Genomic DNA, 56399 nt, shown 5'->3' with positions numbered 1-56399 from the left:
ATGCCGCCACTTCGTCGAAGCGGGTCTTGTCGTTTTCCCCGGCATAGGGACCTTGCTTGATCTCGAACATCTCGAGCGGCTCCAGCACGTGGAAGCCGTGGGCGCCGCTGCAGAGCAGGATGATGTCGCCCGGGCCGAGCACGCGGCTCTCCAGATAGCTTTCCGCCTCGGTGTAGAAGTCGACCTGAAGCTTGCCCTTCTGGATCAGCAGGACTTCCTGGGTGAAATGCACCTCGCGCGTCACCTTGTTGTGGCGATGCGGCGCGATGCTCTTGCCCTCGGGGTGGCTCATGAAAGCAAGCTGCTGCGACAGCTCCGGCGGCGAAAAGAACGTGATGCCAGGCTGACGGAAAGAAGCCCGCACGATGATCGCGTACAACTGACCATCGAATCGGCAGTGTTCGATGCTGTCCACCCGAGTTTATCCTAAAATGTGAGAAATTGCAGCATGTTAGCGGCAGTCCGGGGTGACTCTGGCCATTTTCGGTGGTGCCGTCAAGGCCGCCGCCAAACTGCCAAAAGCTACCGCTTGAGGCGCTCGACGTGGTCGAGGATCTCCCGGACGCGCAGGTTGAAGTTGTGTCGCGAAAGTGTCGTCTGCTGCCCCGTTGCGGCGATCGCAAGGCGGGCGCCGTCATCGCCCAGATATCGCTCGATCGATGCGGCGCAGTCCTCGGGCGTTCGCCAGACCTCGACGTCCCGGGGCGCCTCGAAGAGCGCATCCAGGTTCCGCTTGTAGTCCGTCAGCAGGAAGGTCCCGATGCCCGTCGCCTCGAACAGGCGCATGTTGCCGGCCTCTTCGCCCGCAATGTCGATGTGCGAGTTCAGCGTGATGCGGGACCGTCTCAGCACCTGATACATCTCGGTGCCCCAGACCTCGCCCTGGAAGCAGCGCCAGAGCGGGGACGATGCGGGAAGGGAACTCGGGATGTTTCCCCAGAGCTTCAGGTCGAAGCGCTCGGCGATGAACTCCAATAGCGCAATGCGCTCGCGATGGTCTTCCGAGACCGAGCCGACGAAGGAGACGTCGACGTCCTGCACAGCTCCTGGAGGCAGTCTGTCGAGGATCACCGGCTCGAACGCGAGGTGACTGACTTCCGCCGCCACGCCCGCGGCGCGGAAGGCCTGGACGACCCGCGGCAATTGGGACAGCATGAGGTCGTACACACGCCAATTCTCTCCGCGCGACGGCTCGATGCCGACCTGTCCGAGGATCGTCGACACGCCCATCCCCCTGAAGCGCTCGATCAATTTGGTCGTGACGTAAAAGACGTCCTGATTGAGGATGAGATCCGGCCTGAATTCCTCGATTTGTGCGACGAGAATCTGCTGGAGCTGTTCGCTGAGACGCGGGCTGAGGCCGACGGTTCTCGCAAGCGGCCTGAGCATCGGCTTGAGCGGCGCGACGGCGCGTTGCAGCCATCCCGGCAAGCGGTCCTTCCTGCTGCCGGCAACCTCCTGCGACATGTCGAACGCCATGCCGTGTTCGCGGGACCAGGCCGATTGAAGCCATACGTTGTTGACGTGAATCTCCGCGGCTTCGTGTCCCTGTGCCCTGAAGTTGCTGGAATAGAAATTGGCGACGCCAAACAGGCTCGCGTTGCGCGCCGCCATCTGGTCCGCGTAGGAGGCCGTGGTCAGATCAGGGTTGCCGGCATAGAGCCATTTCAGAAAGCGGGGATAGTCTCCGTTCAGGATGAGCACGCGCATGAAGCCTGGTCCTTAGTCACGCCTTGCCGCCGACCTGAGTGAGCCACGGGCTTGGGGTGATGTACCACAGGAGGAAGATCGCTGCCGCGCCGTTCGTGATCAACAGAATCGAGAGCGGGACATTGAGCAGGGTCTGCACCAGCACGCCGCTCGACAGGATCACGAATCTCGGTGGCAGCCTGTTCGACGTGCAATTGCCTAGCGACAGGATAAGGCCAGACAGGAGCGCGCTCAGCGGCGTCCAGGCCGTGCTGACCGAGGCTATTCCCTCGGTGGCGAGCAGGGACGCATTGATATTCCCGACCGGATAGTTCCGGGCGAGGATGGCCGGAAGCTGCTCGGCATAGGGGCAGCCGATGTACGATCTGATCAGCGAGATCTGACAGAAGTGCGTGACTTCATGCCGCGAGAAGAAGTCGTTGTAGACGTCGAGCGAAATCGATGGAAACGCGATCATCCGGAAGTTGACGGACCCGAAATAGTCGATGAGATGAGCCAGCGATACCACGCCGGCATAGTACAGCAGCGCCACGAGCACGCCCACGAGGAGCGGTATCAGCAGCGACAGGATCACGACGCGCCTTGCCTCCATGTGGCTCGTCAGAAGCCACAGGAACGCGAGCCAGAAAGGAGCGAACATCGTCGTCTTGGTCAGGGTGATCGGATAGAAGCTCAGGATCAGGAGCAGCGTCGCGCAAGCCGGAATATTTGCTCCCCGCTCGACAAAGCAGGCGAATGCAAAAGGCAGCAGAGCGCCAAGCGTAATTCCGATCGCGTATCTGAGCGGGACCGGAAAATCGAGCTGGTCGCGGAACTGGTAGATATCGGCAAGCCCCACCAGTTTGAAGTTGTAGTACATGCCGGCGGCGAGCGTGACGATCGCAATGGTCACGATTGCGGCCAGGAGCCTGTTCATGACCTTCGGCGTGAAGCTGATTGGAGGCTTCGCCGGCCTGTCGATCAGCATGGCCGGGATCAGGAAGCCGGCAAACGAAGCCAATGCGAACAGTCCGGTCGCCCTATGGTCGTAGCTGAACAGCGAGAACGGGATGAGCCAGAGATACCCGAGCACGATCGTGTAGAGATAGAAGCTCGTGAGGTATCCGAAACTGAAGGGAGCGCAGGCGAATATGATCGACAGCGCGATGGGTGAGAGCACGATCAGCGCCGCCGAGACGATCGAGGGCCACTCGAATGCGAAGATCTGCAGGTAGCCATACAGGTGGATGACGATCGTCAGCGATATGCAACAAACCACTGCATATCCGATCAGGAATGAGAGCAGGCCGCCGTTCAGTTTACCGGAATAGCTGGGCATCTGCATCGTGCTGCCCTAGGGCTCACCGGAGCGTTGATCTCCCAAGAGCTCCCTTGGGGCAATGTACCAAAGCAGGAACAGGACCAGGGTGCCGTGCGTCACGAGCGCGACCGTGAGCGGAACGTTGATCAAAATCTGTAGCAGCAGTCCGCTGGACAGAAGAATGAACCGTCCGGAGAGACCCGCCGAGGCGCGATTGCCCAGGCTGATGATGAGGCCGCAAACGGCAGCCGAAACGGGGGCAAGCACCGTGCCGACCGAGGCGATGCCTTCGGTGGCAAACAGCGAAGCGTTGAAATAGCCGAGGTGATAGCTGTCGGCCATGAAGACCGAGAGCTGATCCTTGTACGGGCAGGACATGACCAGCTTGAGCGGCGTGATCTGGCAGAAATGGGTCAGTTCATGGGACGAGAAGAAGTCATTGTAGAAATCGAGCGCGCTCGAAGGCATCGCGATCATCCTAAAATTGACGGTTCCAAAATAGACGAAGACCCGGTCCGGGACCAAATCATAGCGATAGAGCACGGCAATCAGCACGCCCGCCAGGATTGGCAGAAGCAGGGAGAGAATGATGGCCATCCGGGATTCGAAATAGATCGACAAAAGTGTAAGAAACAGCAGCCAGCTCGGCGCCAGCAGCGCGACCTTCGTGAGGGTTACGGGATAAAACAGGACGAGCAGCGCCAGGCAGATCACCGCCAGCACGTATCGCCTGAGCTGGATGAAGCTGGCATAGGCGAAAGGAAGCAACGCGCCCGAGACGATGCCGATCGCGTATTGAAGCGACCTGGGCAGATCGATCTCGTTGCGGAACTTGTACATGTCCGCGGGGCGGGCGGGTTGAAACTGGAACGTCATGCCGATCACCAGGACGACGATCGACAAGACGACAATGGCGGCGAGGAGGGCGTCGAGCTGTTTTGCAGTCAACGTAAAAAGCCGGGGAAGGGAAGAGCCGACGAACAGTGCCGGGACGAGAAAGGCAATTCCCGAGGCGAACGCGGAAATCGCCGCGGTTCGATGGTCGTAGGGAAAGGTCGAAAACGCGACCAGCCAGAGGTAGCCGAGAATGAGCGTGTAGAAATAGAAGCCGACGGCAAAGCCGAAACTGAAGCGTCTCAGTGCGAAGACGATCGCGCAGAGGGCAAAGGGGATCACCCCAATAGCGGCAGTGACGATGAGATGGAGGCCGTTCGGAGCCAAAGGCAACAGCCGGCGATAGTACTCGACGACGAAGATCAGGGACACGCAGCTCGTCACGATGTGACAGAGGATTGCGAGACCCAACCTGTATCGATCGCGCGCAGGCGATTGGGCTGCGGCGACGTCGGGAACGGCGTTCATTGGTGGGCGAGCGTGAGCAGGTTGCGTTGTGTGCCTAGTATCACGAAAAACGGATGCAGGAACAAAAACTTGCCAGTCCCTGGGGTGTCACAGGTGCCACGTGGGCAATATTGTCTTGATCGGCAACGAATTTTTCGAATATACGCTTTGATGTCCGCGCCCTGGAACGCGCAATCAACCGATCCGGCAAGGGACTACCAAGAGGAAGGGCGGATGATCAGATTTGGCTTGCTGGGCTGCGGGCGCATCGCGAAACGCCATGCGGATCTGCTCGCTGGCAATCACATCGAGCGGGCCAGCCTCGTCGCCGTTTGTGACAACGTCAAACCTCGCGCCGATGCGTTCGCGGCAAAGTATGGCGTCCCGGCCCACGATAATCTCGACGATATGCTCGCACGCAAGGACGTCGACGCGGTCGCCGTCCTGACGCCCAGCGGCATGCATCCGCAGCACGCGATCGCGTGCGCGCGCGCCGGCAAGCACGTCGTTGTCGAGAAGCCGATGGCGCTGCGGTTGCAGGACGCCGACGACATGATCCGCGCGTGCGACGAAGCCGGCGTGAAGCTGTTCGTCGTCAAGCAAAATCGCTTCAACGTTCCGGTGGTCAAGGCGCGCGAGGCGCTGGACGCCGGCAGGTTTGGCCGGCTCGTCCTCGGCACCGTGCGGGTGCGCTGGTGCCGGGACCAGTCCTATTACGATCAGGACGCCTGGCGCGGCACCTGGGCCTATGACGGCGGCGTGCTGACGAATCAGGCCAGCCACCACATCGACATGCTGGAGTGGTTCTTCGGGGACGTGGTGAGCGTGCATGCGAGGGCAACGACGGCCCTGGTGAAGGTCGAGACCGAAGACACTGCGGTTGCGACGCTGAAATTCCGCAACGGCGCGCTCGGTATCATCGAGGCGACCACGGCGGTGCGGCCGAAGGACCTCGAAGGCTCCCTTTCGATCCTCGGCGAGAAGGGCACGGTTGAGATCGCGGGCTTTGCGGTCAACCAGATCAGGCACTGGAATTTCGTCGACGAGTTGCCGAGCGACAAGGTCGTCATCGAGAAGTTCTCGGTCAATCCGCCCAACGTCTACGGCTTCGGCCACCAGGCCTATTATCAACACGTCGTCGACTGCCTGCTGCATCAGCGCGCCGCGCTGGTCGACGGCCTGCAAGGCCGCAAGAGCCTCGAACTGATCTCCGCCCTCTACGAGTCGATCGAGACCGGGCAGGAAGTTGCGCTGCGCTTCGAGCCGCGGCGGAGCAAGCTCGGTGTGATCTCGTGAGCGGCAAGCCGCAAGTGCACCAGGTCGCCGTGCGCGACGTCAAATTCGGTGAGCGCGTCAAACTGGTCGAACCCTGCAATCTCTACGGCTGCGAGATCGCGGATGATTGCTTCGTCGGTCCCTTCACGGAGATACAGACCGGCGCCGTCGTCGGCGCGCGGACCCGTGTGCAGTCGCATGCCTTCATCTGCGAGCTGGTCTCGATCGGGGAAGATTGCTTCGTCGGGCACGGCGTGATGTTCATCAACGACACCTTCTCGACCGGCGGGCCGGCCCGCGGCCGCCGCGAATTGTGGCGTGCGACGAAGATCGGCAACCGGGTTTCGATCGGTTCGAACGCAACCATCATGCCGGTATCCATCGCCGATGACGTCGTGATCGGAGCGGGCTCAGTGGTCACGAAAGATATCACCGAGCCGGGCAGCTACGCCGGAAATCCCGCCCGCCGCCTCAAGGGCAAGACTTAAGGGCAAGACCTAGGGAATAGCATTCATGCCGGTACCTTACGCCGATCTCGGGCTCCAATATCAGTCGATCAAGGACGAGATCGACGGTGCGATCGCGGCGGTCATTCGCGACAGCGCGTTCATCCGTGGTCCCTATGTCGATGCCTTCGAGCGGGAGTTCGCGGCAGCGGCGAGCGTCAAGCACTGCGTGTCCTGCGCCAATGGCACCGATGCGCTCTACCTCGCGATGGCCGCGCTGAAGGTCAAGCTGGGCGACGAGGTCATCACCACCGCGCATTCGTGGATATCGACGTCCGCGATGATCACGCATGCGGGCGCGAAGGTCGTGTTCTGCGATACCGACGGCGAGACCTTCACGATCGACCCCGCGGCGGTCGAAGCCGCGATCACGCCGCGCACCGTCGGCATCATCCCGGTGCATCTCTACGGCCAGCCGGCGGACATGGACGCGATCATGGCGATCGCGCGCAAGCACGGCCTCTGGGTCATCGAGGACTGCGCCCAGGCGCACCTCGCGCAGTACAAGGGCCAGCCGGTCGGGACCTTCGGGGCGGCCGCGACCTACTCGTTCTATCCGGGCAAGAATCTGGGCGCGTTCGGAGATGCCGGCGCGGTCGTGACGGAGGACGCGGCACTGGCCGAGCACATGACCATGCTGGCCCGGCATGGCGGCCTGGTGAAGCACAAGCACCTGATCGAAGGCATCAACAGCCGGCTGGATGGAATGCAGGCGGCGATCCTGTCGGCCAAGCTGAAGCATCTGAAGGCCTGGACCGAGGCGCGTCAGGATGCTGCGTCGGTCTATGATGCCGGCCTCAATCAACTCGATGGCGTGGAGGTGCCCCGTGTCGCGCCCGACCGCACCCACGTCTATCATCTCTACACGATCAAGCATAAGAAGCGTGACGCGCTTGCAGCCTATCTCGGCGAGAACGGGGTGCAGACGGCGATCAACTACCCGACAGCGCTGCCGCTGCTGCCCGCCTATGAGCGATTGGCGCATCGCCCCGAACAGTTTCCGAGGGCGTTTGAAGATCAGAGCAAGATCCTCTCGCTGCCGATGTTTGCGGAGATCACGCGCGAGCAGCAGGACGAGGTCGTCAGGCTGATCAAGAACTTCTAGCCGTCGGTCTCGCGCAGGCGCCGCACGATGTCCCGGTAGCGCAACGTCGAGGCTTGCTCGCTGTATTTCAGCGCGGCGATCGCCGCGAGGCGGCCTCGTTCGAGCGTCGCCCCGCGATCGGACGCGGCTTCGGAGATCGCTTGCGCGAGCCTGGTCGGGTCCTCCGGCGGCACGACCCAGCCGATGTCTTCCTCCGCGACCGCAAGCCCGGCCTCCGCATTCGGCTCCGTTCCGACGATGACGGCCCGCCCGACGGCAAGAAAGTTGTAGAGGCGGCTTGGAATCGAGACACCGGCGACGTCGCGCCGGTAGGGGATGGCCCAGGCGTCCGCCGCCGCCAGGAATTCGGCAAGCTGTTCCTCGGGCACGGGATCCACCAAGGTGACGTTAGCCAGATTCTCCGAGGCTTGAAGGGTCTTCAACTCGGCCCAGCCGACGCCCCAGCCCGACAGAACGAAATGGATGTGCGTTTCATGCTGCAGGAGCCGCGCGGCTTCGAACACGGTGCGAGGTGCATGCGTGAAGCCGAGATTGCCGCAGAGACCGACGATGAACTTCGCCGGGTAGGGCTTCCTGAAACTGCAATCATCGTCGGGTTCGCGGAATCCGATCGGAAGCAATGTCCAGTTGGGCACGAAATGGATGCGCTCTGCGCGTACGCGCGGATAGCGCAGCAGCAGCGGGGGCACGTCACGGCCGATCACGAAGATCGCGTTCAGGGATCTGAAGAGCCAGCCATTGGCGAGGCGCAGGACGCGCGTGACGAGCGATGTCTGCCGGGCCATGCCGGCGGCCACCAGAGCTTCCGGATAGAGGTCGTAGATCAGGAGCGCCGTCGTGGCGCGCCGCAGCCTTGCTGCAAGCGTGATTGAATAGGGCAGGGTGAAAGGGCTCGTGACCGACATGACGACGTCGCCCGGTCGTGCGCGTCTGTAGACGGCCCAGAACAGGCGCAGCGCCAGCGCAGAGCTTGCGATGAGGCGTCTTGCGAGCGCGTGCTTGGGCGGTCTCCAGTTCGCGATGTCGACGACCTCGGGCGTGTTCCTGTCGACCGCCGGTCTCGCGGAGCCCGGCGTCCCCGACAGAACGACCGTCTGCATGTCCAGGGCGATCGCGTTCGCGATTGCACCGAGATAGGTCGCGGTCGTGCTCGAATCCGGCGGATAGAACTCCGTCGCGAGAATGAAGTTGGGAGCTTTCTCCACGGCGTTATCCGCGGGCCAGCAGCGGTAGGATGAAATCCCGCAGATTGCCACCGGCAAAGAGATGGCCAGGCATTCCGGCGGCGCGCGCAGCTTCGATGTCGGACGGCCTGTCGCCGACCACGAAGCTCTTGCTCGCGTCAACGGGGAACTTCGTCAGGAGGTCCACAATCATGCCGGGCTGCGGTTTGCGGCGATCACTGCTGGCCCGGTAGGGGGCGACCGACCCGTCCGGATGAAACGGGCAATATTCGAAAGCATCGATCCGTGCATCGTGGGCCGCCAGCTGCTCCGCCATCCAATCGTGCAGGCGATGGATGTCGGCCTCCTGATAGAATCCCCTGGCGACGCCCGACTGGTTGGTGATGACGAAGGCGAAATAGCCGGCATCGTTGATCGCCTTCACGGCCTCGATCGCACCGTCGGTCCAGCGGAATTTGTCGATCTCGAACAGATAATCGCTGTCGACGTTCAGAACGCCGTCGCGGTCGAAGAAAACGGCAGGGCGCAGCACCTGGTTGATCGCTGTGCTCTCTCGGTCTCGGGACATTTCGGCTCGAAATTGCGTTCTCTGTGGAGGCGGGCAAGTCGCTGATGCAGCCCGGTCGACCTGGGCGCTCAGTATCACGATTGTGTTCCAGGTCCAATCTGTCCCTCCACGCCCGGCTTGCCGGTTTCCGGGCGGTTCCCCGGGGTTGACCCGGGGGGCGATATGTCCAAGAAGAAGATCGGGAATGCGCTTCGTTCGGCGCCTAGTGTGCATCCATCCCTTTCAATTGTTACGGGAACAAGGTTGGCCATGACTCAACGTGTTGCTCTGATCACCGGCGTGACCGGGCAGGACGGCGCCTATCTGGCTGAACATCTGCTGTCGCTCGGCTATGTCGTGCACGGCATCAAGCGGCGCTCGTCCTCGTTCAACACCGCGCGTGTCGATCACCTCTACCAGGACCCGCATGTCGGCAACGTGCCGTTCCTGATGCATTACGGCGACATGACGGACTCGACCAATCTGATCCGCCTCGTGCAGCAGATCCGGCCGACCGAGATCTACAATCTCGCCGCCCAGAGCCACGTCGCCGTCAGTTTCGAGAGCCCGGAATACACCGCCAATGCCGATGCGATCGGCGTGCTCCGCCTGCTGGAGGCGATCCGCATCCTCGGCATGGAGAAGGAGACGCGGTTCTACCAGGCTTCGACCTCCGAGCTCTACGGCCTCGTGCAGGAGATCCCGCAGAAGGAGACCACGCCGTTCTATCCGCGCTCGCCTTACGGCGTGGCAAAGCTTTACGGCTACTGGATCACGGTGAACTACCGCGAAGCCTACGGCATGTTTGCCAGCAACGGCATCCTGTTCAACCACGAGAGCCCGATCCGCGGCGAGACCTTTGTCACGCGAAAGATCACGCGCAGCGTCGCCCGCATCGAGCTCGGTCTCGAGGACATGCTCTATCTCGGCAACCTCTCTGCCAAGCGCGATTGGGGCCATGCCAAGGACTATGTCGAGGGCATGCACATGATCCTCCAGGCCGACAAGCCCGACGATTTCGTACTCGCGACCGGCGAGACGCGCTCGGTGCGTGAGATGGTCGAGCTGTCGTTTGCGCAAGTCGGCCGCCATATCGAATGGCGCGGTGAAGGTGTCGACGAGACCGGCATCGATTCGAAAAGCGGCAAGACGGTCGTGAAGGTCGACCCGACCTATTTCCGGCCGACCGAGGTCGATCTCCTCGTCGGTGATGCCAGCAAGGCGCGCGACAAGCTCGGCTGGAAGCCGAAGCGGACGTTTGCCCAGCTCGTCGAGGAGATGGTCGCGAGCGATCTGGCCGAGGCAAGACGAGACGTGGCCAATGGCAAGCGCACCGTTTGAGCTGAAGGGCAAGAGTGTCTACGTCGCCGGCCATCGCGGCATGGTCGGAGCTGCGATTGCGCGCCGGCTCGAACGGGAAGGCGTCAGGCTCGTCACGGTGGATCGGCGCGAGGTCGATTTGCGCAGCCAGGCCGCCGTGTTCGACTGGTTCGCGAAGGTACGGCCGCAGGTCGTGTTCCTTGCCGCCGCAAAAGTCGGCGGCATCGTCGCCAACGACACGCTGCGTGCCGAGTTCATCTACGACAACATCGCGATCGCGGCGAATGTGATCCAGGCCGCGCATCAGAACAGCGCCGAGAAACTGATGTTTCTCGGCTCCTCCTGCATCTATCCAAAACTGGCGCCGCAGCCGCTGCGCGAAGACTCGGTGCTGACGGGTCCGCTGGAGCCGACCAACGAACCCTATGCGATCGCCAAGATCGCCGGCATCAAGATGGTCGAGGCCTATCGCAGCCAGTACGGATGCGACTTCATCAGCGTGATGCCGACCAATCTCTACGGTCCCGGCGACAATTATCATCCTGAACTCAGCCACGTCGTCGCCGCGCTGATCCGCCGCTTCCACGAGGCGAAGGTCTCGGGCACCAGAAGCGTCGTCGTGTGGGGCACCGGCACGCCGCGGCGCGAGTTCCTCTATGTCGACGACATGGCGGATGCCTGCGTGCACCTGATGAAGACCTATTCCGCTGCCGAGCTGATCAACATCGGCACCGGCGAGGACATCACCATTGCTGAATTCGCCCGCGTCGTCGCCGAAATCGTCGGTTACAGCGGCGAGATCTCTTTCGACACGTCGCGCCCCGACGGCACGCCGCGCAAGCTGCTCGACGTCAGCCGTCTCGATAAGCTCGGCTGGCGCGCGACGACGTTGCTTCACGATGGCTTGACGCGCGCTTATGAGGCGTACCGCGGATCGGCCGAACGCTCTTGAGCGGGATGCTGCGATGGGTTCGAGGCCGGCTGGGCGCATTCTGGAGTCGAGCGATTTGAGCCGGCCGCTGCAGGCAGCGAAATCGCTCGCCTTGGTTCTCTCGGCGTGTTCCAGCATCATCCTGGTCGTCTGGACGTTGCTGCGTTGCCGTCATGGCTTCGAGCTCACCGACGAAGGCTACTACCTGATCTGGATTTCGCGGCCCTGGGACTTCGACGCCTCGGTCACTCAGTTCGGGTTCATCTACCATCCGCTCTACCTGCTGACGGACCGCAATGTCGCGCTTCTCAGATGTGCGAATATCGGACTTCTCTTCGGTCTCGCCTTCTTGGCCAGCTATGCGTTGCTTTGGTCGCTCGGCAGGCAGTCCGCGGATCGGTCATCACGGGCCATTTGGCTGTGCTCGGCCGCTGCGGCCGCCGCCTCGACGCTGGTGCTGTTCTCGCCATGGCTACCCTCGCCAAGCTACAATTCGCTGGCGCTACAGTCGTTGATGGTGACGGCAGCCGGAGCAGTTCTGGCAAGGGGGGATCGCTCTGCCGTGAGCATGCTCGGCTGGTTCTTGCTTGGCCTCGGCGGAGCAGCGACATTCATGGCCAAACCGACGAGCGCTCTCGTGCTCGGCGCCTTGATCCCGCTTTATCTCGCGATCGCAGGCAAGCTCAACCTGCGCGGTCTTGGCATCGCGATTGTTGTGTCGCTTGTTGTCCTGATTTTGGTCGCCGGGGCGATCGATGGATCACCCTTTGCGTTTGTTCGTCGCATCATCAGCGGAAAGCAACTCAGCGACCTCTTGCAGGCCGGACATCGACTTGGCGACATCGTTCGCTGGGAGTCGATGGAAATGAACCACAAGTCCGCGTCGACCTTCTCCTATTTCATGTTCGGCTCATTTCTGTCCGTCGGCTTCGTGCTGCTCTGGCGGCAGTATATTTGGCCCTGGTCTGTCGTTGCCAACGCGGCGATCCTGATTGCGATCGTCCTCGCCGTCGCAACAATCCGATATCCGAATCCGTCCTCGGACGCGGTCCAGGCAAGCCAGCTGCTGGGCGTTTCGCTCGGTATTGCAATGGCCTTGTTCATCCTGCCCGGCTGGCATGTGCTGATGACCCGCGAACTTGGTGCGGCCGTTTTGCTGCTTCTCCTCCTGCCGATCGCCTATGCCGCGGGCACCAACACGGATCTCTGGGCTGCGGCCGGTCGAGCCGGGACGTTCTGGTTGTTGGCCGGGCTGGCCATTGCCGTCGCGGCGGCCGCAAGGGATCGCGCGTGGGAGGCGCTGCCCCTGGTCGCCGCACTGGCTCTGCTGATCCCGTGTTACGTGCTGACAGGAGCGATGGAAGCCCCCTATCGCCAGACCAGCGCGCTGCGACTTCAAACCCTCGATACCGAACTGTCCGAGATGGGCTCGCATCTGCTCCTGGGAGAGGAGACCGCAGCCTATATCGCGCAAGCGCGGAAGATCGCTGCGGACGGAGGATTTCGCGGCGGCGATTCCCTGATCGATCTGACCGGTACAAATCCCGCGACGGCGTTCTTCCTGAACGCCCGACCGCCGGCGTCTCTCTGGATGGCGGGCGGATATCCCGGAGCGATGGATTACGCGATCGAAGTCCTGCGACGCACACCGTGCACGATTCTCGCTGCATCCTGGATCTTGTTGGAAGAGCCGTCTTCGAGCCCGGTCTCGGCCCCGGCGATCCTGCAACGGTTCGGCATCGACATGTCAGCCGATCTGACGACTGCCGGCTCCATCGAGCTGGTGAGAGGCTTTGAGCCGCGACGCGTGAAGCAAACGCTTCTGCGCCCCGTAAGAGATCGCGAGACGGCTCGCCTGGCTTGCGACGTTAAGCATCGTGACGGCAGCGACCCGACTGGCGGCCATTGACCTTGAGCCGCTCTACCGTTCGTCCGCGATCACCTTGCCGTCGTTCGGCAGCGCCCCCGGGCTGACGAACTCGACATTGCCGCCAAGCTTCGTCACGGCGCGCAGGGTGCCGGCGACTTCCTCGTGCAAGGCATCATCCGCGGCCGCTGTTTCCGCCCTCAGCGTCATCGCGTCGGTCTCGCCCTGGCGCGCGACGACGAGGCGCAGGCGTCCGAGCGCGGGATGGCGCTTGCTGATCTCGGCGATCTGCTCGGGGCGGACGAACATGCCCTTGACCTTGGTGGTCTGGTCGGCGCGGCCCATCCAGCCCTTGATGCGCATGTTGGTGCGGCCGCATTTGCTCGGGCCCGGCAGCGCTGCCGTGAGGTCGCCGAGCGCGAGCCGGATCCAGGGATGGTGCGGATCGAGTGATGTCACCACGATCTCGCCGACATCGCCGGGCGCCACGGGATCGCCGGTGCCGGGCTTGACGATCTCCATGATCAGATCCTCGTTCACGATCATGCCGTCGCGCGCCTCGGTCTCGAAGGCGATGAGACCGAGATCGGCGGTGCCGAAGGCCTGGTAGGCATCGATGCCGCGCGCCTTGATCTCGGCCTGGAGCGAGGGCGGGAAGGCCGCGCCCGAAACCAGCGCGCGCTTGATTGAGGAGACATCGCGGTTTGCGGTTGCGGCGGCATCGAGCAGGATCTTGAGGAAGTCCGGCGTGCCGCTGTAGCCGACGGGACGATAGGCCTCGATCAGCTCGAATTGCTGCTCGGTATTGCCGGGCCCGGCTGGGATCACCGCGCAGCCAAGTGCGCGTGCCGAGGCATCGAAGATGAAGCCGCCGGGGGTGAGATGGTAGCTGAAGGTGTTGAGCACGATGTCGTCGGGGCGGAACCCGGCCGCGAACAGCGCCCGTGCACCGCGCCAGGGATCGGCCTGCCGCCCCTCCGGTTCGAAGATCGGCCCGGGGGAGGTGAACAGGCGAGCGAACGAGCCGGGAGCCGCTGTCACGAAGCCACCGAAGGGCGCTGAGGCCTTGTGCAGGGCCGGCAGTTCCGACTTGCGCAGCACCGGCAGGCCCGCCAGCGCCGCCCTGGAGGTCACGGCGGCCGGATCGACGCCCTTCAGCCGCTCGGCGTAGGCTGGTGCCGCCATCGCGCTACGCAGCATCTCCGGCAGTCGGGCGAACAGTTCGGCCTCGCGCGCGGCCTGTTCGCGCGTCTCGAGGGCGTCGTAATGGGCGGTCATGGCCGATCTTTCCCGGTTTGCATCCGTTGCACGCCGCCGCCGTCATGGGTATCAGACGGCCCTGGGCGAGGCTTGAAGAGGACGCGATGGCGGACGAAGGAATGATTGCGGCGGACGTGGTCGCACGCCTGAAGCGCCGCATGATCGAGGAGATGCTGCCGCTGTGGTCGACGGTCGGCTGGGACCATGACGCAGGCGGTTTCATCGACCGGCTGCACCCCGACGGTACGGCGGATGCGGCCGCGCCGCGGCGCGTGTTCGTGCAGGCCCGCCAGATCTGGTGCTACGCCAAGGCGGCGCAGATGGGCTGGTATCCGGAAGGGCGCGCCATCGCGCTGAAGGGGCTGGAGCATCTGCTGGCGAAGGCAAAGGCGCCCGACGGCAAGCCCGGCTATGTGCACCGGCTGACGCCGGAGGGCGCGGTGCTGGACGGTCGGCGCGATGCCTACGACCACGCCTTTATCCTGTTTGCACTCGCGACCGTGTACTCGCTCGACCAGGACGCGCAAATTCGCGTCGAGATCGACGCGTTGCTGGCCTTCCTCGACGGCCATTTGCGCTCGCCGCATGGCGGCGTCCACGAGAGCCTGCCGGTCTCGCTGCCGCGCCGGCAGAACCCGCAGATGCATCTGTTCGAGGCGATGATCGCGTGCTTTGACGCGACCCACGATCTGTCGTTCCAGAACCGCGCCGGCGAGTTCTTCGCGCTGTTTCTCGCCAATCTTTACGACAAGCAGAAGCGTGCCCTCGGCGAATATTTCGAGGAGGACTGGTCGAAGATCGAGCCGGTCAGCGTCGAGGCCGGTCACCAGGCCGAATGGGTCTGGCTGCTGAAGGGATTTGAACGCATCACGGGATGCCCGACCGGGCAGCGCCGCGCCGAACTGCTTGCGACTGCGCTGCGCTATCGCGACGAGGCGACCGGCTGCCTCGTCGATGAGGGCGATGCGAGTGGCAATATTCGTCGCAGCACGCGCCGGCTGTGGCCGCAGACCGAGATGGCGAAGGCGTGGATCGCGCAGGCCGAATCCGGCGAGGCGGGCGCGGCGGATGAGGCGCGCGCCGCGCTGGTGCGGCTCGAACGGCATTACCTCAGCCACCCCGTGAAGGGCGGCTGGTACGACCAGTTCGATCGCGACGGCAAATCGCTGGTCGACACCATTCCTGCGTCGTCGTTCTACCATGTTCTCTGCGCAGTCACGGAAGCGGACCAGGTCCTGGAAGGTTAAAGCCGTTTTGTTTTGACGCGTTTTCTTCACGCGAACCGGTTCCCACTTCGCTCGAAAACGCTATAGCCAGCGCTTGCGCCGCTTGAAGCTCTTGAGGTTCTTGAAGCTCTTGCGCTGGTCGCCGGCGCCGCCGAGGTAGAATTCCTTGACGTCCTCGTTGTCGCGGAGTTCGTCCGCGGTGCCGTCGAGCACGACCTTGCCCTGCTCCATGATGTAGCCGTGGCTCGCCACCGACAGCGCGGCGCGCGCGTTCTGCTCGACCAGCAGGATGGTGACGCCGAGGTCGCGGTTGATTTTCTGGATGATGGAAAATACCTCTTTCACCAGCAGCGGCGACAGGCCCATCGAGGGCTCGTCCATCAGGATCATCTTCGGGCGTGCCATCAGCGCGCGGCCGATCGCGAGCATTTGCTGCTCGCCGCCGGAGAGATAGCCGGCCAACCCCGTGCGTTCCTTCAGGCGCGGGAAATAATTGAAGACCATGTCGAGGTCGGCATCGACCCCGCGGTCCCTGCGGGTGAAGGCGCCGAGCTTGAGGTTCTCCAGCGACGTCATGTCGGCGACGATGCGCCGGCCCTCCATGACCTGGAAGATGCCGCGGCGGACGATCTTGTCGGGATCGATGCCGTTGATCCGCTCGCCTTCGAACAAGATTTCGCCACGCGTGACCTCGCCATCCTCGGTCTTGAGCAGCCCCGAGATCGCCTTCAGCGTCGTCGACTTGCCGGCGCCGTTGGCCCCGAGCAGCGCCACGATCGCGCCCTTGGGCACGTCGAGGCTGAGGCCGCGCAGCACCAGGATGACGTCGTCATAGACGACCTCGATGTTGCGCACGGCGAGGAGGGGCGGTGCGGGTACGGCGGTGGGACTGGGGCGAGTAGCTTCGTGGATTTCGGTCATTGGGTGTGCCGCCAATTTGGTACTCTCGTCATGCCCGGGCTCGTCCCGGGCATCCACGTTCTTCGTGCCGAGTGGTCAGGCGTGGATGGCCGGGACGAGCCCGGCCATGACGTCCGAGATCGGAATCACCAGCCCAGCAATTCCGGCTTGCGCGGCAGCTCGATGGTCTTGACCTTCTCGAGCTTGATCGTGCCCTTGGCCATGAGGTCGTTGAGATCGCCGTCGGTCGCGCCCGCGATCCTGGTGCGATAGAGCTCGACCTTCAGCGTGCCGCGATGGTCCTTGTCGGTCCAGGTCGAGGGATTGCAGACGCCTTCCATGCCGGCCGGCACCCAATCCTTCTTCTGGTAAAAGCCCTTCACGACGTTGTCGCCGGCGGCGCCGCCGTTCTTGGCGGCCCAGTCGAGCGCTTCCTTCATGTAGAGCGCCGAGCAGACGGCCGCGATGTAGTGCACGGGCCGATAGACCTTGCCGGTGGGATCGGACATCTTGGAGATCTCCATCACCGTCTTCATGCCGGGCGCATCGCCGCCCCAGCTCACGGCGGTGCGCAGCGGGAAGATCACGCCGTTGGCCGCATCGCCCGCGGTCTTGGCCGCGTTCTCGTCCATGCCCCAGACATTGCCCATGAACTGGATGTCGACGCCGGCGGTCTTGCAGGCCTTCATCACCGAGATGTTGGAGGCCGCGGTGTTGCCGAGATAAGCGTAGTTGGCGCCCGACGACTTCAGGCTCAGGCACTGCGCGCTGTAGTCACCGGGCGCAAGCGCGAACACCAGCGGCGGCAGCACCTCGAAACCGAGCTCCGTCGCCATGGCTTCGCCGGCGGCCTTCGGCGCGTTCGGATAGGGATGGTTTGCGCCCATGTGCACGAATTTCGCCTTGCCGGGCTTGCCCTTGGCTTTCCAGTCGTCGGCCGCCCACATCAGCATCGCGCGGAGCGAGTCCGAATAGCTCGGGCCATAAAAGAAATTGTAGGGCGCGGGCTTGGCCTTGCCGCTGACGCCTTCGGGGTCGGTGAGGGCTGCGGCGTAGGAGCCGGAGAGATCGGGAATCTTGTCCTGGGCGAGGAAGCCGGTCAGCGCCTCGGTGTCGGCGGTGCCCCAGCCCATGATCGCAGCGACCTTGCTGTCCGGCGCCGACCACTTCTTGTACAACGCGATCGCCTTCGGCACCTGGTAACCATAGTCGTTGGTGTCGACATTGAGCTGCTTGCCGCCGACGCCGCCGTTCTTGTTGACCCAGGCAAAGGTGTCGGCGACGGCCTGGCCGTAGGGCGTGCCCACGTCGGAGGTGCCGCCGGAATAATCGGCGAGATGGCCGATTGCGATCTGCGCCTGCGCGCTCGCCGAGACGACGGCGATCGCCAGCGCGAGCGATGCGGTGCTCAAAAGGGATTTTGTCTTCATGGGTTGCCTCCTCCTGTTTATTTGTTGGTTAGAGAGTTGCCGCGCTCAGTGCGAGAACGGGTAGAGTTTCCAGTACGCCTTGATCTGCCGCCAGCGATGCGCGAGCCCGTCGGGCTCGAACATCAGGAACGCGATGATGATCACCCCGATCGCGATCTCGCGCAGGAAGGTGATGTTGGTGTTGAGCGACAGCGCCTTGTCGATCGCGCCGCCCTTCAAATGATGACTGATGAGCTCCATCGTCTCCGGCAGCAGCACCACGAAGGCGGTGCCCATCAGCGTGCCCATGATCGAGCCGGTGCCGCCGATGATGATCATGGCCAGGAACAGGATCGAGCGTTCGATGCCGAAGCCTTCCTGCGACACCACGAGCTGGTAATGCGCATAGAGCGCGCCGGCGATGCCGGCGAAGAAGGCGGCGAGCGCAAACGAGAGCGTGCGGTATTTGGTCAGGTTGATGCCCATGATCTCCGCCGAGAGATAATGGTCGCGGATCGCCACCAGCGCGCGGCCGTCGCGCGTGCGCATCAAATTGGTGACGAGGACGTAGCTTGCGATCACATAAGCCAGCACGACGTAGAAGTATTGCCGATCGCCGCGCAAGCTGTAGCCGAAGATCGAGAACGGGTTTGCGCTCGCCGGCACCGAGCCGCCGGTGAACCATTCGGCGCGGGAGAAGAAGTCGAGCAGGATGTATTGCGCCGCCAGCGTCGCGATGACGAGATAGAGCCCCTTCAGCCGCGCCGCGGGGATGCCGAACACCAAGCCGACCAGCGCGGTGACGACACCCGCGAGCGGGATCGCGAAGAACACCGGGATCGGCGCGTTGTTGGAGATGTAGGCGGAGGTGAATGCGCCGAGCAGGAAGAAGGCGGCGTGTCCGATCGAGATCTGGCCGGTGAAGCCGACCAGGATGTTGAGCCCGAGCGCGGCGATCGAGAAGATGCCGATCTGGATCAGGATGCTGAGCCAGTAACCGCCGAGGAATTGCGGCACGAGGCAGAGCAGCAGCACGCCGAGAATCGCAAAGTTGCGGCTGGTGGTGGTCGGGAAGATCGTGGTGTCGGCCGCGTAGGAGGTGCGGAAATCACCAGCAGGGATGAGGGCAGGGCCGGCCATGGATCAGATCCGCTCGATGTCGTGGGTGCCGAACAGGCCGTAAGGCTTGATCATCAGCACGATGATGAGGACGTAGAACGGTGCGATCTCGTAGAGATTGCCCCAGTGCAGATATTCGCTGTCGACATATTGCGCGATGTTCTCGAGCAGACCGATGATGATGCCGCCGAGCACGGCGCCGCCGACGGAATCGAGCCCGCCGAGGATCGCCGCCGGAAACACTTTGATACCGTAGGCGGCAAGGCCTGACGACACGCCGTTCACGACGGCGACGACGACGCCCGCGACCGCTGAGACGGTCGCCGAGATCGCCCAGGCCATCGCGAACACGCTTTTGACGGAAATGCCGAGCGACTGCGCCACCTGCTGGTTGAACGCGGTGGCGCGCATCGCAAGGCCGTATTTGGAGGCGCGGAAGAACCAGGCCATGCCGATCATCATCGCGACCGAGACCACGAGGCTCATGACGTAGACAGTCTGGATCTGGAGGCCGAGCAGGCTGACCGCCTGGCTCTCGAACACGCGCGGGAACGGCTGCGGGTTGACGCCGAACATCCATTTCAGCGTCGCCTGCAGCACGGTGGAGAGGCCGATCGTCACCATGATCACGGAGATGATGGGCTCGCCGATCATCGGCCTCAGGATCAGCACCTGGATCGCGATGCCGAACACGAACATGAACACCAGCGTCATCGGCATGCCGATCCAGAACGGCACCTGGTATTTCGCGAGCAAGGTCCAGCATACCCAGGCGCCGACCAGCAGCAGCTCACCTTGCGCGAAATTGACGACCTGCGTCGCCTTGTAGATCAGCACGAACGACATCGCGACCACACCATAGAGCGTGCCGACCACGAGGCCGTTGACCAGAAGCTGAATGAGGAAGGCGGTGTTCATGTGATATGCTGTCCTTCGCCTCTCCCCGCTTGCGGGGAGAGGCCGACGCGCGGAACGCGCGGCGGGTGAGGGGGAGCCTCCGCATGCGCGGCGCTAATGAGTCCAAGACAGAACGCGCTAGAAGCCTGCGGGCCGCTTCGACGGACGCGGAGGGAGTACTCTGGTATCGCCTGCGCGCCCGAAGGCTGAATGGCTATAAGTTCATCCGACAAGAACCGATCGGACCGTACACCGTAGACTTCATTTGCCGTGAAGCCCGCCTGATCATTGAGGTGGACGGCGGGCAGCATGCAGACAGCTTGCACGACGCCGTGCGCGATAAGTGGCTTACCGATCGCAACTATCGGATCCTGCGGTTCTGGAATAACGACGTTTCGAGCAATCTGGCCGGCGTTCTCGAAACGATTGTCACCGCCCTTGCGGAGGCTCCCCCTCACCCGGATCGCTGACGCGCTCCGGCCTCTCCCCGCAAGCGGGGAGAGGCGAAGGGCAGCAGCATGCCTTGCTGGCAAGCTCACTCCGCAGCCTCCGCCATATGTCCGTGTCCGCCCAGATGCACCACGCGCAGCGTCGTGCGTACCCTCTGCGTGGTGCCGTCCTGGAAGCGGATCACGGTGTCGACGGGGATGTCGGCGACGCCGCGGTAGACGGCGTCGATGATGCCTTCGTATTTCTCGTTGATGACGCTGCGGCGCACTTTTCGGGTGCGGGTGAGCTCGCCATCGTCGGCGTCTAGCTCCTTGTAAAGCAGGAGGAAGCGCGAGATGCGCTGCGCAGGCGGCAGCGTGGCGTTGACGGTCTCGACCTCCTTGCGAAGCAGCGCGTAGACCTCCGGGCGTGAGGCAAGGTCGCTGTAAGTCGTGAAGGAGAGGCGGTTCTTCTCCGCCCATTTCGAGATGATGGAGTAGCGGATGCAGATCATCGCCGCGAGCGCGTCGCGCCCCGAGCCCAACACCACGGCTTCCGCGATGTAAGGCGAAAACTTCAACTTGTTCTCGATGAACTGCGGCGAGAACCGCTCACCGCGCGAGGTCTCGGCGAGATCCTTGATGCGGTCGATGACGACGAGTTGCTTGTTGTCGTTGAAATAGCCGGCATCGCCCGACAGCATCCAGCCATCCCGGATGTCTGCGACACTCGCCTCCGGATTCTTGTAATAGCCGAGGAACATGTGGGGATGCCGCACCACGATCTCGCCGACGCCATGGACGTCGGCATTGTCGATGCGGATCTCGACGCTATCGGCCATCGGCACGCCGGTGGTATCGGGATCGACCTTGCCCTCGGGATGCAGCGTGTAGGCGCCGAGCAGCTCGGTTTGGCCGTAGAGCGTGCGCAGCGGCACGCCCATGGCCTGGAAGAACTTGAAGGTATCAGGCCCGAGCGCCGCACCGCCGGTCGCGGCCGAGCGCAGGCGGGTAAACCCGAGACGGTCGCGCAATGCGCGGAACAGGATCGTGTCGGCAAAGCCGGACCGCTTGCCGTCTGCGAGCGCGGCAAGGCCGCTCTTCATGCCGAGGTCGAACAAGCGCTGCTTGAAGGGCGTCGCGTCCATCACCTTGGCGCGGACGTCTGCCGCGATGGATTCCCAGACGCGTGGCGCGAACAGCACGAATGTCGGCGCGATCTCGCGCAGATCGTTCATCATGGTGTCGGGCTCTTCGACGAAGTTCACCTTCATCCGGCAGAGCAAGCCTTTGCCGAGCACGTAGACCTGTTCCATGATCCAGGGCAGCGGCAGCACGGAGACGTATTCATCGTCCGGCCCCTTCGGGTCGAAAGCGAGATAGGTCGCGCAATGGCCGAGCACGCGGCCGGCGGCGAGCATCGCCAGTTTTGGGTGCGAGGTGGTGCCTGAGGTCGTGCAGAGGATCGCAACGTCCTCGCCCTTGGTGGCGTCGACGAGCCGATCGTAAAGTTCCGGCTCAAGCGTGGCGCGCGCGCGGCCGAGCTCGGCGAACTTTTCGGCCGACATCAGGCGCGGGTCGTCATATTTCCGCATCCCGCGCGGGTCGGAATAGACGATGTGCTTCAGCCTCGGCACGCGATCAGCGAGCGCGAGCAGCTTGTCGACCTGCTCCTCATCCTCGGCGAACACAAGCTGCGCCTCGCCATAGGTGAGGAGATACAAGGCTTCCTCGTCGAGCACATCGCGGTAAAGCCCGAGGCTCAGGCCGCCGATCGCATGAGCGGCCACTTCGGCGGCGACCCAGTCCGGCCGGTTGTCACCGATAATGCCGATGACATCCTCGCGCCCCAGGCCCAATTGGATGAGGCCGAGCGCAAAGTCGCGCACGCGGGTGTGGTAATCGTTCCAGGTGAAAACGCGCCATAGCCCGAGATCCTTCTCACGCAGCGCGATCTCGTTGCCATGTTCCTTCGCATTGAGCCGCAGCATCTTCGGATAGGTGTCGGCCTGCGCGACGCGGCCCGCATAATCCATCATGCAGCGCTCTCCTGCGCCGCCGGAGCATCGTCGGGATCGACCAGCACCTCGTCCTCTTCGCCGAGATAGGCACGCCTGACATGGGGATCGGCGAGCACGGCGGCCGGATCGCCCTCGGCGATCTTGCGGCCGAAATCCAGCACCATGACGCGGTGGGAGATATCCATCACCACGCCCATGTCGTGCTCGATCATCACCACCGTCATGCCGAACTCCTCGTTGAGATCGACGATGTAGCGGGCCATGTCCTCCTTCTCCTCGAAGTTCATGCCGGCCATCGGCTCGTCGAGAAGAATGAGGCGCGGCTCCAGCGCCATGGCGCGGGCGAGCTCGACGCGCTTGCGCAGGCCGTAGGAGAGAGTGCCGGCCGGCGCTTTTCGCACCGACTGGAGGTCCAGGAAGTCGATGATTTCCTCCACCTTGCGGCGGTGCGCGAGCTCTTCCTTGCGCGCGCCGGTGAGCCAGTACAGCGAGCCCGTGAGGAAATTGTTCTTCAGCAAATGATGGCGGCCGACCATGATGTTGTCGAGCACGCTCATGTGGTGGAACAGTGCGAGGTTCTGGAAGGTGCGGCCGATGCCGAGCGAGGCGCGCGCGTTCGGCGTCAGGCCGGTGATGTCACGCTCGCGATAGAACAGCTGGCCTTCGGTCGGCTTGTAGCGGCCGGAAATACAGTTCACGATCGAGGTCTTGCCGGCACCATTGGGGCCAATGATCGAGAACAGCTCGCCTTCCCTGATGGCGAAGCTGACATCGGTCAGCGCACGGACGCCGCCGAATCGCAAGGACACGCCGCGCACTTCGAGACTGGTAGCCACCAAACAAATCCCTCCCGGTGATGGCGCGTTCAGCGGCGCTCTTCGTCGGTTCCTGTCGGGCGATCCTAGTACGGCCGTACCGGCGAGGCCATGCAGCAGATGGTCCCGACCGGAGCCGCACAGCTCTCGTTCCCGTTTGGGATCAAAAGCCGCATCGCCCGAGGTGGTCCTCAATAGGGGAAAGCGCTATTGAGAAATGTCTCCGGGCTGACAATTCTGCGACAAAGTTTTTTGGGTGGCCGGGGCCTCCTTCTTTCGTCGGATGGTGGCCGAAGAGATCGTGTTGCAGTGCAGCAGAGAGATGGGTGACGAAAAAGTGCGGTTGGCTTCGGGATCATGATTTCAGAGGATCAACTGAAGCGCGTCGCCGCCTGGTCGCGGGAGCTCACGCAAGCGGAGATCGAGGTTGCCCGTGCCGGCATCACCGAGCGGTCCTACGGCACCGGCGAGACCGTGTTCATGCGCGGCGACACCTTCGACTATTGGGCTGGCATGGTGTTTGGCCTTGCCCGGATGGGCGGCGTCTCGCGCGACGGCAAGGAGACGAGCCTTGCCGGGTTGACGGCAGGCGCCTGGTTCGGCGAGGGCAGCGTGCTCAAGAACGAGCCGCGCCGCTACGACGTCGTCGCGCTCCGCAACAGCCGCGTGGCGCTGATGGAGCGCAGCGCCTTCATGTGGCTGTTCGAGAACAGCGTCGGCTTCAACCGCTTCCTGGTGCGCCAGCTCAACGAACGGCTCGGCCAGTTCATCGGCATGCTCGAGGTCAATCGCACGCTCGATGCCACCGCGCGCCTCGCCCGCAGCATCGCCTCGCTGTTCAACCCTATCCTCTACCCGGAATCGACCGCGCATCTGGAGATCACCCAGGAGGAGATCGGCGCGCTCTCGGGCATGTCCCGCCAGAATGCCAACCGTGCGCTGAACCGGCTGGAGAAGGAGGGCCTGCTGCGGCTCGAATATGGCGGTGTCACCATTCTCGATGTCGAGCGGCTGCGCGGGTATGGTGATTAGCGCGTATACTCCAGCTTCTCAGGGCGAAGCGGGAGGAAGGTTGCCTGGCTTAGCTATAATCGACTGCTTTTGACCCACAACAGAACTCGCTCGTCCGCACGTCCGCGGCTCAGTAATCGTCCTTGGCGAGGCTATCTGGTATTGTCTGTCCCAATTCAGTATCGATACAGGGATCAGCGCATGAAAGAAGCGATTATCCGTCGCGCAACAGAACACGATCTGCCCGAGGTCCTGAACCTTTACCGACATCTTCATCCGCACGAAGCTCAACTGGAGCCAGCCACTGCCAAGCGCGTATGGTCCAATTTGCTTACATCGAGCTTCATGACCGTGATCGTGGCGCAAGCATCTGAGCAGCTCCTATCTTCGTGCACGCTCGCAATTGTGCCTAATCTATCTCGGGGCGGTAGGTCATATGGGGTGATTGAGAATGTAGTCACCCACGCCGATCATCGTAAGCTAGGGCTCGGGCGACGGGTTCTTGCTCATGCGCTCAATATTGCATCGCAGGCCGATTGTTACAAAGTCCACTTAGCGACGGGTTCGAAGCGTGAGACCACCCTGCGCTTTTACGAGGAAGCAGGATTTGAACGAGGGAGCAAAACGTACTTCGAAGTACGACGATAGAGGGAGTTCTTATGTATACGACGCGAGATATCGCGATTCGCAAGATCACCTACCTTGATGGCATTTTCTTACGATCTGCTGTCTTGAAGCCGACCCCCGCCAAGGTGGCGGCCGGCCTCATTCAATACGAGGATGAGGGTGCTGTTCATCTCGGCGCTGACGTGCAAGGCCAATTGGTAGCAGTGGCATCATTCACGCCCTTTGCAGAAGACGGAAACCGCGATCTCGCCTCGTATCAACTTCGGGGCGCGGCAACGCGAGCAGACTTCCAGGGAAAAGGTGTAGGGCACAAATTGATTGCCTCTGGCATTGAAGCATGTTTTCTGCGTGGTGCCTCGTTGATTTGGTGCGATGGGCGATCGGCAGCAAAGACCTTTTACGCCCGATTGGGCTTTGCACCTGCTGGCCCCGAATTCCAAACAGCGTCCGGACTTCATTTCCGTTTCCGTCGCTTCAGTTAGGAATTGTGCAATGTGGGCGAGGCATCTTCTTTCTTCTAGCGGCTGGCGTGCATCGGCAACATCACGCCGCGCTCGCGATGTCCGGTTCTGGGCCCTAAGCTGACCTGCATTTGGCAGGGTTTTTAGGTCGCCTTTCAGAAGCAAGGCGGGACGTGGCTCTCATGAGTACACGGCCTAGCGCGCGTTGGCGGGGGCGTGCAGCGGCCAGAGGTCGGCGCGCCAGCGGATCGCGATCGCCAGCATCGCGATGAAGCCGGCGACGGCATAGAGCGAACCCGTCGCGGAGTAGCCGATGACGTCGATCAGGCTGCCGGCCGCGAGTAATCCGATCGGCAAGCCATAGATCACCATCATGCGCACCCCCATCACGCGGCCGCGCAGATGTGCGCTCGCCGTGCGCATCAGGATCACGGCCGCCGAGATCATCGACATGCTCTGGGCGATGCCGGCGAGAACGAGGCAAGCCATCGCCACCGGCATGGTCCTGATCTCGACGAACACCAGCAGCATGGCGTACCAGGCCAGCGTCGCGCCGATCAGGAGACGGGCAATGCGCAGTCCGCCGACGAGGCTGAGCGTGATCGAGCCGATCAGCGAGCCGACGGCGAAGCTCGCCGAGAGATAACCGAGGCCGGTCTGGTCGGTCTGAAAGATTTCGCGCGCGATGTAGGGCAGCAATCCGCCGGTGAAGGGAAATGCGGTGAGATTGGCCAGGAAGGCGACGCACAGCGCCGCGCGCATTCCCGGACCGCTCCAGGCGTAGACGATCCCCTCCTTGAGCTCGCCGAGCAATCGCGAGACCGCGTGGCTGTTCGCCGGAAGATCGCTGGTGGTGACGGTCCGTTTCGGCCGGGTCAGGCAGGACATGAGAATCGCGGCCGCGAAATAGAGGCTCGCAACCGCCGCATAGACGAGCCCAATGCCGAGCACGGCAAACAGTCCGGCACCCGTCAGCGCGCCGGCAATGCGCGCGCTATCCTGGGTCGTGCGTGACAGGCCGATTGCGCCCACGAGCCGCTCGGCCGGCATGATGTCGGCGAGCAGTGCGCTGCGAATGCCGAGATCGGAGGAGCGGATCAGGCCCATGATCGCCACGATGATCATGACGTTGAACGGCGCCAGACGGCCGGTGAGCGCCAGCACCATGATGGTCGAGGCGAGCACCGTATAGGTGAGGCGGAGCACGACCAGGAGATCGCGATGGCCCATGCGGTCGCCGATCATGCCCAACACCGGCGCGACGAGTGTCCCAACGAACTGGAGCGAGGCGAGCACGGTCAGCAGCAGCACCGATCCTGTCTCGACCAGGATGTACCAGCCGAGCACCAGCGTCTCGATCTCGAACGCCCAGGAGGTGAGCAGGTCGGATGGCCACTGGAAGCGGTAGTTGCGGATGTGGAATGGCGCGAGTGCGGAAGGTCGCGTGCCTGTGCTCAAGACGCGATGACGCTTATCACGGCGATTCCCTGCCCTTGTTGTTTCCTGCTTCTGGTCGGCAACGTAGCGACGGCGATGTTCGTGTCAATCGCAGCCGCCGCAGGTCGCCCCCGCGCCCGGCTCTTATCTCGCTACGGACTTCCGCTTTGCGAGTGCCGCAGCCATCGCCGAGATCAGTGGGCGCATGAAATAAGCTTCATCCGCCGGAAAGATGTCGGTGCGCAGGCCGTGCGCGGCAAGCTCGCCGGAGACGGCCGGGCCCACCGAGGCAATCAGCGTCCGTTCGAAGCCTGTGCGCAGCTTCGCTTCGCTGCCATGCGCCTTCGCAGCCTCGATCAGCCGGCGCACCTGGCCGAGATTGGTCAGTGCGATGGAATCGATTCGTCCCTGCGCCATGTCGTCGATGGCGGCGATGATGTTGGCATCGGCTGCCTTGGAATCGTAGATATAAGGCAGCACGGTATCGACCTCGGCGCCTTGCGCGGAAAGCGCGCCGGTCAGCGCACTGTGATCCTTGTCCGGATAGAGCTGGAGGCCGAGGCGGCGCCCTTTCAGGTCGAGCTTGCCCAGCATCTCGATCATGCCTTCGGTGGTGGGCTTCTCCGTGGTCTGCTGCGCCTCGAGCCCGTTCTCGCGCAGCGCCTTGCCGGGCTTCGGCCCGCGGGTGAATTTTCGCGCACCGGCGAGCGCCGCGACAAGGGCCTGGTCGAGTCCGCGGGTGCGCGCGAGCTTCATGATCCGCCGCAGGCCTTCGCCGGTCATCAGCACGAGGTCGTCAAGGGGCTTGTCGATGGCACGGCGGATCCAGGCCTCGACCGGGGCGGGGTCCGGTGCATCCTCGATCGTGAACATCGGGCATTGCACGACCTCGGCGCCTTGCTCGGCCAGGAGTTTTGAAAACTGCGCCTCCTCGCGCGTTTCCAGGATCAGGATGCGGGTGCCGTTCAAGCGGTCGGCCATGGGCGTGCTCCGGTCAGTCAAATCGCAATGGTCCATTCATCCTGACTCCCCGGTCGGGATTGGCGCAAGGGTCGCGTCGGTGATAGAGCAGGGCGCAAATCGCGGTGTTCCGCGCACCACTGCACAAACCTTGATCAAGAGCCATTTTTGAACAGCCATGCCCGATCATCAATATGTCCTGACCCTGTCCTGTCCGGATCGCCCCGGCATCGTCTCGGCGGTGTCGACCTTCCTGGCGAATTCCGGACAGAACATCCTCGACGCCCAGCAGTTCGACGATGTCGAGACCAAGAAATTCTTCATGCGCGTGGTGTTCACCGCGGCCGATCTCGCTGTGGAGCTGTCGGCGCTCCAGACCGGCTTTGCCGCGATCGCCGAGCGCTTCGCCATGGAGTGGCAGATGCGCGACCGCGCTGCGCATCGCAAGGTGATGCTGCTGGTGTCGAAGTCGGACCATTGCCTGGTCGACATCCTCTACCGCTGGCGCACCGGCGAGCTGCCGATGACCTTGGCCGCGATCGTCTCCAACCATCCGCGCGAGGTTTATGACGGGCTCGATTTCGGCAGCATCCCGTTCCACTATCTGCCTGTCAGCAAGGAGACCAAGCGCGAGCAGGAGGCGCAGATCCTCGATCTCGTCGCCAGCACCGGAACCGATCTCGTCGTGCTCGCCCGCTACATGCAGATCCTGTCCGACGATCTCTCGGCGAATCTGTCGGGGCGCTGCATCAACATCCACCACTCGTTCCTGCCGGGTTTCAAGGGCGCAAAGCCCTATCACCAGGCCCACGAGCGAGGCGTCAAGCTGATCGGCGCCACCGCGCATTACGTCACGCGCGACCTCGACGAGGGCCCGATCATCGACCAGGACGTCGAGCGCATCAGCCATCGCGACACGCCGGAAGATCTCGTTCGCAAGGGCCGCGATATCGAGCGCCGCGTGCTGGCGCGCGCGATCCGCTACCATCTCGACGACCGCGTCATCCCCAACGGTCGCAAGACCGTGGTGTTTATGGATTAGCGAATGGTGAGTGGCGAGTAGCGAATGGGGCCGCTTTTATTCGCCACTCCCTATTCGCCATTCGCCCCTTAGCGCACCGCGCCGGCCGAATTCGATCCCATCGCGCCCTTCTGGGCCTGCTCTTCTTTCTCGCGGTCGGCCGCCGGCATCAGCCGCTTGCGCTCGCGCTCCTTCATGTAGGCGTCGTATTGCGGCGTGCCCGGCCGCGGCGGTGCGTCCGACGGCAGGCCGCCGGCCCATTGCGGGACGTAGTCGCCCATCCCGGCCGATAGCTTCTCATTGACCGTGCCGCAGCCCGACAGCCCCGCCGCAATCGCGAGGAGGAGCAGGAGGGAACGGAACCGCATCATCATGGTGTGGGCACGCCGGATCGAAACAGGAGGTCGGATGCCGGATCACCGGCGTCCACGAAGGTAGCCTTCAACAAGGTAAAATTGGCTTATTCGAGATAGGTACAAAAATACCAGATCGATATGGCGCGTGCCGTGCTCGCCAATGTTCAAATTCTGCAAATGAAAGGCAAAATCCTCCATCCACCCCGCCGGCCGCTTTCCTAGACTACGATGGCCGCTCGCGACAATCTGGCTTGGTCGTCACGGGGGCTTTTTCGTTGACAGGTCCATTTTATTTGTACAATCGTACAAATGACTGCGACCAAAAAGGGCGGACAAGATCGAGGTGCTCGGGTTACTCCGATGTAACCACGACGCCGCCCCACCACCCTCGGCAATCGGAACGCTCGGCTTGCGCCGAATGGCAGCCAAACGTCCGATTGACAATAAGGGCGCGAAAGACGCCATGTGGCGGACGACATCACGCGTGCGTGAGCTAAGTTAAGGCAAGGATCGGGCACTCGATCCGCCGCACAAGAGATCAGGAATGAAGGGGAGGGACATCCGATGTTCGAACGCAAAATGTTTTCACGCACCGCAGCAGCGGCCGCCATCGCGGGCCTCGCGGCCGTCGCGCCTGTAAAGGCCGAGGACAGCGTCAAGGTCGGTCTGATTCTGCCGATGACCGGCGGCCAAGCCTCGACCGGCAAGCAGATCGAAAACGCGATCAAGCTCTACATGCAGCAGAAGGGCGACACTGTCGCCGGCAAGAAGATCGAGATCATCCTCAGGGATGACGCGGCTGTCCCGGACAAGACCAAGACCGCCGCGCAGGAGTTGATCGTCAACGACAAGGTCAACTTCATCGCCGGCTTCGGCGTGACGCCGGCGGCCCTCGCCGCCGCGCCGCTGGCGACGCAGGCCAAGATTCCGGAAGTGGTGATGGCGGCCGGCACCTCCATCATCACCGAGCGCTCGCCCTATATCGTGCGCACCAGCTTCACGCTGGCCCAGTCCTCGACCATCATCGCCGACTGGGCGGTGAAGAACGGCATCAAGAAGGTGGCGACGCTCACCTCCGACTACGCGCCCGGCAATGACGCGCTGAACTTCTTCAAGCAGAATTTCACCGCCGGCGGCGGCGAGGTGGTCGAAGAGGTCAAGACACCGCTCGCCAACCCCGACTTCGCGCCGTTCCTGCAGCGCATGAAGGATGCCAAGCCCGACGCGATCTTCGTGTTCGTGCCGGCCGGACAGGGCGGCAACTTCATGAAGCAATATGCCGAGCGGGGCCTCGACAAGGCCGGCATCAAGGTGATCGGACCCGGCGACGTCACCGACGACGATCTGCTCAACAACATGGGCGACGCCGTGCTCGGCACGGTCACCGCGCATCTCTACTCCGCGGCGCACCCCTCGCAGATGAACAAGGATTTCGTCGCGGCCTACAAGAAGGCCTACGGCACCCGTCCCGGCTTCATGGCGGTGAGCGGCTATGACGGCATCCACCTGATCTACGAAGCGCTGAAGAAGACCGGTGGCGACACCAATGGCGACAAGCTGATCGAGGCCATGAAGGGCCAGAAATGGGAGAGCCCGCGCGGCCCGATCTCGATCGACCCCGAGACGCGCGACATCGTGCAGAACATCTACATCCGCAAGGTCGAGAAGGTCGACGGCGAGCTCTACAACGTCGAGTTCGCGACCTTCGAAGCCGTCAAGGATCTCGGCAAGACCAAGAAGTGACGCGAAAGCGCGTCATCCCCGAGCGCGCTTAGCGCGCATCGGGGATCTCGAAATTGTTGAAATGGATTCCGGGCTCAGCGCTACGCGCTGCCCCGGAATGACGAACGTCCACCAGGATCAACCGACCCTCGATGACCTCAATCCTCACCAACCTGTTCGATGGCGTTGCCTACGGCATGCTGCTGTTCGTGCTCGCTTGCGGGCTCGCGGTCACGCTCGGCCTGATGAACTTCGTCAACCTCGCCCATGGCGCCTTCGCCATGGCCGGCGGTTATGTCTGCATGGTGCTGGTCAACCGAATGGGCTGGCCGTTCTTCGCGGCGCTGCCGCTCGCCTTCGTTTCCTCCGCTGCGATCGGTATCGTGCTCGAGCGCACGCTTTACCGACATCTCTATGCGCGCAGCCATCTCGACCAGGTGCTATTCACCATTGGCCTTACGTTCATGTCGGTTGCGGCGGTCGATTACATCCAGGGCTCGTCGCGCGTGTTCATCAACTTGCCGGCCGCGCTCCAGGGCCAGTTCGATCTGTTCGGCGTCGGCATCGGCCGCTACCGGCTGATGATCATCGTGATCTGCGGCCTGCTCACCATCGGTCTGCAGATGGTGCTGGCGAAAACGCGTTTCGGCAGCCGTCTGCGCGCCGCGGTCGATGACCCGCGTGCCGCGAGCGGCCTCGGCATCAACGTGCCGCAGGTGTTCGCCTTTACCTTCGCATTTGGTTGCGGCCTTGCCGGTCTCGGCGGCGCGCTCAGCGCCGAGATCCTCGGCCTCGATCCGTATTTCCCGCTGAAGTTCATGATCTACTTCCTGATCGTGGTCACCGTCGGCGGCTCGTCCTCGATCACCGGGCCGTTCCTGGCCTCGCTCCTGCTCGGCATCGGCGATGTCGCCGGCAAATATTACGTGCCGAAGATGGGCCCCTTCGTGATTTACACCATGATGATCGTGATCCTGATCTGGCGCCCGAACGGCCTGTTCGGCCGCACGGCCGCGCGTTGAGTTCGCCGATGAGCGCTTCTTCCGACGTCGGTTATCACGCCCAGCGGCAGGCTCGCTGGCACTATGGCGAAGCCGCCTTCTGGCTGGTCGTGCTGGCCTGCGGCTTTCTGTTTCCCACGCGCTATCTGATCATGACCGACATCCTGCGGCTGGCGCTGTTTGCGATGTCGCTCGATCTCATCCTTGGCTATGCCGGCATCGTCTCGCTCGGCCACGCCGCCTTCTTCGGCGTTGGCGCCTATGCCGCGGGACTGCTCGCGCTGCACGGCATCGTCAACGAGCCTGTGCTTGCGCTTGTTGTCGCGGGCCTCGCCGCGATGGTGCTCGGCTTTGCCACCAGTTTCCTGGTGATCCGCGGCGTCGACCTGACCCGGCTGATGGTCACGCTCGGCATCGCGCTGCTGCTGGAGGCGCTCGCCGAACGCTTCTCCAACATCACCGGCGGCACCGATGGCCTGCAAGGCATCGAGATGCAGCCGATCCTCGGCGAGATCCCGTTCGACATGTTCGGCAAGGCCGGCTTCTTCTATTCGCTGGCCGTGCTGTTCGTGCTGTTCCTGTTCGCCCGCCGCGTCGTGCATTCGCCGTTCGGCCTGTCGTTGCGCGCGATCAAGAACAATCCTCTGCGTGCGGCCGCGATCGGCATCCCCGTCAACCGCCGCTTGATCGCGATCTATACGCTCGCGGCGTTCTATGCTGGCATCGCAGGCGCGCTGTTCACCCAGACCACTGCGATCGCCTCGCTTGACGTGTTCGCTTTCGAGCGCTCCGCGGACCTGATGCTGGTCCTCGTCATCGGCGGCACCGGCTATCTCTATGGCGGGCTGATCGGCGCGGTGCTGTTCCGCCTGCTTCAGGAAGTGTTCTCCACCATCACCCCGCAATATTGGCAGTTCTGGATCGGCCTCGTGCTGGTGGTGATCGTGCTGGTCGGCCGCCAGCGCCTGCATCGCTGGATGCTGTATGTGCCGAACCTCATCATCAAGCAGGTTGCGGGCCGCAAAGCGGTCGTCGCCGTGCCGGAGAGCGATTCATGACCATCGCGCTCGAAACCCAGAATCTCGAAAAGCAGTTCGGCGGCCTGCGCGTCACGCGCGATCTGTCGCTGAAAATCGAGCAGGGCGCCCGCCACGCGCTGATCGGCCCGAACGGCGCCGGCAAGACCACGGTCATCAACCAGCTCACCGGCGTGCTCAAGCCGAACTCGGGCCGTATCCTGCTCGAAGGCCAGGACATCACGGACCTGCCCGTGCACAAGCGTGTGCTGCGCGGCCTGTCGCGCACCTTCCAGATCAACCAGCTCTATCCTGATCTGACCCCGCTCGAAACCATCGGCCTTGCCGTCTCCGAACGCCTCGGCCATGGCGGTGACTGGTGGCGGCGGATGGGGACGCGCAGCGACGTCAACGGCGAGATCGCAGATCTCCTGACGCGCTTCCATCTGCTCGACGTCATGAACGAACAGACCGTGACGCTGCCTTACGGCAAGCAGCGCCTGCTCGAGATTGCGGTCGCGATCGCCGCCAAGCCGCGCGTGCTGCTGCTCGACGAGCCCGCCGCCGGCGTGCCCGAGAGCGAGCGCCACGACATTCTCGCGGTCGTGGGCAGCCTGCCGCGCGACGTCACCGTGCTGCTGATCGAGCACGACATGGATCTCGTCTTCTCCTTCGCCGACCGCATCTCGGTTCTGGTCTCGGGCGCGCTGCTGACCGAAGGCCCGCCCGAGCAGGTCGCGCGCGATCCGCAGGTGAAGGCGGTCTATCTCGGCGAGGAGGCGGTCAATGTCTGACCTGCTCGCGATCGACGCCCTGCGCGCCGGCTATGGCGAGGCGGTGGTGCTGCCCAACATGTCCCTGCGTCTCGCCGAGGGACAGGTGCTGGCGCTGCTCGGGCGCAACGGCACCGGCAAGACCACGCTGATCAACTCCATCGTCGGCGTCACCCGCCGCTTCTCCGGCACCGTCACGCTGGCTGGCACCGACGTCACCACCTTGCGGCCTGACCAGCGGGCGCGTGCCGGCATCGGCTGGGTGCCGCAGGAGCGCAACATCTTCCGCTCGCTCACGGTGGAAGAGAACATGACCGCGGTGGCGCAGCCCGGCCCCTGGACGGTGGAGAAAGTCTACGAGATGTTCCCTCGGCTGAAGGAGCGCCGCAACAATTTTGGCAACCAGCTCTCCGGCGGCGAGCAGCAGATGCTGGCGATCGGCCGCGCGCTGACCCTCAACCCGAAGGTCCTGTTGCTGGACGAGCCGACCGAGGGGCTGGCCCCCATCATCGTCGAGGAGCTTCTGAAGGCGATCGGGGCCATCACCCGGGCGGGCGGCATCTGCTCCATCATCGTCGAGCAGAATGCTCAAAAGATTCTGGGGCTCGCCGACCGCGTTGTGATATTGGAGCGCGGAACGATCGTCCACGACGCCCCGAGCGCCGCGCTGAAGGCCGACCCGTCGGTCCTGGAGCGCCACCTCGGTGTCGCAGGGGCGGCGGCCCACTAGAAAATCCTGGGAGTAAGACATGCAGCGAACCAAAGCCCCGTTCCGCGCCGACGAGGTCGGCAGCCTCCTGCGCCCCGCCAAGATCAAGGAAGCCCGCATCAGGCTGGAGAAGGGCGAGATCTCGGCCGACGATCTGCGCAAGATCGAGGACATGGAGATCGAGAAGGTCGTGCACAAGCAGGCCTCGGTCGGCCTGCAGCTTGCGACCGACGGTGAATTCCGCCGCTCCTGGTGGCATTTCGACTTCCTGGCCAAGCTCACCGGCTGCGAACTGTTCCACCCCGATGCCGGCATTCAGTTCGCGGGCGTGCAGACCCGTCACGATGCGGTGCGCGTCGTCGGCAAGCTCGACTTCCCCGACGATCACCCGATGCTCGATCACTTCCGCTTCCTCAAGAAGAACGCCGATCAAGCCCACGTCACCGCCAAGATGACGATCCCCTCGCCGGCGGTGCTGCACTTCCGTGGTGGCCGCAAGGCGATCTCCAAGGACGTCTATCCTGATTTGGACGCGTTCTATCAGGACCTCGGCAAGACCTACCGCAAGGCGGTGAAGGCGTTCTACGACGCCGGCTGCCGTTATCTCCAGTTCGACGACACCGTGTGGGCCTATCTCTGCTCGCCGGACGAATTGCAGAAGGCGCGCGAGCGCGGCGACAATCCGGAAGGTCTCCAGCAGATCTATGCGCGCGTCATCAACTATGCGCTGGCCGAGAAGCCCGCCGATATGGTGGTGACCACGCATGTCTGCCGCGGCAATTTCCGCTCGACCTGGATTTCGTCGGGCGGCTACGAGCCGGTGGCCGAGACCATGCTCGCCGGCACCAATTACGACGGCTACTTCCTGGAGTACGACAGCGACCGCGCCGGCGGCTTCGAGCCGCTGCGCTTCCTGCCCAAGGGCAACAAGGTCGTCGTGGTCGGCGTCATCACCTCGAAGTTCGGCGAGCTCGAGAACAAGGACGCCATCAAGCGCCGTCTGGAAGAAGCCGCCAAGTTCGTCCCGCTGGAACAGCTCGCGCTGTCCCCGCAATGCGGTTTTGCCTCGACGGAAGAGGGCAACATCCTCTCCGAGGACGAGCAGTGGGCCAAGCTCAGCCTCGCGGTCGAGATCGCGAAGGAAGTGTGGGGCCGGTAAGGCCTCACTGGCTCTGCTGTCATTCCCCGCCCTGTGCGCAATTGCGCACTGGAGCGGGGAATCCGGTACGTCGCAGCCCATCGATGCAACCACAACCGTCTCGGAGTACTGGATCGCCCGGTCGAGCCGGCCGATGACAGCCGAGCGTTGGGCGAACTCGCGGCGCGCTTAACTACGGCGCCGTCCGCATCATTGGCCCCAGCATCTCGTGGACATCATACGTCATGACCGCGACCAGGGCTGCGAGCGCCAGATAGGCGCCGCCATATTCGAGCTTGGTCTGGAGCGGGACGCCGTAATAGGCGACGTTCTCCGGCGCATGGGGATCGTAGCGCCACGCACTGATGAGCTGCGGGACAGCGATGATCGCGACGATGAGAAGCATCGGGCTTGGCCGGTAGATCATCAGCGCTACCAGCATCGGCGCCCCGAGCAGCCAGATCCGCGGGCTGAGGACGGCGGTCACCCGGCCGCCATCGAGCGGCGAGATCGGCAGCAGGTTGAACAGATTGAGGAACAGGCCGGCATACGAGATCGCGAGCAGCAAGCCGCTGTCCTCCGATCGTGCCCACAGATACACCGCGAGTGCGGCGCCGGTCCCAACCACGGGACCTGCGAGCGCGACATAGGCCTCGGTCTCGACATCGACAGGCTTGTCCTTGAGCGCGATCCACGCACCGACGAACGGGATGAAGGCCGGCGCGCCGACGTCGAGGCCGCGCTGGCGCGCGGCGACGTAGTGGCCCATTTCGTGCGCCAACAGCAGCGCGATGAAACCCGCCGCATAGCGCCAGCCCCAGATGGTCGCGTAGACCACCAGAGACAGCAGCATGGTGCCGCCGCTGGTGGCGAGCTTTCCCCATTTCAGGCCGGAGAACAGCAGCAGAAAGAGAGTCTTCATGCCGTGCCGCCGCTGGAATCGTCCCGCGGCTTGCGGCGGAAGAACTTCACGATACCGGTGCCGAACACCGCCGCGCCGATGAAGATGGCCTTGGCGAATTTGAGCACGAAGGCGAGCGCCAGGGCGAGCAGGCCGAGCTTCTTGGCGGCGACGCCGCCGACCAGTGCGAGCAGGCCGTATTCGGCGATCCGGTCGGTCGAGGCGCTGAAATCCTCGTAGCGCTTGCCGGATTGATAGGAGAGGTTGGCGAGCAGCTCATGGGCCGCGGATTTGTCGGTCGCAATCCTGGCCGAATCCGACAGCAGGTTCAGGCTGAAATAGCCTTCGCGGCCCAGAGCGTAGGTGTTGTAGTTGACGTCCTTGCGAGAGTCGTCCGCTGCGCCCTTGTCCTTGCCGAGGATCGACCACACCAGACGATGGGCCGTCGCGTCATAGTTCGGCGGCTCGATCCAGCCGATCACCTCCATCTCGGGAAATCCGCGGGCGGCGCGGTCCTTGTTGGACTCGTCGACACCCTCCTTGAGATTCTTCAGAAGGTCGTCGGCATTCCAGTCCTTGGCGGCATCATCCTTGATATAGCCTTCCTTGATGTAGTTGATCACGACCAGCCACCGGTCGTTCTGCCTCGTGCCGAGTACGAGGCCGACGAAGTTCGTATCGTGAACCGTGTTACCGAGCGCACGCATGACCCGCGCCGCTTCGGCCTTCGGCACGAAGAAATCGCCGGTCGGGATTTTCAGCGCCGCCTGATCGATCAGCGGAATGTCGGCGGGGCCGGCTGTGCCCGCATTACCGGCCGCCTGCCATGCGGCGGCCAACTCGGCCTTCCGCGCCGCCTCGCTGGACGGAGCATTTTGGGAGAATCCGGGCTGTGCACCGAACATGACGGACAGAATGATGCCGACAGTGGCAATGAATTTTCTCACCAGATTCCCCAGCAATCAGTCCACCGATAATCGGTGTTGCCGGTACTTTAGGATAACGATATGCGACAAAACAGAGCAGCCGCAGGTTGCGCGTGACTATCTCCGGGGCTGTTGCAATTTTGGCTCGTTTTCGCGGCGACGTCAGCGCTCCCGCCTCGCGGCGATCAAAGAGGCGTTCGTAGCCGGACTGTTGACCCGGATATCGCTCCGCTCATCCCGGCTACGTCATCCCGCATGGGACCGCCCTCACTTCTCCGCCAGATAAACCTCACCCAGCAGCGACGAGTTCGACCACGGCACCTGCTTGTTCTTCGTGGTCGAGACGACTTCCGCCCGCACGCGGGTCAACATCTGCTGCACCTCCAGCCCCGGCGTGCCGAGATGGCGGGAGAGGGCGGCGGAGAATGGCGAGTTGGCGCCTTCGCCGTCGAGCGCGACCTGACCAGGCGCGGTGGCGAAGGCGATCAGCGTGCCGGCCCCGAGCGTTGCACCGGCGCCCAGGCTCGTTGGAGCCGCGAGGCCCGAGGCGCCTTCGATGCCGCGATTCACACCCGCGGACGCAACCCGCTGTGCCATCGGGTTGTTGCGGCAGGCATCGAAGATCAAAATGTTGGTGCGGACCTGGTCGTCGAGGCCGGCCATGATCGTGTCCATGTCGATCATCGCTTCCGTCATGCCCGTGCCCGGCTTGAGCTCGACGTCGACGGGGATGAGATAGTTGCGGCCGTCCACCTGCACGCCATGGCCGGCATAATAGACCACGGCCACCTGCGCCCGTGCCGCGTCGCGCAAGAAGTCGCGCGTCATCTTCTGCATCGCCGCGCGGTCGAGATCGACGCCCTCCGACACGGTGAAGCCGATGTCGCGCAGGCTCCTGGCGACCGCGCGGGCATCGTTGGGCGGATTGGGCAGCGGCTTCACATGCGCATAGGCACCGTTGCCGATGATCAGAGCCATTCGCGTGCCGCGAGCAGCCGGAGCGGACGAGGGCGCCGGCGCCGCGCCCGTCTGCTGCGGGGCGGGAGCTGTCGTCGGCTGCGTTGTGGGTGAGGGCGCATCGCGCGGGATCGGCGCGGCCGCATCCGTAACCAGCGACAGCCGCACCTTTGCGGTCGCCTGGTTGGCCTTGCTGCCGGCATCCGACGCCACGATCGCCAGCGTCGCGTTGTAATCCTCGCGTGCGCGGGCGTAGTCGCCCTTCGCTTCATAGGCCAGCGCGCGATGGGTATAGCCCGAGATCAGCACGCTGTTCGGCGGCGTCATGATGTTGACCGGCGGCTTTTCCTTGGCCAGCCGGATCGCTTCGCTGCCATCGGCGATGGCGCGATCGAGATCGCCTTTGGCGCGCCAGATCGAGGTGCGGTTGATCAACGGCTGCGGCAGCGTCGGGTCGAGCCGGATCGCCTGGTTGATGTCGGCGAGCGCGCCGTCGTAATCGCCGAGCGCTTCCTTCGAGATGCCGCGGTTCGGGAACGAGAATGCCGATCTCGGATCGGCCTTGATCGACATGTCGTAGTCGGCGATCGCCTTGGTGTAGTCGCCCTTGCCGCGCCAGGCATTGCCGCGGTTGTGGAAGATGATGCCGCTGGGCGGGCCCTGCTTCAGCGCATCGTCGAAATCGGCGATCGCGATGTCGTAGTCGCCCTTGTCGTAATAGGCCGATCCCCTGAGGTTATACACCGACTGGCTCGGCTGCAGCCGGATCGCTTCGGTCGCGTCAGCGATGACCTTGGCGTAGTCGCCTTTCTTGTTCCAGCCCACGGCGCGCCAGAAATACACGGTCGCGAGCTGCTCACCCCTAAACGCCTTCAGCGCGATGATCTTGCCGCAGGCATCGACCATCTGGTCCGCCGGCGTGGTCTCGGTGGTGCAGAGCGGCCCGAGCTGGTTGCGCGATTGGGCTGACGCTGGAGCCGACCACAAGGTTGCAGCGAGCAGGGCGAGCGCGACGAGCAGGCGGCTCATGATGGTGATTCCTTGACAAGCAGTGCCTGTTTGTTGCCCGGCGGCACGTTGGGGTTCACGCGCGCGTCCATCGGACCTTAAGTAAAGCATGCAGCAGTATTCCCTCGGTGGGCAGAATTTGCTACGACGCAGGTCCCAAGTCACCTGCCCACTGCCTTCCCACTCATGAAAAACGACGAAATCCTGAGCCAAATCACCGAGTTCTGCCGCAAGGCGGGCATGGCGGAATCGACCTTCGGCCGGCGTGCGGTGAACGATGGGAAGCTCGTGCTGCGCCTGCGCGAAGGCAAGCGCATTACCGTCGACACGCTGGAACGGATCCAGGCCTATATCGCGGCCTCGACGACCGGCGGCCTGCCGCCGCCGCGGGGGCTTCAGGTGCCGCCGGAAAAGCGCGACCCGCGGGGCAATTTCCGCTTCTTCGAGAACCGGCAGAAATACCTGCTGTTCGTCCACACCTGCAGCGAAAAGCGGGTCGTCGCCGACCGCGTGGCGCTGGAACTGGCCGCCATCCATCCGCGTCCGCCGGCACTGCGCATCTTCGACGCGGGTGTCGGGGACGGTACGGTGCTGGCGCGCACGCTGCGCGCCACGCACCAGCGCTATCCGCACATGCCGTTCTATGTGGCCGGCAAGGAGCTCAGCCTCGAGGATTTGCGCCTGACGCTGGACAAGGTGCCGGACCGCATTTTCGAGCATCCCGCGTCGGTGTTCGTCTTCACCAACATGTTCTATTCGGAGGCGCCCTGGCTGACGCCGGCCTCGCCTGCGGCGGCAGCCGCCACCGTCTGGCACGAGGTTCCGCTGCGGGGGGGCTCATCGGGCGAGTTCGAGACCCAGATCGCGGAGCTGAAGCCGTTCCTGGAGCAGAACTGGCGCGCTGCGATCAGCCCGCGCACGGCCATGCCGCTCTACGAGCGGCCCGTCGTCCTGGTGCTCTATCGCGAGGACCACAGGTTCCTGCTGGATTCGACCATTCCGCGGCCGGGCCAGACCGAGGCCAATTTCGACCTGGTCATTGCATCCCAGCCCTACCGCGCCCTGTCCTCGGTCAATTTCCGGGCAAAACGGATCATTGCGCCGTTGGCGCGGGCGCTCCGGCCCGGCGGGCGGCTGATCGGAATCCACTCCCACGGCCAGGATCCGGGCATGGAAATGATCCAGGCGATCTGGCCCGGAGAAAATCCTTTCTCGGTCAGCCGTCATGAGCTATTGCGCGCCGTGAAGTACGAGCTCGGGTCGTTGGGCCGTGACTTAAATTTTAATGCATACGCTGATAACCGCTCGATCTTCAGGTATGATATGGAAGCGCTGCCCAACGAGGTAACCGGCTCCATCGGAACCTCGACGGCCTTTGCAGCGTGGAATGCGGCGGTGTATGTCGCTCAGATTGAGGACGACCGGTTGGCAGATATGACTCAAACCGGCCGCACTTTGGACGCTGCCAGGGACGTGCTCCGAAAATACAACGGGCTCTGGTTTCTCGACGAATCCTACGTCATCTCGCGACGGCGTGATTGACATAATCCAAGGCTAAACATCGCAAACGAACCGCCGCCGAGTGGCGGAACAAGGGGTTACTAGATGCGCGCGTCCTATCTCTTCACCAGCGAGTCCGTCTCCGAGGGCCATCCGGACAAGGTGTGCGACCGGATTTCCGACGAAATCGTCGATCTGTTCTACCGCGAAGGGCCGAAAGCCGGCATCGATCCGTGGCAGATCCGCGCCGCCTGCGAAACGCTGGCGACCACTAACAAGGTCGTGATCGCCGGTGAGACCCGCGGTCCGTCGTCCGTCACCAACGAGCAGATCGAGGGCGTCGTGCGCGCCGCGATCAAGGACATCGGTTACGAGCAGGAAGGCTTCCACTGGAAGACCGCCGACATCGAGATCCTCTTGCATCCGCAGTCGGCCGACATCGCGCAGGGCGTCGATGCGTTGCAGCCGGGTGAAGTCAAGGAAGAAGGCGCGGGCGACCAGGGCATCATGTTCGGTTACGCCACCAACGAGACGCCCGATCTGATGCCGGCGCCGATCTTCTACGCCCACAAGATCCTGCGCCTGATCTCCGAAGCCCGCCACTCCGGCAAGGAGAAGGTGCTCGGTCCGGATTCCAAGAGCCAGGTCACCGTGCAGTACGAGAACGGCAAGCCGGTCGGCGTGCGCGAGATCGTGGTGTCGCATCAGCATCTGGTCGAGGACATTTCGTCCCAGCAGATCCGCGACATCGTCGAGCCCTATGTGCGCGCGGCGCTGCCGAAGGATTGGATCACCCCGAAGACCATCTGGCACATCAACCCGACCGGCAAGTTCTACATCGGCGGTCCCGACGGCGATTCCGGCCTGACCGGCCGCAAAATCATCGTCGACACCTACGGTGGTGCAGCCCCGCATGGCGGCGGCGCGTTCTCCGGCAAGGATCCGACCAAGGTCGATCGTTCGGCGGCTTACGCTGCGCGCTACGTCGCCAAGAACATCGTGGCCGCCGGTCTCGCCGACCGCTGCACGCTGCAGCTCGCCTACGCCATCGGCGTGGCGCGTCCGCTGTCGATCTACATCGACACCCACGGCACCGGCAAGGTGTCGGAGGACGAGCTCGAGAAGGCTGCCGCCAAGGCGATGGATCTCACGCCGCGCGGTATCCGTTCCCACCTCGATCTCAACCGCCCGATCTACGCGCGCACCTCCGCCTACGGCCATTTCGGCCGCACGCCCGACAACGAGGGCGGCTTCTCCTGGGAGAAGACCGATCTCGTCGAGCAGCTCAAGCGCGCGCTCTGATTTCTGTGCGTCATTCCAGGTTCGCGCGCGAACCCGGAACCCTTCATCCACACGTCGCGATTCCGGGGCGCCTCTTCGAGGTGTCCCGGAATGCCCGTTCAACAACAGGACACTCGCAATGAACGCGAAGCCCGGCTTCACTGATTACATCGTCAAGGACATGTCGCTCGCCGATTTCGGCCGCAAGGAACTCTCGCTCGCCGAGACCGAGATGCCCGGCCTGATGGCCACCCGCGAAGAGTACGGCCCGAAGCAGCCCTTGAAGGGCGCGCGCATCGCCGGCTCGCTGCACATGACGATCCAGACCGGCGTGCTGATCGAGACGCTGGCCGCACTCGGCGCCGACATTCGCTGGGTCTCCTGCAACATCTATTCGACGCAGGATCACGCCGCCGCCGCAATCGCGGCCGCCGGCATTCCTGTATTCGCGGTCAAGGGCGAGAGCCTGACCGAATATTGGGACTACACCGCAAAGCTGTTCGACTGGCACGGCGGCGGTCACCCGAACATGATCCTCGATGACGGCGGCGACGCCACCATGTACGTCCATCTCGGCCTGCGCGCCGAGAACGGCGACGCCGCGTTCCTGGACAAGCCGGGCTCTGAAGAAGAGGAAGTCTTCTTCGCGCTGTTGAAGAAGCAGCTCAAGGACAAGCCGAAGGGCTACTTCGCCGAGATCGCCAAGAGCATCAAGGGCGTTTCCGAAGAGACCACCACGGGCGTGCATCGTCTCTATGACATGCAGAAGGCCGGCACGCTGCTGTGGCCGGCGATCAACGTCAACGACAGCGTCACCAAATCGAAATTCGACAACCTCTATGGCTGCCGTGAATCGCTGGTCGACGGCATCCGCCGCGGCACCGACGTGATGATGTCGGGCAAGGTCGCGATGGTCGCGGGCTTCGGCGACGTCGGCAAAGGCTCGGCCGCCTCGCTGCGCCAGGCCGGCTGCCGCGTGATGGTCTCCGAAGTCGATCCGATCTGCGCGCTGCAGGCCGCGATGGAAGGCTACGAGGTCGTGACCATGGAAGACGCCGCTCCGCGCGCCGACATCTTCGTCACCGCGACCGGGAACAAGGACATCATCACGATCGAGCACATGCGCGCGATGAAGGATCGCGCCATCGTTTGCAACATCGGCCACTTCGACAACGAGATCCAGATCGCGGGTCTGCGTAACCTGAAGTGGACCAACATCAAGCCGCAGGTCGACGAGATCGAATTCCCCGACAAGCACCGCATCATCATGCTGTCGGAGGGCCGCCTCGTGAACCTCGGCAATGCGATGGGCCATCCGTCCTTCGTGATGTCGGCGTCCTTCACCAACCAGACGCTGGCGCAGATCGAGCTCTACGCCAACAACAAGGACGGCAAGTACAAGAAGGAAGTCTACGTGCTGCCGAAGTCGCTGGACGAGAAGGTGGCACGCCTCCACCTCGCCAAGATCGGCGTCAAGCTCACCGAACTGCGCAAGGACCAGGCCGACTACATCGGCGTCAAGCAGGAAGGCCCGTACAAGTCGGACCATTACCGCTACTGAGCCGATCGCATCGAAACATCGGAAGCCCCGGAGAAATCCGGGGCTTTTTCGTTTGTGGACCGGAAGTAGCGGTCCCTCCAGTTGTAGCGGGCCGATTGGCGATTGACGCCCGCCGTCGCCGGTCCGACAATCCTCCCCGGCGGAGGAAACCATGCCACAAGAACATTTCGACGTCGTCATCGTCGGTGCCGGCCTGTCCGGCATCGGCGCGGGCTATCATCTTCAGACGAAGTGCCCGGGCAAGAGCTACGTCATCCTCGAGGGCCGCGACTGCATCGGCGGCACCTGGGATTTGTTTCGCTATCCCGGCATCCGCTCCGACAGCGACATGTTCACGCTCGGCTATTCCTTCAAGCCGTGGACCGATCCGAAGGCGATCGCGGATGGGTCGCAGATCCTGAACTATGTGCGCGAGACGGCAGCCGAGAACGGCATCGAGCAGCACATCCGCTTCCGCCATCGCGTCAAGCGCGCGGCGTGGTCGACATCTGAGGCGCGCTGGACCGTCGAGGTTGAACGCCTCACGGGGGAAGGCGCCACGGAGCTCGCGCGCCTCACCTGCAATTTCCTGTTCATGTGCCCGGGCTATTACAAATACGAGGCGGGCTACACGCCTGAGTTTTCGGGCGCAGCCGACTTCGCCGGCCGCATCGTGCATCCGCAGAAATGGACCGAGGACATCGACTATGCGGGAAAACGCGTCGTCGTGATCGGCTCGGGCGCGACCGCGGTGACGCTGGTGCCGGAGCTTGCCAAGACCGCGGCGCAGGTCACCATGCTGCAGCGCTCGCCGACCTATGTGGTGTCGCGCCCGGCGCAGGATCCTGTCGCCAACAAGCTGCGCCGCAATCTGCCGACGCGGCTTGCCTATCATGTCATCCGCTGGCGCAACGTGATGTGGGGGATGTTCTTCTTCCAGCTCAGCCGGCGCCGCCCGGACAAGGTGAAGAACCTGATCCTCGGCGGCGTCCGGATGGCGCTCGGTCCGGACTACGACGTCGCGACGCATTTCACGCCGAGCTACAATCCCTGGGACCAGCGGCTCTGCCTCGTGCCTGATGGCGATTTGTTCAAGGCGATCCGCGAGCAGCGCGCCTCTGTCGTCACCAACGAGATCGATAGTTTTACGCGCGACGGCATCCGCCTGAAGGACGGCAGCGAGCTTGCGGCCGACATCATGGTGACGGCGACGGGGCTGGTGCTGCAGGTCGTTGGCGGTCTCGAGGTCAGCGTCGATGGCCGCGCCGTCGATTTCGCCAACACGCTGACCTACAAGGGCATGATGTATGCGGACGTGCCGAACATGGCGTCGGCCTTCGGCTACACCAATGCCTCCTGGACGCTGAAATGCGATCTCACTTGCGAATATGTCTGCCGTCTCATCAACTACATGGACCGGCACAATTTCCGCCAGTGCATGCCGCATAATGACGACCCCGAGATCACCGCGCAGCCGTCGCTCGATTTCACCTCGGGCTATGTGCAGCGCTCGATCGCGAAGATGCCGAAGCAAGGCTCGAAGCAACCGTGGCGGCTGTACCAGAACTACGCGTTCGACATCGTCTCCCTGCGCTTCGGCAAGATCGACGACGGCGTGATGCAGTATTCCTGATCACGTCGCCGCTGGCTACTCTGCCTTGCGCGTGGTGAGCGCGTTCGATGCGCTCGCCGGCCGTCCGTCAATGGCCGGCGCTCTGGCCGCCGTCGACATGCAGGATCTCGCCGGTCACGAAGGAGGCACCCTCGAGATAGAGCACGGCATCGACGATGTCGGATATCTCGCCCATGTGGCCGACCGGGTGCAGCGCGCCGAGTTGGGCGTGCGTCGCCACCGGATGCATCGGCGATTTGATAATGCCGGGCGACACCGCGTTCACGCGGATGCCGCGCTTGGCGTATTCGATCGCGAGCGACCTGGTCGCAGCGCTCAGCCCGCCCTTGCTCAGCGAGGCCAGCACCGAAGGCACATTCGAATTGGCCTGGTCGACCAGCGTCGTCGTGATCTGGACGACGTGGCCAGAACCCTGCTTCTCCATCTCGGCGATGGCGAGCTGTGTGATGTTGAAAAAACCGGCGACATTGGTCCCCATCACCGCGGCGTAGTCCTCGGCCGAGTACTGCGTGAATGGCTTGGCGACGAAGATGCCGGCATTGTTGACCAGCGTGTCCACGCGACCGAAGCGGGCGACGGCTTGGGAGACCACGCGCTCCGCAGTGGCCCGATCGGCGATGTCGCCGGGAACGGCGAGGACATCGTCATCGCCCGACGGTTTGATGGAGCGTGCCGTCGCGACGACGCGATAATTGCGATCGCGAAAACCCTGGACCAGGGCGGCGCCGATGCCCTGCGATGCACCGGTGATAATGGCGACCTTCTGCTCGATACCCATGAGGGACTCCTGTTGTTGCCTTCCTGCGCCAGCAGCGGCTGGCTTGCCTGCTGAGATACGCCGCAGCGGCCCGGCTGCGAATACACGTTGTCCGGCAGACACTGTTACGCGGTGCGAACGAATGCCGGATCGGCCCTTTGCGCCTTTTGGCGGCAGTTGTCGCGGCGATGGGGAACGCCTAGCCTGTCACGGGAATTTGACGGGGTGGCGGGAAGGCATGGATCGTCTGGATGCGATGCAGGTGTTCGTCCTTGCGGTGGACGAGGGCAGCCTGGCGGGCGCGGGACGCAAGCTCGGCCGTTCGCCGGCGGCGGTGAGCCGCGCCATTGCCTTCCTGGAGGAGCGGGTCGGCGCCGAGCTGCTGCACCGGACCACGCGCTCGATCAGGCTGAGCGAGGAGGGCGAGCGCTATGTCGCGATCTGCCGCCGCGTGCTCACGGAGTTGGAAGAGGTCGAGGACATCGCGGCCGGACCGCGCACGGCGCCGCGGGGTTTGCTCACGCTTACTGCGCCTGTGGTCTCGGGCGAGATGGTGCTTCGGCCGATCCTCGATGCGTTTCTCGACGCCTACCCGACCGTGTCGGCAAAGCTCCTGCTGTTCGATCGCGCGGTCAATCTGATCGAGGAGGGCGTCGACGTCGCGCTCCGCATCGGTCCTCTCGTGGATTCGGCGATGGTGGCGATGCGGGTCGGCGGGATCAGCCGCGTCGTGGTGGCTGCTCCCCGCTATCTGAAGCAGCATCCGCGCATCACCGAGCCCGGCGATCTCGCAAAACATCAGATAGTGGCGATGGCGCATCTGCCCAATTCCTGGACGTTTGCGCCGCAGGCCGGCTCATCGGCTGCGCGCACGGTACAGTTCACCCCGCGGCTCGTCGTCAACAGCACCTATGCGGCGGTGGCTTCCACCGTGGCCGGGCGGGGCGTGGCGCGGATGTATTCGTACCAGGTGGCTGCGGAGGTCGCGCGTGGCGAGCTCGAGATCGTACTGGCCGACGATGAGGATCCGGAGATGCCCGCGCACCTGATCAGCCCGCAAGGGCGGCTTTCGGTGCCCAAGGTGCGGGCGTTCGCCGACTTTGCCGTGCCCCGGCTCAAGAAGCAGTTTGTGCTGCTGAAGAAGAGCACCAGCGCGCGCTGATCCGCGGCGCCCCTGCAATGCGTTGTTTCGCGTATACGGACGCCCACCTGAATCAGCCATGTTGCCCGAACGGTTAACGCCGGATTAACCGGTGAGTCCTAGCCTGTCTCGGCCGGGGTTACTCGCAAGGCCGAGGTGAGCCCAATGGAAGCCCAGAAGATCGCGGTCGACGCCGTCGTCGCGTTGACCGATTGCGACCGCGACGCCGTCATCGCCTTCATCCGCCGGCTTTATCTGGCCGGCGTCACCGACCCCAAGCGCCTGACCTTCAAGGGTCTCCAGGCGCTGTCGCGGGCGTGATGCGGCACGCACGCAATCGAATCTACTGGATGGTCGGATCGTTGATCCGGATCGAGGTGACGCGGTCCTCCCGCACCTCGAACGAGAACGGCCAGGGCGCGTAGGTCCAGAGCTCGGTCTTCTCGAGCCCGCTCGGCCCGACATGGACGAGACTGCCGAACCGCGCCAGAAGCCTTTCCGTGCTGTGGCCGAGATTGAGCTGGTTGAAGCTGTAGCCGGGGGCCGGTGCCGGCCCGCTGATCTGAAGCGCGATCACGCGGTTCGCTTTCACCGTTGTGATTGCGCGCGGCAGGGCGCGGGACGTCCCAATCACAACCTGCGGAACAGCCTCAGGATGCACGCCAATATCTTGCAGCTCGGGCCGGCTCGGAGTAGATCACGTTCCCGGCTGGGTTACTCGGGATTTGGGGAAATGCTGAAGCAGCTTTTTGCACCGCAACTCGTCATTTTGTATGTGCTTGCGGCTTCGACGATTTACGTTCACTTCCGCGGCAAGCAGCGGCTGCGCTTCGCGCGCCAGCTCGGCGACCATTCGACCTATCTCGCGCCCTACAATGTGCTGATGTATGCCGGCTCGGCCGTGCCGAACAAGCCGGTGATCTCGGTCGAGCAATTTCCCGAGCTGAAACCGCTCAGCGAGAACTGGGAGACCATTCGCGGCGAGGCGGTGCGCCTGTTCGACGAAGGTTTTATTCGCGCGGCCGCGAAGAACAACGACTGGGGTTTCTACTCGTTCTTCAAGAGCGGCTGGAAGCGGTTTTACCTGAAATGGTACGACGACTTCCTGCCGTCAGCGAACACACTGTGTCCGAAGACGGTGGACCTGCTCAAGTCGATCCCGAGCGTGCACGGCGCGATGTTCGCGATGCTGCCGCCGGGCGGCAAGCTCGGCGCGCATCGCGATCCCTTCGCCGGCTCGCTGCGCTATCACCTCGGCCTGGTCACACCGAACTCGAACAAGTGCCGCATCCTCGTCGACGGCGTCGAATGCGTCTGGCGCGACGGCGAGGCTTTTATGTTCGACGAAACCTTCATCCACAGCGCGGAAAACCAGACCGACGTTAACCGCATCATCCTGTTCTGCGACGTCGAGCGGCCGATGAAGTACGGCTTCATGACCGCGATCAACCGCTGGGTCAGCCACCACATCGTCAAGGCGTCGGCGACCCAGAACGTCGACGGCGAGAGCGTCGGCGTGCTCAACAAGGTGTTCGGCAAGCTCTACGAGATCCATCTTGCCAGCCGCAAGGTCAAGGCTTGGAACCGCAGCGTCTACTACACGCTGAAATACTCGCTGACGGCGCTGGTTCTTGGTCTCATCGTGTTTTCGGCGTTGCAGTGACGTAGGTGCGTAGGGTGGATCAGCGCAGCGTAATCCACCATTCGGTGCATCGATAATTGACGCTTCGCGATGCGTTGGCGGATTACGCTTCGCTAATCCGCCCTACGATTTTCACGCCGGCTGGGCGCCAGTGTTGATGATCGTGCCCACATGCTGCCCACGCAGCGCTGCACTGATCCGGCCCGGCACGAGGCCGTTCACGACCTGCACACGCGCGATGTGCCGTGCATTTGCCATCACCTCCAGCAGCGCGGGATCGAATGGCAGCGTGCCCTTCAGCTTCGCAAGCTCCGCAAAGCTGGTCTCTTTCAAGAGTTCTGCCTTCTTGCCGTCGGCGCCATTGGGATCGGTGGTGCAGACGCCGTCGACGTCCTCCACGATCGTGAGGCCCGCGGCCCCGAGCGCATCGGCGAGCAGGAAGGCGCCCGTGTCAGCCCGATGCAGCGGGATGCGCGACGTCGGGAATTCGTGATGGTGATAGGGCGGGAAGGCGCTGCCGACGACAGCGCGCGCCGCGCTGAGGTGGATGGCGAGCTGGCTCGCGATGGTGGGATGCTCGACATAGGAGACGCCCTCCGGCGCGAGCAGGCTGGCGAGGATGTGGCCGTTCTGGCCGGCCTCGCTTGCGGCGAGCGGCGCGAGCGAGCCGACGGGAAGCCCGAGGTCGAGACCGACGCTGTAGAGATGGCGCGCGCGGATGCCGGCACCGGCCAAGATGAGCAGGCGGTGCTCGGTCAAGAGCGAGCGCAACTCATCGACGAGCGGAAGGATCGCCTCGTGACCGCGATCCATGATGCGGCCGCCGATCTTGATGACCTGCAACCAGGGCAGCAGCTTGATCGGACGGTTGCCGGCAACGGGACGGGTGAGGTCGCTGTCGAGCAAGGTCTGGCGCGCGAGCGGCGAGGCGACGTGCTTGATCTGGTTGGTCTCAGCCATGACGGTGCTCTCTTCAACTCGCGGTGATGATGGTGCCGACATGCTCGCCCGCGAGCGCGCGGGTGAGATTGCCGGGGACGAGGCCATTGACGATCTGCACTTCGCGGACGTGGCGCGAGGCCGTGAGGAGATCGAGCACCGGGAATTCGAGGATCGAATCCTGCAGGCCTTTGGCCTTCATCTCGGCCACTGAAATTTTGGGAATGAAGGTGGCGTTCTTCGACGTCTTCGGGTTCGCGGTGTAGAGGCCGTTCTCGTCCTTCACATAAATCATCGCCTTGCAGCCGAACTGTTCGGCGACGAGGAAGCATCCGGCATCGGTGCGGTAGGGCGGGATCACGCCTTCGGCTGCGGGCCGCATCCACAGGCTATAGGGCGGCATGCCGCTGAAAATCACCGCGTTCACCTCGGCGAGGAACAGCGGCACGGAGGAGAGCCCGGCGCTGCTGACAGCGGAGATGCCGTGCTTGGCAAGCAGCTGCCCGAGCATCGCGGCGTTCTGGTCGGCGACGGAGGCGCCGAGCTGCGACAGCACGCCGGCCGGCAGGCGCAGTCCCGCTGCGATCGAATAGAGATGCCGTGCGCGGGTGCCGGCACCGGTTCCGATCAAGAGCTTGTGCGCCTTGCGGGCGGCGACGATCTCCTCGACCATGGGATAGACCGCGGCACGGCCGCGATCGATCATGCTCTGGCCGCCGATCTTGATTACCGTGGCGTCAGGCAGGATGCGGAAGTCCGACGCCTTCTCCGCTGCGGCGACCAGCTGCGGGTCGGTCAGCGAGCGCTGCATCAGCAGCCCTTCCAGCTCCGTGGTGGTGGTCGACATCCGAGACATCCTCTCGTGTTCTAAAGCAGTCCTGACGATGGACCCGTCGGTCCTGACCGTGGCGCGAGTCTTGCTGCATACTTCGCCGCATGGCAACAAGATGCCGCGATTTAACGACCAAACATGGAGCAGGCAATGGCCCCGCTGCCACTTGCGAACACCGAGACTGTTCAATTTTTCCACGCGTGGCTGGATACCTTCTCAGGCTATGTCCGCGAGGTCGACTACGCCTCGGCACGGCCGCTCTTTCACCCCGAGGTGCTTGCCTTCGGCACACATAACGATGTCATCCCCGGCCTTGACCAATGGGTCATGACGCAATGGAATAATGTCTGGCCGAAGACGAGCGATTTCCGTTTCGTGCTCGACCAGACCTCGGTTCTGGCGTCACCCGATGGCGCGATGGCAACCGTGATCGCGCCGTGGACGAGCACGGGCTACAATCCCGACGGCAGTGCGTTCCCGCGCCCCGGCCGGGCAACGATGATCTTTTCGAAGAATGGCGATGGCTGGCTGTGTGTGCATTCTCACATGTCGCTCAATCGCGGCGTGCCGCAGACGAGCCATGCCAATCGGCCGGTGAAGGCCTGGTAGGTCGTAGGGTGGATTAGCGAAGCGTAATCCACCATTCGCTGTCGATATCGGAAACGAGATGCGAATGGTCGATATGGACGACGAAGCGGTGAGGATGACCGACCTTCTTCGCGGGAAAGCGGTTAAGGTAATTAAGCGCCACCGGACTCAAGAGGTGATGATCGAATTTGAAGACGGAATACGCCTGTACGTTGACCGAACGGGTGAAGGGCTCGAATTCTCGATTACTGAAGGTAGGACGGCGGAATAGCCGAAGGCACATTCCGCGCTGTCACTCGTGGCGAGCATGATGGCGGATTACGCTTCGCTAATCCGCCCTACAAATCGAGCGCTACTCCGGCTGGCCGATGCTCACTTCCAGCGTGCCGACACCGTCGACGCCGCATGCGAGCTTGTCGCCGGGCTGGAGTTGCGACACGCCGGCCGGCGTGCCCGTCATGATGATATCGCCGGCGGCGAGCTTCACCTGCTGCGAGAGCTGCCAGATGGTCTCGGGCACATTCCAGATCATCTGCTCGAGGTCGCCCGTCTGGGCTTCCTTGCCGTTGACGGTAAGCCAGATCCTGCCCTTGGAGGGATGGCCGATCTTCGAGGCCGGCTGTATCGCGGAGGCGGGCGCGGAGCCGTCGAACGACTTGCCGATCTCCCACGGGCGCTCCTTCTTGCGCGAGGCGATCTGCAGGTCGCGGCGGGTGAGATCGATGCCGACGGCGTAGCCGTAGACGTGATCGAGCGCCTTGTCGGCGGCAATGTTGAGGCCGCCGCTCTTGAGCGCGACGATCAGCTCGATCTCGTGATGCAGATCCTTGGTCAGCGGCGGATAGGGAATGGTGGCACCATTCGGCACCAGCATGTCGGCGTGCTTGGCGAAGAAGAACGGCGGCGCGCGCTCGTCGTTGCCCATCTCGCGGATGTGCTCGAGATAGTTGCGGCCGACGCACCAGATGCGGCGGACCGGAAACAGGCCGTTTTCCCCGACGACGGGAAGCGAAGCCTGGTGCGGAAGCGGGATGACGTAGGAGGCGGCGTTCATGAGGCGATCTCGCTGCTCTTGAGGTGAAACGAACTCTATGCGGTTGCGCTGATCGGCGCCAGAGCGCCGGCGTGATGATGTTGCAGGCGGAAGAACGAGGCGTAGCGGCCGGAGCGGCGCAGCAGCTCGTCATGCCGGCCCTGCTCGACGATCTCACCGCCCTCGACCACCAGGATCGCATCCGCATGCATGATGGTGTGCAGGCGGTGCGCGATCACGATGGTGGTGCGGTTCTGGCAGAGATGCTCGATCGCTTCCTGCACCTGCCGCTCGGACTCCGAATCCAGCGCTGCGGTGGCTTCGTCCAAGAGGATGATCGGCGCGTTCTTGATCAGCGCGCGCGCCACCGCGATGCGCTGGCGCTGGCCGCCCGACAGCTGCGTGCCATGCTCGCCGACCGGCGTGTCATAGCCGAGCGGGAAGCCCATGATGAAATCATGCGCGCAGGCCGCTTTCGCGGCGTCGATGATCTCGTTCTCGCTCGCGCCCGGCTTGCCGAAGGCGATGTTGCTGCGGATGGTGTCGCGGAACAGATAGACGTCCTGGCCGACATAGGCGGTCTGAGCACGCAACGATTTGCGCGAGACCGCGTTGATCGACTGTCCGTCGATCACGATATCGCCTTGCGTCACTTCGTAGAAGCGCAGCAGCAGGCCCAGCACCGTCGACTTGCCGCCGCCGGAGGGGCCGACCAGCGCGGTGACCTTGCCAGGCTCGGCGACAAAGCTCATGCGGTTGAGCACGGTCTCATTGGCGCGATAGCAGAAGCTGACGTCGCGCAGCTCGATCCGCGCGTCCGACAGTTTGAGCGCCGGCTTGTCATCGTCGGAGTGCTCGCTCGCCGGGCTGTCGACGACTTCGAGCAGCATGCGCGCGCCCACGAGCTGGCTGTTGAGGTCGATGTTGAGTCGCGCCAGCCGTTTGGCCGGCTCGGTCGCCATCAGGAAGGCGGTCATGAAGGAGAAGAACGCGCCGGGCGTGGCATTGAGCGCGACCACGCTGTAGCCGCCATAGAGCAAACAGCCGGCGACGGCAAAGCCGCCAAGCATCTCCATCAGCGGATTGGAGCGGTTGGCGACGCGAGCCATCTTGTTGGCGTTGCGCTCGACGATCGCGATGTTCTCGTCGATGCGGCTCTGCATGGCCTCTTCGAGCGTGAACGCCTTGACGGTGCGGATGCCTTGCAGCGATTCCTGCATCGTCTCCATGATGTCGGCGGTGCCGGTGAACTGGTTGTAGGCGAGGCCCTTGATGCGCTTGACCAGCTTGCGCAGCACCAGCATCGCCGGAGGCACAGCGACGAGGCCGATCAGCGACATCAGCGGATCCTGCCATACCATCACGCCGATCATGGCAAGCAGCATCATGAGGTCGCGGCCGACGGCGTTGACCAGCATGTTGAGCACATCGGTGATGGATTTTGCGCCGGCCGTCAGCCGCGCCAGGAATTCAGACGAATGCCGCTCGGAGAAGAAGCCGACGCTCTCGCGCATCAGCTTTGCGAACAGCTGGCGCTGGTTGGTGGCGAGGATGGCGTTCGATATCTTGGTCAGGATCACCATGTGGCCGTAGGTGGCCACGCCCTTGATGAAGAGCAGGATCACCGTGATGCCCGAGAACATCGCGATGCCCGGGATGTTCTTGTCGACATAGGCCTGGTTGATGACCTGGCCGAGCACGTAGGTCGCGCCCGCGGTCGAGCCCGCGGCAAGCGCCATCAGCGCGAAGGCGACGAGGTAGCGCCGCCAGTAGACGATGCCTTGTTCCGTGACCAGGCGGCGAACGAGAACCGCTGCCGCATAGGGATCGTCGGTGATTTTCTTTGGAAACTGGGCCATCCGGTGTCCATTGACGGCGCAGGGAAAGGCCTGCGCGCGCGTCAGGGATCGAATGGCCTCTGTGCCCGCTCAAGCGGGGTTTTTCAAGCCCAATTAAGGGCTTGCGTTGGGAGGGAATCTAGGCCGAGGCGGCGTGGCGGAGCTCGCCATGGCGCTCGCGGTACAGCTTGTCCTCCCAGGCCAGCGCGTGGGCCGCGATGGTCTCGAGGTCCTCGTATTGCGGCTTCCAGTCGAGCAGGCCGCGAATGCGGCTGGTGTCGGCAACCATGGTCATGATGTCGCCGGGCCGGCGCGGAGCATATTGCACGGCGAAGCTGCGGCCCGAAACCCTACGCACCGCGTCGATGGTCTCCAGCACCGAATAGCCGCGGCCATAGCCGCAATTCAGCGTGGTCGAGGCGCCGCCATTGCGCAGATATGCCAGCGCCGAGCGATGGGCCTGCGACAGGTCCGTAACGTGGATGAAGTCGCGGATGCAGCTGCCGTCCTGGGTCGGATAGTCGGTGCCGAACACGTCGATCTTGGCGCGCTGGCCGGTCGCGGCTTCGACCGCGATCTTGAGCAGATGCGTGGCGCCGGCGGTGGCAAGGCCAATGCGGGCCTGCGGGTCGGCGCCGGCGACGTTGAAATAGCGCAGGGTCACGTACTGCATGCCGTAGGCGGCGGCGACGTCGTGCAGCATGATCTCGGTCATCAGCTTCGACGAGCCGTAGGGCGACAGCGGCCGCGTCGGCGCGTGCTCGGGCACCGGCACCTGGTCCGGATCGCCGTAGACGGCGGCGGTCGAGGAGAAGATGAAACGGCTGATGCCGCGCTTGACCGCGACATTGAGCAGGTTGCGCGCGGTGGTGAAATTGTTGCGGTAGTAGCCGAGCGGATCGCGCATCGAATCCGGCACGACGACCGAGCCCGCGAAATGGATGATGCTCTCGATGTTGTGCTGGGCGATCACGCCTTCGAGCAGATTCTCGTCGCCGGCATCGCCGATGAACAGCGGCACGCCCTCGGGCAGGTAGGCCGAGAAACCGGTCGAGAGATCGTCGATCACGACCACGTCCTCGCCGGCTTCCGCCAGCGCCAGGACCGTGTGACTTCCGATATAGCCGGCGCCGCCGGTGACTAGCACAGTCATGATCTCACCCGTCTTCGATCAACGCGGGATGCTAGCGTTTACGTGGTGAAGAGGGGGTATCGGCGTGGCTGAACTGGTCACTATGCTTAATGTTGCGTATAGGGGGCTTCTGAGATGGAGCGTGACGTGGCGAATTCCCCCGGCGATCTCGAAGTGATCGTGCCAAATCTGCACAGGCGCTATTCCGGGGTCACCGCGACCAACCGGATGGTGGCGCCGCGGCTGGCGAAACTGTACCGCGCGGCATGGTTCGGCTCGGACGCGCCGGAGGGGATCGCGCGGCTGAGCATGACCGATCTCCTGAACTTGTGGCGTCGCAAGCGGCCTCTGATCTGGCACGCGCGGCGCAATAACGAGATGATCGCAGGCGTGATCCTGCGCGCGCTCGGCTGGCCGCTCAAGCTCGTGTTCACTTCGGCGGCGCAGCGGCATCACAGTTGGATCACGCGCTGGCTGATCCGGCGCATGGACGCGATCATCGCGACGTCGGACATGTCGGCATCGTTCCTAAAAGTGCAGGCGACGGTGATCCCGCACGGCGTCGACACCGATGTCTACGCGCCGCCGATCGATCGCGCCGCGGCCTTCGCCGAAGCCGCGCTGCCGGGCCGCTACGCCATCGGCTGTTTTGGTCGCGTGCGCGCGCAGAAGGGCACGGATCTGTTCGTCGATGCGATGTGCCGGCTATTGCCGCGCTATCCGGATTTCACCGCTGTCATCGTCGGTCAGGTCACGGCCGAACAGACGCGCTTTGCGAACGACCTGAAGAAGCGCATCGAAACAGCCGGCTTGCAATCGCGCATCGTCATCACCGGTGAGTTGGAGATCGAACAGGTGCAGCGCTGGTATCAGCGCCTGACGATCTACGCTTTCACTTCACGCAACGAAGGTTTTGGCCTGACGCTGATCGAGGCGATGGCTGCGGGTAGTGCGCTGGTCGCCGCGCGTGCCGGCGCGGCGGAGCTCGTGGTCGAGGACGGCGTGACCGGCGTGCTGATCCCGACGGGCGATGCCGATGCGCTGGCTGCGGCGCTCGAGCCGCTGATGCGCGATGTGGCTGCCGCGACCGCCATGGGCGAGCGGGGGCGGGCGCGGGTGCTTGCGAAGTTCAGCCTCGATGCCGAAGCGGCGCGGATCGGCGAGGTCTATCGGCCGCTGCTTTGACGTGCTGCTTTTCGCAACGAAAACAAAAATACCGAAAACAACCCCATGCACAGTAGGCGGCGATAACGAAATCAATGAGTTGACTGCCGGTTTAATAAAATTCTGATTTTACGAAATCCATTTGACACGTCGAGGCTGAGCAAGAATTGGTCGTTGGCGGCCTTAGGCGATGG

Annotated in this window: 54 protein-coding genes (1 of these 54 running past the window's edge); 28 read left to right on the top strand and 26 right to left on the bottom strand. The window is 63.5% G+C overall.

All coding sequences use genetic code 11. The features are described from left to right. The 4 genes from IVB29_RS22655 to IVB29_RS22640 all read right to left on the bottom strand — a co-directional run. Positions 1-415 carry the 5' portion of a hypothetical protein gene (locus IVB29_RS22655; protein WP_247505617.1) on the bottom strand. Its footprint begins 32 nt before the window's first position, so 415 of the gene's 447 nt are visible here — the first part of the coding sequence; it begins with the start codon at positions 413-415; its stop codon lies beyond the left edge, outside the window. Between the two features lie 107 nt (positions 416-522). Then, positions 523-1710 (bottom strand): glycosyltransferase, encoded by a 1188-nt coding sequence (locus tag IVB29_RS22650; RefSeq protein ID WP_247505616.1) that lies wholly within the window; start codon positions 1708-1710, stop codon positions 523-525. Positions 1711-1726: 16 nt separating this feature from the next. Then, positions 1727-3034, bottom strand: coding sequence for a hypothetical protein (locus IVB29_RS22645; RefSeq protein ID WP_247505615.1), 1308 nt, complete (start codon positions 3032-3034; stop codon positions 1727-1729). Positions 3035-3043: 9 nt separating this feature from the next. Then, entirely contained in the window at positions 3044-4315 is a 1272-nt protein-coding gene (locus IVB29_RS22640; protein WP_247505614.1) for a hypothetical protein, read from the bottom strand. Positions 4316-4585: 270 nt separating this feature from the next. Between IVB29_RS22640 and IVB29_RS22635 the strand changes: the two genes are divergently transcribed. Genes IVB29_RS22635 through IVB29_RS22625 form a run of 3 tightly spaced genes read left to right on the top strand, consistent with a single transcriptional unit; the run spans position 4586 to position 7237 of the window. Further along, on the top strand, positions 4586-5647 hold the full coding sequence (locus IVB29_RS22635; protein WP_247505613.1) for a Gfo/Idh/MocA family oxidoreductase: 1062 nt from the start codon (positions 4586-4588) through the stop codon (positions 5645-5647). Continuing rightward, the gene (locus IVB29_RS22630) at positions 5644-6114 is read left to right on the top strand and encodes an acyltransferase (protein ID WP_247505612.1); all 471 of its coding nucleotides are present in this window, start codon (positions 5644-5646) and stop codon (positions 6112-6114) included. Before IVB29_RS22635 ends, IVB29_RS22630 begins: the two co-directional genes overlap by 4 nt. A gap of 25 nt (positions 6115-6139) precedes the next feature. Then, the gene (locus tag IVB29_RS22625; protein ID WP_247505611.1) at positions 6140-7237 is read left to right on the top strand and encodes a DegT/DnrJ/EryC1/StrS family aminotransferase; all 1098 of its coding nucleotides are present in this window, start codon (positions 6140-6142) and stop codon (positions 7235-7237) included. Here the strand turns inward: IVB29_RS22625 and IVB29_RS22620 are convergent. Together IVB29_RS22620 and IVB29_RS22615 are read right to left on the bottom strand one after the other, a co-directional pair. After that, positions 7234-8442 carry a glycosyltransferase family 4 protein gene (locus tag IVB29_RS22620; protein WP_247505610.1) on the bottom strand — a complete coding sequence of 403 codons (1209 nt, stop codon included), beginning with the start codon at positions 8440-8442 and terminating at the stop codon, positions 7234-7236. The genes IVB29_RS22625 and IVB29_RS22620 overlap by 4 nt on opposite strands. 4 nt (positions 8443-8446) lie before the next feature. Further along, a complete protein-coding gene (locus tag IVB29_RS22615) occupies positions 8447-8989 on the bottom strand; it encodes an HAD family hydrolase (RefSeq protein WP_247505609.1) in 543 nt (180 codons plus the stop codon). A gap of 249 nt (positions 8990-9238) precedes the next feature. Between IVB29_RS22615 and gmd the strand changes: the two genes are divergently transcribed. From gmd to IVB29_RS22600, 3 genes are read left to right on the top strand one after another with little or no spacing between them, the layout of a single operon-like run. After that, a complete protein-coding gene (gmd, locus tag IVB29_RS22610) occupies positions 9239-10309 on the top strand; it encodes a GDP-mannose 4,6-dehydratase (protein WP_247505608.1) in 1071 nt (356 codons plus the stop codon). Next, entirely contained in the window at positions 10290-11240 is a 951-nt protein-coding gene (locus IVB29_RS22605) for a GDP-L-fucose synthase (RefSeq protein ID WP_276576861.1), read from the top strand. Before gmd ends, IVB29_RS22605 begins: the two co-directional genes overlap by 20 nt. 55 nt (positions 11241-11295) lie before the next feature. Further along, a complete protein-coding gene (locus IVB29_RS22600) occupies positions 11296-13128 on the top strand; it encodes a hypothetical protein (RefSeq protein WP_247505607.1) in 1833 nt (610 codons plus the stop codon). 12 nt (positions 13129-13140) lie between these two features. On the opposite strand, the gene IVB29_RS22595 is transcribed toward IVB29_RS22600, so the two are convergent. Continuing rightward, positions 13141-14364, bottom strand: coding sequence for an AMP-binding protein (locus IVB29_RS22595; RefSeq protein ID WP_247505606.1), 1224 nt, complete (start codon positions 14362-14364; stop codon positions 13141-13143). 86 nt (positions 14365-14450) lie between these two features. On the opposite strand from IVB29_RS22595, the gene IVB29_RS22590 reads away from it, so the two are divergent. Continuing rightward, positions 14451-15593: an AGE family epimerase/isomerase gene (locus IVB29_RS22590; RefSeq protein WP_247505605.1), complete on the top strand. Its 1143-nt coding sequence runs from the start codon at positions 14451-14453 to the stop codon at positions 15591-15593. 60 nt (positions 15594-15653) lie between these two features. Here IVB29_RS22590 and IVB29_RS22585 read toward each other — a convergent pair whose 3' ends face one another. From IVB29_RS22585 to IVB29_RS22570, 4 genes are all read right to left on the bottom strand, one after another. Continuing rightward, positions 15654-16493 carry an ABC transporter ATP-binding protein gene (locus IVB29_RS22585; protein WP_247505604.1) on the bottom strand — a complete coding sequence of 280 codons (840 nt, stop codon included), beginning with the start codon at positions 16491-16493 and terminating at the stop codon, positions 15654-15656. Positions 16494-16618: 125 nt separating this feature from the next. After that, the gene (locus IVB29_RS22580) at positions 16619-17902 is read right to left on the bottom strand and encodes an ABC transporter substrate-binding protein (RefSeq protein WP_247505603.1); all 1284 of its coding nucleotides are present in this window, start codon (positions 17900-17902) and stop codon (positions 16619-16621) included. A gap of 45 nt (positions 17903-17947) precedes the next feature. After that, positions 17948-19021: a branched-chain amino acid ABC transporter permease gene (locus IVB29_RS22575; protein WP_247505602.1), complete on the bottom strand. Its 1074-nt coding sequence runs from the start codon at positions 19019-19021 to the stop codon at positions 17948-17950. A gap of 3 nt (positions 19022-19024) precedes the next feature. Next, a complete protein-coding gene (locus IVB29_RS22570) occupies positions 19025-19918 on the bottom strand; it encodes a branched-chain amino acid ABC transporter permease (RefSeq protein WP_247505601.1) in 894 nt (297 codons plus the stop codon). Positions 19919-20001: 83 nt separating this feature from the next. Here IVB29_RS22570 and IVB29_RS22565 point away from each other — a divergent pair, with 83 nt between their 5' ends. Next, positions 20002-20367: an endonuclease domain-containing protein gene (locus IVB29_RS22565; RefSeq protein WP_247505600.1), complete on the top strand. Its 366-nt coding sequence runs from the start codon at positions 20002-20004 to the stop codon at positions 20365-20367. 65 nt (positions 20368-20432) lie between these two features. Here IVB29_RS22565 and IVB29_RS22560 read toward each other — a convergent pair whose 3' ends face one another. Both IVB29_RS22560 and IVB29_RS22555 read right to left on the bottom strand, forming a co-directional pair. After that, a complete protein-coding gene (locus IVB29_RS22560) occupies positions 20433-22364 on the bottom strand; it encodes a long-chain fatty acid--CoA ligase (RefSeq protein ID WP_247505599.1) in 1932 nt (643 codons plus the stop codon). Continuing rightward, positions 22361-23182, bottom strand: coding sequence for an ABC transporter ATP-binding protein (locus IVB29_RS22555; protein ID WP_247505598.1), 822 nt, complete (start codon positions 23180-23182; stop codon positions 22361-22363). The genes IVB29_RS22560 and IVB29_RS22555 overlap by 4 nt, the downstream gene beginning before the upstream one ends. Before the next feature lie 336 nt (positions 23183-23518). Here IVB29_RS22555 and IVB29_RS22550 point away from each other — a divergent pair, with 336 nt between their 5' ends. From IVB29_RS22550 to IVB29_RS22540, 3 genes are all read left to right on the top strand, one after another. After that, complete coding sequence (locus IVB29_RS22550) at positions 23519-24193, top strand: Crp/Fnr family transcriptional regulator (RefSeq protein ID WP_247505597.1); 675 nt, start codon at positions 23519-23521, stop codon at positions 24191-24193. A 180-nt stretch (positions 24194-24373) separates the two neighbouring features. Then, the gene (locus IVB29_RS22545; RefSeq protein ID WP_247505596.1) at positions 24374-24820 is read left to right on the top strand and encodes a GNAT family N-acetyltransferase; all 447 of its coding nucleotides are present in this window, start codon (positions 24374-24376) and stop codon (positions 24818-24820) included. Positions 24821-24831: 11 nt separating this feature from the next. Further along, the gene (locus IVB29_RS22540; protein ID WP_247505595.1) at positions 24832-25281 is read left to right on the top strand and encodes a GNAT family N-acetyltransferase; all 450 of its coding nucleotides are present in this window, start codon (positions 24832-24834) and stop codon (positions 25279-25281) included. Between the two features lie 174 nt (positions 25282-25455). Here the strand turns inward: IVB29_RS22540 and IVB29_RS22535 are convergent, their stop codons facing one another. Beyond that, a complete protein-coding gene (locus IVB29_RS22535) occupies positions 25456-26718 on the bottom strand; it encodes an MFS transporter (RefSeq protein ID WP_247505594.1) in 1263 nt (420 codons plus the stop codon). 123 nt (positions 26719-26841) lie between these two features. Next, entirely contained in the window at positions 26842-27678 is an 837-nt protein-coding gene (locus tag IVB29_RS22530) for a uroporphyrinogen-III synthase (protein ID WP_247505593.1), read from the bottom strand. Between the two features lie 157 nt (positions 27679-27835). On the opposite strand from IVB29_RS22530, the gene purU reads away from it, so the two are divergent. Continuing rightward, complete coding sequence (gene purU / locus IVB29_RS22525; RefSeq protein ID WP_247505592.1) at positions 27836-28699, top strand: formyltetrahydrofolate deformylase; 864 nt, start codon at positions 27836-27838, stop codon at positions 28697-28699. A 68-nt stretch (positions 28700-28767) separates the two neighbouring features. Here purU and IVB29_RS22520 read toward each other — a convergent pair whose 3' ends face one another. Beyond that, positions 28768-29052 carry a hypothetical protein gene (locus tag IVB29_RS22520; RefSeq protein WP_247505591.1) on the bottom strand — a complete coding sequence of 95 codons (285 nt, stop codon included), beginning with the start codon at positions 29050-29052 and terminating at the stop codon, positions 28768-28770. A 546-nt stretch (positions 29053-29598) separates the two neighbouring features. On the opposite strand from IVB29_RS22520, the gene IVB29_RS22515 reads away from it, so the two are divergent. The 6 genes from IVB29_RS22515 (at position 29599) to IVB29_RS22490 (ending at position 35414) form a co-directional block, all read left to right on the top strand. Continuing rightward, the gene (locus IVB29_RS22515; RefSeq protein ID WP_247505590.1) at positions 29599-30777 is read left to right on the top strand and encodes an ABC transporter substrate-binding protein; all 1179 of its coding nucleotides are present in this window, start codon (positions 29599-29601) and stop codon (positions 30775-30777) included. Positions 30778-30908: 131 nt separating this feature from the next. Beyond that, positions 30909-31778: a branched-chain amino acid ABC transporter permease gene (locus tag IVB29_RS22510; protein WP_007601971.1), complete on the top strand. Its 870-nt coding sequence runs from the start codon at positions 30909-30911 to the stop codon at positions 31776-31778. A gap of 8 nt (positions 31779-31786) precedes the next feature. After that, positions 31787-32815, top strand: a complete 1029-nt coding sequence (locus IVB29_RS22505) for a branched-chain amino acid ABC transporter permease (protein WP_247505589.1) — start codon at positions 31787-31789, stop codon at positions 32813-32815. Further along, complete coding sequence (locus IVB29_RS22500; protein WP_007612502.1) at positions 32812-33567, top strand: ABC transporter ATP-binding protein; 756 nt, start codon at positions 32812-32814, stop codon at positions 33565-33567. Before IVB29_RS22505 ends, IVB29_RS22500 begins: the two co-directional genes overlap by 4 nt. Beyond that, positions 33560-34276 carry an ABC transporter ATP-binding protein gene (locus IVB29_RS22495; RefSeq protein ID WP_247505588.1) on the top strand — a complete coding sequence of 239 codons (717 nt, stop codon included), beginning with the start codon at positions 33560-33562 and terminating at the stop codon, positions 34274-34276. The genes IVB29_RS22500 and IVB29_RS22495 overlap by 8 nt, the downstream gene beginning before the upstream one ends. A 19-nt stretch (positions 34277-34295) precedes the next feature. Further along, positions 34296-35414, top strand: a complete 1119-nt coding sequence (locus tag IVB29_RS22490) for a cobalamin-independent methionine synthase II family protein (protein WP_247505587.1) — start codon at positions 34296-34298, stop codon at positions 35412-35414. 172 nt (positions 35415-35586) lie between these two features. Here the strand turns inward: IVB29_RS22490 and IVB29_RS22485 are convergent, their stop codons facing one another. The 3 genes from IVB29_RS22485 to IVB29_RS22475 all read right to left on the bottom strand — a co-directional run bounded on the left by IVB29_RS22485 (position 35587) and on the right by IVB29_RS22475 (position 39206). Then, positions 35587-36315: a site-2 protease family protein gene (locus tag IVB29_RS22485; protein WP_247505586.1), complete on the bottom strand. Its 729-nt coding sequence runs from the start codon at positions 36313-36315 to the stop codon at positions 35587-35589. Continuing rightward, positions 36312-37241, bottom strand: coding sequence for a DUF2167 domain-containing protein (locus IVB29_RS22480; protein ID WP_247505585.1), 930 nt, complete (start codon positions 37239-37241; stop codon positions 36312-36314). Before IVB29_RS22480 ends, IVB29_RS22485 begins: the two co-directional genes overlap by 4 nt. A gap of 246 nt (positions 37242-37487) precedes the next feature. Continuing rightward, entirely contained in the window at positions 37488-39206 is a 1719-nt protein-coding gene (locus IVB29_RS22475; RefSeq protein WP_247505584.1) for a caspase family protein, read from the bottom strand. A gap of 165 nt (positions 39207-39371) precedes the next feature. Between IVB29_RS22475 and IVB29_RS22470 the strand changes: the two genes are divergently transcribed. The 4 genes from IVB29_RS22470 (at position 39372) to IVB29_RS22455 (ending at position 45139) form a co-directional block, all read left to right on the top strand. Further along, positions 39372-40727: a hypothetical protein gene (locus IVB29_RS22470; protein ID WP_247505583.1), complete on the top strand. Its 1356-nt coding sequence runs from the start codon at positions 39372-39374 to the stop codon at positions 40725-40727. 63 nt (positions 40728-40790) lie between these two features. Further along, the gene (metK, locus tag IVB29_RS22465; protein WP_247505582.1) at positions 40791-41987 is read left to right on the top strand and encodes a methionine adenosyltransferase; all 1197 of its coding nucleotides are present in this window, start codon (positions 40791-40793) and stop codon (positions 41985-41987) included. 118 nt (positions 41988-42105) lie between these two features. Further along, positions 42106-43527, top strand: coding sequence for an adenosylhomocysteinase (gene ahcY, locus IVB29_RS22460; protein ID WP_247505581.1), 1422 nt, complete (start codon positions 42106-42108; stop codon positions 43525-43527). Between the two features lie 151 nt (positions 43528-43678). After that, positions 43679-45139, top strand: coding sequence for an NAD(P)/FAD-dependent oxidoreductase (locus IVB29_RS22455; RefSeq protein ID WP_247505580.1), 1461 nt, complete (start codon positions 43679-43681; stop codon positions 45137-45139). Between the two features lie 67 nt (positions 45140-45206). On the opposite strand, the gene IVB29_RS22450 is transcribed toward IVB29_RS22455, so the two are convergent. Then, positions 45207-45917, bottom strand: a complete 711-nt coding sequence (locus tag IVB29_RS22450) for an SDR family oxidoreductase (protein WP_247505579.1) — start codon at positions 45915-45917, stop codon at positions 45207-45209. A gap of 217 nt (positions 45918-46134) precedes the next feature. Between IVB29_RS22450 and IVB29_RS22445 the strand changes: the two genes are divergently transcribed. Next, the gene (locus tag IVB29_RS22445) at positions 46135-47058 is read left to right on the top strand and encodes a LysR family transcriptional regulator (RefSeq protein ID WP_247505578.1); all 924 of its coding nucleotides are present in this window, start codon (positions 46135-46137) and stop codon (positions 47056-47058) included. A 144-nt stretch (positions 47059-47202) separates the two neighbouring features. Further along, positions 47203-47358, top strand: coding sequence for a hypothetical protein (locus IVB29_RS22440; RefSeq protein WP_014493894.1), 156 nt, complete (start codon positions 47203-47205; stop codon positions 47356-47358). 22 nt (positions 47359-47380) lie between these two features. Here the strand turns inward: IVB29_RS22440 and IVB29_RS22435 are convergent, their stop codons facing one another. Then, a complete protein-coding gene (locus IVB29_RS22435) occupies positions 47381-47629 on the bottom strand; it encodes a hypothetical protein (protein WP_247505577.1) in 249 nt (82 codons plus the stop codon). Between the two features lie 141 nt (positions 47630-47770). Here IVB29_RS22435 and IVB29_RS22430 point away from each other — a divergent pair, with 141 nt between their 5' ends. Then, entirely contained in the window at positions 47771-48700 is a 930-nt protein-coding gene (locus tag IVB29_RS22430; RefSeq protein WP_247505576.1) for an aspartyl/asparaginyl beta-hydroxylase domain-containing protein, read from the top strand. A 111-nt stretch (positions 48701-48811) separates the two neighbouring features. Here the strand turns inward: IVB29_RS22430 and IVB29_RS22425 are convergent, their stop codons facing one another. Then, positions 48812-49639, bottom strand: a complete 828-nt coding sequence (locus tag IVB29_RS22425) for a molybdenum storage protein subunit alpha (protein ID WP_247505575.1) — start codon at positions 49637-49639, stop codon at positions 48812-48814. Positions 49640-49652: 13 nt separating this feature from the next. Then, positions 49653-50465 carry a uridine kinase gene (locus IVB29_RS22420; RefSeq protein ID WP_247505574.1) on the bottom strand — a complete coding sequence of 271 codons (813 nt, stop codon included), beginning with the start codon at positions 50463-50465 and terminating at the stop codon, positions 49653-49655. Positions 50466-50600: 135 nt separating this feature from the next. On the opposite strand from IVB29_RS22420, the gene IVB29_RS22415 reads away from it, so the two are divergent. Together IVB29_RS22415 and IVB29_RS22410 are read left to right on the top strand one after the other, a co-directional pair. Then, the gene (locus IVB29_RS22415) at positions 50601-51059 is read left to right on the top strand and encodes a nuclear transport factor 2 family protein (RefSeq protein WP_247505573.1); all 459 of its coding nucleotides are present in this window, start codon (positions 50601-50603) and stop codon (positions 51057-51059) included. A gap of 64 nt (positions 51060-51123) precedes the next feature. After that, complete coding sequence (locus IVB29_RS22410) at positions 51124-51309, top strand: hypothetical protein (RefSeq protein ID WP_247505572.1); 186 nt, start codon at positions 51124-51126, stop codon at positions 51307-51309. An 81-nt stretch (positions 51310-51390) separates the two neighbouring features. Here the strand turns inward: IVB29_RS22410 and IVB29_RS22405 are convergent, their stop codons facing one another. From IVB29_RS22405 to galE, 3 genes are all read right to left on the bottom strand, one after another. Continuing rightward, positions 51391-52092, bottom strand: coding sequence for a fumarylacetoacetate hydrolase family protein (locus tag IVB29_RS22405; RefSeq protein ID WP_247505571.1), 702 nt, complete (start codon positions 52090-52092; stop codon positions 51391-51393). Positions 52093-52127: 35 nt separating this feature from the next. Continuing rightward, entirely contained in the window at positions 52128-53930 is a 1803-nt protein-coding gene (locus IVB29_RS22400) for an ABC transporter ATP-binding protein (protein WP_247505570.1), read from the bottom strand. A gap of 118 nt (positions 53931-54048) precedes the next feature. Beyond that, a complete protein-coding gene (galE, locus tag IVB29_RS22395; RefSeq protein WP_247505569.1) occupies positions 54049-55062 on the bottom strand; it encodes a UDP-glucose 4-epimerase GalE in 1014 nt (337 codons plus the stop codon). A 126-nt stretch (positions 55063-55188) separates the two neighbouring features. Here galE and IVB29_RS22390 point away from each other — a divergent pair, with 126 nt between their 5' ends. Beyond that, entirely contained in the window at positions 55189-56226 is a 1038-nt protein-coding gene (locus tag IVB29_RS22390) for a glycosyltransferase family 4 protein (protein ID WP_247505568.1), read from the top strand. The last annotated feature ends 173 nt before the right edge of the window (positions 56227-56399 follow it).

The organism is Bradyrhizobium sp. 1 (genome assembly GCF_023073315.1).
GTDB lineage: Bacteria > Pseudomonadota > Alphaproteobacteria > Rhizobiales > Xanthobacteraceae > Bradyrhizobium.
Note: the sequence above shows the minus strand (reverse complement) of the source record. Positions and strands in the feature narration are given on the sequence as shown.

Coding starts and splice junctions, on each gene's coding strand:
- IVB29_RS22650 (WP_247505616.1), bottom strand. CDS start 1,710: ATGCGCGTGCTCATCCTGAACGGAGACTATCCCCGCTTTCTGAAATGG.
- IVB29_RS22645 (WP_247505615.1), bottom strand. CDS start 3,034: ATGCAGATGCCCAGCTATTCCGGTAAACTGAACGGCGGCCTGCTCTCA.
- IVB29_RS22635 (WP_247505613.1), top strand. CDS start 4,586: ATGATCAGATTTGGCTTGCTGGGCTGCGGGCGCATCGCGAAACGCCAT.
- IVB29_RS22625 (WP_247505611.1), top strand. CDS start 6,140: ATGCCGGTACCTTACGCCGATCTCGGGCTCCAATATCAGTCGATCAAG.
- IVB29_RS22615 (WP_247505609.1), bottom strand. CDS start 8,989: ATGTCCCGAGACCGAGAGAGCACAGCGATCAACCAGGTGCTGCGCCCT.
- gmd (WP_247505608.1), top strand. CDS start 9,239: ATGACTCAACGTGTTGCTCTGATCACCGGCGTGACCGGGCAGGACGGC.
- IVB29_RS22605 (WP_276576861.1), top strand. CDS start 10,290: ATGGCAAGCGCACCGTTTGAGCTGAAGGGCAAGAGTGTCTACGTCGCC.
- IVB29_RS22595 (WP_247505606.1), bottom strand. CDS start 14,364: ATGACCGCCCATTACGACGCCCTCGAGACGCGCGAACAGGCCGCGCGC.
- IVB29_RS22590 (WP_247505605.1), top strand. CDS start 14,451: ATGGCGGACGAAGGAATGATTGCGGCGGACGTGGTCGCACGCCTGAAG.
- IVB29_RS22585 (WP_247505604.1), bottom strand. CDS start 16,493: ATGACCGAAATCCACGAAGCTACTCGCCCCAGTCCCACCGCCGTACCC.
- IVB29_RS22580 (WP_247505603.1), bottom strand. CDS start 17,902: ATGAAGACAAAATCCCTTTTGAGCACCGCATCGCTCGCGCTGGCGATC.
- IVB29_RS22575 (WP_247505602.1), bottom strand. CDS start 19,021: ATGGCCGGCCCTGCCCTCATCCCTGCTGGTGATTTCCGCACCTCCTAC.
- IVB29_RS22570 (WP_247505601.1), bottom strand. CDS start 19,918: ATGAACACCGCCTTCCTCATTCAGCTTCTGGTCAACGGCCTCGTGGTC.
- IVB29_RS22565 (WP_247505600.1), top strand. CDS start 20,002: ATGCGCGGCGCTAATGAGTCCAAGACAGAACGCGCTAGAAGCCTGCGG.
- IVB29_RS22560 (WP_247505599.1), bottom strand. CDS start 22,364: ATGATGGATTATGCGGGCCGCGTCGCGCAGGCCGACACCTATCCGAAG.
- IVB29_RS22550 (WP_247505597.1), top strand. CDS start 23,519: ATGATTTCAGAGGATCAACTGAAGCGCGTCGCCGCCTGGTCGCGGGAG.
- IVB29_RS22545 (WP_247505596.1), top strand. CDS start 24,374: ATGAAAGAAGCGATTATCCGTCGCGCAACAGAACACGATCTGCCCGAG.
- IVB29_RS22540 (WP_247505595.1), top strand. CDS start 24,832: ATGTATACGACGCGAGATATCGCGATTCGCAAGATCACCTACCTTGAT.
- IVB29_RS22530 (WP_247505593.1), bottom strand. CDS start 27,678: ATGGCCGACCGCTTGAACGGCACCCGCATCCTGATCCTGGAAACGCGC.
- purU (WP_247505592.1), top strand. CDS start 27,836: ATGCCCGATCATCAATATGTCCTGACCCTGTCCTGTCCGGATCGCCCC.
- IVB29_RS22520 (WP_247505591.1), bottom strand. CDS start 29,052: ATGATGATGCGGTTCCGTTCCCTCCTGCTCCTCCTCGCGATTGCGGCG.
- IVB29_RS22515 (WP_247505590.1), top strand. CDS start 29,599: ATGTTCGAACGCAAAATGTTTTCACGCACCGCAGCAGCGGCCGCCATC.
- IVB29_RS22510 (WP_007601971.1), top strand. CDS start 30,909: ATGACCTCAATCCTCACCAACCTGTTCGATGGCGTTGCCTACGGCATG.
- IVB29_RS22505 (WP_247505589.1), top strand. CDS start 31,787: ATGAGCGCTTCTTCCGACGTCGGTTATCACGCCCAGCGGCAGGCTCGC.
- IVB29_RS22500 (WP_007612502.1), top strand. CDS start 32,812: ATGACCATCGCGCTCGAAACCCAGAATCTCGAAAAGCAGTTCGGCGGC.
- IVB29_RS22495 (WP_247505588.1), top strand. CDS start 33,560: ATGTCTGACCTGCTCGCGATCGACGCCCTGCGCGCCGGCTATGGCGAG.
- IVB29_RS22490 (WP_247505587.1), top strand. CDS start 34,296: ATGCAGCGAACCAAAGCCCCGTTCCGCGCCGACGAGGTCGGCAGCCTC.
- IVB29_RS22485 (WP_247505586.1), bottom strand. CDS start 36,315: ATGAAGACTCTCTTTCTGCTGCTGTTCTCCGGCCTGAAATGGGGAAAG.
- IVB29_RS22475 (WP_247505584.1), bottom strand. CDS start 39,206: ATGAGCCGCCTGCTCGTCGCGCTCGCCCTGCTCGCTGCAACCTTGTGG.
- IVB29_RS22470 (WP_247505583.1), top strand. CDS start 39,372: ATGAAAAACGACGAAATCCTGAGCCAAATCACCGAGTTCTGCCGCAAG.
- metK (WP_247505582.1), top strand. CDS start 40,791: ATGCGCGCGTCCTATCTCTTCACCAGCGAGTCCGTCTCCGAGGGCCAT.
- ahcY (WP_247505581.1), top strand. CDS start 42,106: ATGAACGCGAAGCCCGGCTTCACTGATTACATCGTCAAGGACATGTCG.
- IVB29_RS22455 (WP_247505580.1), top strand. CDS start 43,679: ATGCCACAAGAACATTTCGACGTCGTCATCGTCGGTGCCGGCCTGTCC.
- IVB29_RS22450 (WP_247505579.1), bottom strand. CDS start 45,917: ATGGGTATCGAGCAGAAGGTCGCCATTATCACCGGTGCATCGCAGGGC.
- IVB29_RS22445 (WP_247505578.1), top strand. CDS start 46,135: ATGGATCGTCTGGATGCGATGCAGGTGTTCGTCCTTGCGGTGGACGAG.
- IVB29_RS22440 (WP_014493894.1), top strand. CDS start 47,203: ATGGAAGCCCAGAAGATCGCGGTCGACGCCGTCGTCGCGTTGACCGAT.
- IVB29_RS22430 (WP_247505576.1), top strand. CDS start 47,771: ATGCTGAAGCAGCTTTTTGCACCGCAACTCGTCATTTTGTATGTGCTT.
- IVB29_RS22425 (WP_247505575.1), bottom strand. CDS start 49,639: ATGGCTGAGACCAACCAGATCAAGCACGTCGCCTCGCCGCTCGCGCGC.
- IVB29_RS22420 (WP_247505574.1), bottom strand. CDS start 50,465: ATGTCGACCACCACCACGGAGCTGGAAGGGCTGCTGATGCAGCGCTCG.
- IVB29_RS22415 (WP_247505573.1), top strand. CDS start 50,601: ATGGCCCCGCTGCCACTTGCGAACACCGAGACTGTTCAATTTTTCCAC.
- IVB29_RS22410 (WP_247505572.1), top strand. CDS start 51,124: ATGGTCGATATGGACGACGAAGCGGTGAGGATGACCGACCTTCTTCGC.
- IVB29_RS22405 (WP_247505571.1), bottom strand. CDS start 52,092: ATGAACGCCGCCTCCTACGTCATCCCGCTTCCGCACCAGGCTTCGCTT.
- IVB29_RS22400 (WP_247505570.1), bottom strand. CDS start 53,930: ATGGCCCAGTTTCCAAAGAAAATCACCGACGATCCCTATGCGGCAGCG.
- galE (WP_247505569.1), bottom strand. CDS start 55,062: ATGACTGTGCTAGTCACCGGCGGCGCCGGCTATATCGGAAGTCACACG.